The 57,671-nt window shown below is 32.3% G+C and carries 48 protein-coding genes; 26 read left to right on the top strand and 22 right to left on the bottom strand.

Translation table 11 applies throughout. The features are described 5' to 3' along the window. Nucleotides 1–355: 355 nt before the first annotated feature. Nucleotides 356–1,060 carry a DUF4294 domain-containing protein gene (locus Q0921_RS24010; protein ID WP_299261572.1) on the bottom strand — a complete coding sequence of 235 codons (705 nt, stop codon included), beginning with the start codon at nucleotides 1,058–1,060 and terminating at the stop codon, nucleotides 356–358. A gap of 107 nt (nucleotides 1,061–1,167) precedes the next feature. Here Q0921_RS24010 and Q0921_RS24015 point away from each other — a divergent pair, with 107 nt between their 5' ends. After that, on the top strand, nucleotides 1,168–2,298 hold the full coding sequence (locus tag Q0921_RS24015; protein ID WP_299261574.1) for a M42 family metallopeptidase: 1,131 nt from the start codon (nucleotides 1,168–1,170) through the stop codon (nucleotides 2,296–2,298). Nucleotides 2,299–2,655: 357 nt separating this feature from the next. Here the strand turns inward: Q0921_RS24015 and acs are convergent, their stop codons facing one another. The 7 genes from acs to Q0921_RS24050 all read right to left on the bottom strand — a co-directional run bounded on the left by acs (nucleotide 2,656) and on the right by Q0921_RS24050 (nucleotide 12,061). Continuing rightward, the gene (gene acs, locus Q0921_RS24020; protein ID WP_299261575.1) at nucleotides 2,656–4,563 is read right to left on the bottom strand and encodes an acetate--CoA ligase; all 1,908 of its coding nucleotides are present in this window, start codon (nucleotides 4,561–4,563) and stop codon (nucleotides 2,656–2,658) included. A gap of 141 nt (nucleotides 4,564–4,704) precedes the next feature. Beyond that, on the bottom strand, nucleotides 4,705–5,070 hold the full coding sequence (locus tag Q0921_RS24025; protein ID WP_299261577.1) for a response regulator: 366 nt from the start codon (nucleotides 5,068–5,070) through the stop codon (nucleotides 4,705–4,707). 66 nt (nucleotides 5,071–5,136) lie between these two features. Further along, the gene (locus Q0921_RS24030; RefSeq protein ID WP_299261580.1) at nucleotides 5,137–7,842 is read right to left on the bottom strand and encodes an ATP-binding protein; all 2,706 of its coding nucleotides are present in this window, start codon (nucleotides 7,840–7,842) and stop codon (nucleotides 5,137–5,139) included. A gap of 248 nt (nucleotides 7,843–8,090) precedes the next feature. Next, entirely contained in the window at nucleotides 8,091–9,881 is a 1,791-nt protein-coding gene (locus Q0921_RS24035) for a sodium:solute symporter family protein (protein WP_299261581.1), read from the bottom strand. Between the two features lie 142 nt (nucleotides 9,882–10,023). Beyond that, nucleotides 10,024–10,287, bottom strand: a complete 264-nt coding sequence (locus tag Q0921_RS24040) for a DUF4212 domain-containing protein (RefSeq protein ID WP_299261583.1) — start codon at nucleotides 10,285–10,287, stop codon at nucleotides 10,024–10,026. A gap of 11 nt (nucleotides 10,288–10,298) precedes the next feature. Beyond that, entirely contained in the window at nucleotides 10,299–11,531 is a 1,233-nt protein-coding gene (locus Q0921_RS24045) for a hypothetical protein (RefSeq protein ID WP_299261585.1), read from the bottom strand. Nucleotides 11,532–11,641: 110 nt separating this feature from the next. Continuing rightward, the gene (locus tag Q0921_RS24050) at nucleotides 11,642–12,061 is read right to left on the bottom strand and encodes a helix-turn-helix domain-containing protein (protein ID WP_299261587.1); all 420 of its coding nucleotides are present in this window, start codon (nucleotides 12,059–12,061) and stop codon (nucleotides 11,642–11,644) included. A gap of 162 nt (nucleotides 12,062–12,223) precedes the next feature. Here Q0921_RS24050 and Q0921_RS24055 point away from each other — a divergent pair, with 162 nt between their 5' ends. The 3 genes from Q0921_RS24055 to Q0921_RS24065 all read left to right on the top strand — a co-directional run bounded on the left by Q0921_RS24055 (nucleotide 12,224) and on the right by Q0921_RS24065 (nucleotide 14,190). Next, nucleotides 12,224–12,778, top strand: coding sequence for an NUDIX domain-containing protein (locus Q0921_RS24055; protein ID WP_299261589.1), 555 nt, complete (start codon nucleotides 12,224–12,226; stop codon nucleotides 12,776–12,778). Between the two features lie 93 nt (nucleotides 12,779–12,871). Then, nucleotides 12,872–13,324, top strand: a complete 453-nt coding sequence (locus tag Q0921_RS24060; RefSeq protein WP_299261591.1) for a DNA starvation/stationary phase protection protein — start codon at nucleotides 12,872–12,874, stop codon at nucleotides 13,322–13,324. Nucleotides 13,325–13,329: 5 nt separating this feature from the next. Beyond that, nucleotides 13,330–14,190 carry an SdiA-regulated domain-containing protein gene (locus Q0921_RS24065; RefSeq protein ID WP_299261593.1) on the top strand — a complete coding sequence of 287 codons (861 nt, stop codon included), beginning with the start codon at nucleotides 13,330–13,332 and terminating at the stop codon, nucleotides 14,188–14,190. Nucleotide 14,191: 1 nt separating this feature from the next. Here the strand turns inward: Q0921_RS24065 and Q0921_RS24070 are convergent, their stop codons facing one another. After that, nucleotides 14,192–14,737, bottom strand: coding sequence for a GNAT family N-acetyltransferase (locus tag Q0921_RS24070; protein WP_299261595.1), 546 nt, complete (start codon nucleotides 14,735–14,737; stop codon nucleotides 14,192–14,194). A 322-nt stretch (nucleotides 14,738–15,059) separates the two neighbouring features. Here Q0921_RS24070 and Q0921_RS24075 point away from each other — a divergent pair, with 322 nt between their 5' ends. Continuing rightward, nucleotides 15,060–15,347 (top strand): hypothetical protein, encoded by a 288-nt coding sequence (locus tag Q0921_RS24075; RefSeq protein ID WP_299261597.1) that lies wholly within the window; start codon nucleotides 15,060–15,062, stop codon nucleotides 15,345–15,347. 89 nt (nucleotides 15,348–15,436) lie between these two features. On the opposite strand, the gene Q0921_RS24080 is transcribed toward Q0921_RS24075, so the two are convergent. Continuing rightward, nucleotides 15,437–19,141: a metallophosphoesterase gene (locus Q0921_RS24080; protein ID WP_299261599.1), complete on the bottom strand. Its 3,705-nt coding sequence runs from the start codon at nucleotides 19,139–19,141 to the stop codon at nucleotides 15,437–15,439. Nucleotides 19,142–19,194: 53 nt separating this feature from the next. Between Q0921_RS24080 and Q0921_RS24085 the strand changes: the two genes are divergently transcribed. Further along, nucleotides 19,195–20,370 (top strand): Pycsar system effector family protein, encoded by a 1,176-nt coding sequence (locus Q0921_RS24085; protein ID WP_299261601.1) that lies wholly within the window; start codon nucleotides 19,195–19,197, stop codon nucleotides 20,368–20,370. Nucleotides 20,371–20,376: 6 nt separating this feature from the next. On the opposite strand, the gene Q0921_RS24090 is transcribed toward Q0921_RS24085, so the two are convergent. Next, nucleotides 20,377–22,743, bottom strand: a complete 2,367-nt coding sequence (locus tag Q0921_RS24090; RefSeq protein WP_299261603.1) for a GAF domain-containing protein — start codon at nucleotides 22,741–22,743, stop codon at nucleotides 20,377–20,379. 378 nt (nucleotides 22,744–23,121) lie between these two features. Between Q0921_RS24090 and Q0921_RS24095 the strand changes: the two genes are divergently transcribed. Beyond that, a complete protein-coding gene (locus Q0921_RS24095; protein WP_299261605.1) occupies nucleotides 23,122–24,243 on the top strand; it encodes a TlpA disulfide reductase family protein in 1,122 nt (373 codons plus the stop codon). A gap of 56 nt (nucleotides 24,244–24,299) precedes the next feature. On the opposite strand, the gene Q0921_RS24100 is transcribed toward Q0921_RS24095, so the two are convergent. Further along, complete coding sequence (locus Q0921_RS24100; protein ID WP_299261607.1) at nucleotides 24,300–24,950, bottom strand: rhomboid family intramembrane serine protease; 651 nt, start codon at nucleotides 24,948–24,950, stop codon at nucleotides 24,300–24,302. 135 nt (nucleotides 24,951–25,085) lie between these two features. On the opposite strand from Q0921_RS24100, the gene Q0921_RS24105 reads away from it, so the two are divergent. Both Q0921_RS24105 and Q0921_RS24110 read left to right on the top strand, forming a co-directional pair. Beyond that, on the top strand, nucleotides 25,086–25,991 hold the full coding sequence (locus tag Q0921_RS24105; protein WP_299261609.1) for a lysophospholipid acyltransferase family protein: 906 nt from the start codon (nucleotides 25,086–25,088) through the stop codon (nucleotides 25,989–25,991). Between the two features lie 77 nt (nucleotides 25,992–26,068). Continuing rightward, nucleotides 26,069–26,968, top strand: a complete 900-nt coding sequence (locus tag Q0921_RS24110; RefSeq protein ID WP_299261611.1) for a lysophospholipid acyltransferase family protein — start codon at nucleotides 26,069–26,071, stop codon at nucleotides 26,966–26,968. 45 nt (nucleotides 26,969–27,013) lie between these two features. On the opposite strand, the gene glmM is transcribed toward Q0921_RS24110, so the two are convergent. After that, complete coding sequence (glmM, locus tag Q0921_RS24115) at nucleotides 27,014–28,402, bottom strand: phosphoglucosamine mutase (protein WP_299261613.1); 1,389 nt, start codon at nucleotides 28,400–28,402, stop codon at nucleotides 27,014–27,016. A 121-nt stretch (nucleotides 28,403–28,523) separates the two neighbouring features. Between glmM and Q0921_RS24120 the strand changes: the two genes are divergently transcribed. From Q0921_RS24120 to ggt, 3 genes are read left to right on the top strand one after another with little or no spacing between them, the layout of a single operon-like run. Beyond that, nucleotides 28,524–29,108, top strand: coding sequence for an acyl carrier protein phosphodiesterase (locus Q0921_RS24120; RefSeq protein ID WP_299261615.1), 585 nt, complete (start codon nucleotides 28,524–28,526; stop codon nucleotides 29,106–29,108). After that, the gene (locus Q0921_RS24125) at nucleotides 29,105–29,497 is read left to right on the top strand and encodes a hypothetical protein (protein WP_299261617.1); all 393 of its coding nucleotides are present in this window, start codon (nucleotides 29,105–29,107) and stop codon (nucleotides 29,495–29,497) included. The genes Q0921_RS24120 and Q0921_RS24125 overlap by 4 nt, the downstream gene beginning before the upstream one ends. A gap of 17 nt (nucleotides 29,498–29,514) precedes the next feature. Beyond that, entirely contained in the window at nucleotides 29,515–31,218 is a 1,704-nt protein-coding gene (gene ggt, locus Q0921_RS24130) for a gamma-glutamyltransferase (RefSeq protein WP_299261619.1), read from the top strand. Nucleotides 31,219–31,252: 34 nt separating this feature from the next. Here ggt and Q0921_RS24135 read toward each other — a convergent pair whose 3' ends face one another. Continuing rightward, on the bottom strand, nucleotides 31,253–31,852 hold the full coding sequence (locus Q0921_RS24135; RefSeq protein WP_299261621.1) for a hypothetical protein: 600 nt from the start codon (nucleotides 31,850–31,852) through the stop codon (nucleotides 31,253–31,255). A gap of 630 nt (nucleotides 31,853–32,482) precedes the next feature. Between Q0921_RS24135 and Q0921_RS24140 the strand changes: the two genes are divergently transcribed. Next, complete coding sequence (locus Q0921_RS24140; protein WP_299261623.1) at nucleotides 32,483–33,541, top strand: T9SS type A sorting domain-containing protein; 1,059 nt, start codon at nucleotides 32,483–32,485, stop codon at nucleotides 33,539–33,541. A gap of 155 nt (nucleotides 33,542–33,696) precedes the next feature. Here Q0921_RS24140 and Q0921_RS24145 read toward each other — a convergent pair whose 3' ends face one another. Further along, nucleotides 33,697–34,965 carry a CoF synthetase gene (locus Q0921_RS24145; protein WP_299261625.1) on the bottom strand — a complete coding sequence of 423 codons (1,269 nt, stop codon included), beginning with the start codon at nucleotides 34,963–34,965 and terminating at the stop codon, nucleotides 33,697–33,699. Nucleotides 34,966–35,206: 241 nt separating this feature from the next. Then, complete coding sequence (gene dnaK / locus Q0921_RS24150; RefSeq protein WP_299261627.1) at nucleotides 35,207–37,114, bottom strand: molecular chaperone DnaK; 1,908 nt, start codon at nucleotides 37,112–37,114, stop codon at nucleotides 35,207–35,209. A gap of 236 nt (nucleotides 37,115–37,350) precedes the next feature. Here dnaK and Q0921_RS24155 point away from each other — a divergent pair, with 236 nt between their 5' ends. After that, nucleotides 37,351–38,775: an L-serine ammonia-lyase gene (locus Q0921_RS24155; protein WP_299261629.1), complete on the top strand. Its 1,425-nt coding sequence runs from the start codon at nucleotides 37,351–37,353 to the stop codon at nucleotides 38,773–38,775. A 129-nt stretch (nucleotides 38,776–38,904) separates the two neighbouring features. After that, the gene (locus Q0921_RS24160) at nucleotides 38,905–39,459 is read left to right on the top strand and encodes a CPBP family glutamic-type intramembrane protease (RefSeq protein WP_299261631.1); all 555 of its coding nucleotides are present in this window, start codon (nucleotides 38,905–38,907) and stop codon (nucleotides 39,457–39,459) included. A 1-nt stretch (nucleotide 39,460) separates the two neighbouring features. Here the strand turns inward: Q0921_RS24160 and Q0921_RS24165 are convergent, their stop codons facing one another. After that, a complete protein-coding gene (locus Q0921_RS24165) occupies nucleotides 39,461–39,928 on the bottom strand; it encodes a nuclear transport factor 2 family protein (protein ID WP_299261633.1) in 468 nt (155 codons plus the stop codon). 156 nt (nucleotides 39,929–40,084) lie between these two features. Here Q0921_RS24165 and panB point away from each other — a divergent pair, with 156 nt between their 5' ends. The 3 genes from panB to Q0921_RS24180 all read left to right on the top strand — a co-directional run bounded on the left by panB (nucleotide 40,085) and on the right by Q0921_RS24180 (nucleotide 42,667). After that, the gene (panB, locus tag Q0921_RS24170; protein ID WP_299261635.1) at nucleotides 40,085–40,903 is read left to right on the top strand and encodes a 3-methyl-2-oxobutanoate hydroxymethyltransferase; all 819 of its coding nucleotides are present in this window, start codon (nucleotides 40,085–40,087) and stop codon (nucleotides 40,901–40,903) included. 63 nt (nucleotides 40,904–40,966) lie between these two features. Further along, a complete protein-coding gene (locus Q0921_RS24175) occupies nucleotides 40,967–41,665 on the top strand; it encodes an RluA family pseudouridine synthase (protein ID WP_299261637.1) in 699 nt (232 codons plus the stop codon). A gap of 138 nt (nucleotides 41,666–41,803) precedes the next feature. Continuing rightward, nucleotides 41,804–42,667: a hypothetical protein gene (locus tag Q0921_RS24180; protein WP_299261639.1), complete on the top strand. Its 864-nt coding sequence runs from the start codon at nucleotides 41,804–41,806 to the stop codon at nucleotides 42,665–42,667. 62 nt (nucleotides 42,668–42,729) lie between these two features. On the opposite strand, the gene Q0921_RS24185 is transcribed toward Q0921_RS24180, so the two are convergent. Both Q0921_RS24185 and Q0921_RS24190 read right to left on the bottom strand, forming a co-directional pair. Further along, entirely contained in the window at nucleotides 42,730–43,590 is an 861-nt protein-coding gene (locus tag Q0921_RS24185; RefSeq protein ID WP_299261641.1) for an EamA family transporter, read from the bottom strand. A gap of 12 nt (nucleotides 43,591–43,602) precedes the next feature. Then, on the bottom strand, nucleotides 43,603–45,147 hold the full coding sequence (locus Q0921_RS24190; RefSeq protein ID WP_299261643.1) for a hypothetical protein: 1,545 nt from the start codon (nucleotides 45,145–45,147) through the stop codon (nucleotides 43,603–43,605). Between the two features lie 208 nt (nucleotides 45,148–45,355). Here Q0921_RS24190 and Q0921_RS24195 point away from each other — a divergent pair, with 208 nt between their 5' ends. The 4 genes from Q0921_RS24195 to leuB all read left to right on the top strand — a co-directional run bounded on the left by Q0921_RS24195 (nucleotide 45,356) and on the right by leuB (nucleotide 49,746). Beyond that, complete coding sequence (locus Q0921_RS24195) at nucleotides 45,356–46,528, top strand: 2-isopropylmalate synthase (protein ID WP_299261645.1); 1,173 nt, start codon at nucleotides 45,356–45,358, stop codon at nucleotides 46,526–46,528. A 55-nt stretch (nucleotides 46,529–46,583) separates the two neighbouring features. After that, a complete protein-coding gene (gene leuC, locus Q0921_RS24200; protein WP_299261647.1) occupies nucleotides 46,584–47,966 on the top strand; it encodes a 3-isopropylmalate dehydratase large subunit in 1,383 nt (460 codons plus the stop codon). A 6-nt stretch (nucleotides 47,967–47,972) separates the two neighbouring features. Beyond that, the gene (gene leuD, locus Q0921_RS24205) at nucleotides 47,973–48,560 is read left to right on the top strand and encodes a 3-isopropylmalate dehydratase small subunit (protein ID WP_299261649.1); all 588 of its coding nucleotides are present in this window, start codon (nucleotides 47,973–47,975) and stop codon (nucleotides 48,558–48,560) included. 70 nt (nucleotides 48,561–48,630) lie between these two features. Further along, entirely contained in the window at nucleotides 48,631–49,746 is a 1,116-nt protein-coding gene (gene leuB / locus Q0921_RS24210; RefSeq protein WP_299261651.1) for a 3-isopropylmalate dehydrogenase, read from the top strand. A gap of 168 nt (nucleotides 49,747–49,914) precedes the next feature. Here the strand turns inward: leuB and Q0921_RS24215 are convergent, their stop codons facing one another. Further along, nucleotides 49,915–50,775: a class I SAM-dependent methyltransferase gene (locus Q0921_RS24215; RefSeq protein ID WP_299261653.1), complete on the bottom strand. Its 861-nt coding sequence runs from the start codon at nucleotides 50,773–50,775 to the stop codon at nucleotides 49,915–49,917. 194 nt (nucleotides 50,776–50,969) lie between these two features. Here Q0921_RS24215 and Q0921_RS24220 point away from each other — a divergent pair, with 194 nt between their 5' ends. Beyond that, on the top strand, nucleotides 50,970–51,389 hold the full coding sequence (locus Q0921_RS24220; RefSeq protein WP_299261655.1) for a DUF4174 domain-containing protein: 420 nt from the start codon (nucleotides 50,970–50,972) through the stop codon (nucleotides 51,387–51,389). Nucleotides 51,390–51,481: 92 nt separating this feature from the next. On the opposite strand, the gene Q0921_RS24225 is transcribed toward Q0921_RS24220, so the two are convergent. Beyond that, the gene (locus tag Q0921_RS24225; RefSeq protein ID WP_299261657.1) at nucleotides 51,482–52,432 is read right to left on the bottom strand and encodes a phosphoribosylaminoimidazolesuccinocarboxamide synthase; all 951 of its coding nucleotides are present in this window, start codon (nucleotides 52,430–52,432) and stop codon (nucleotides 51,482–51,484) included. Between the two features lie 90 nt (nucleotides 52,433–52,522). After that, entirely contained in the window at nucleotides 52,523–53,479 is a 957-nt protein-coding gene (locus Q0921_RS24230; protein ID WP_299261658.1) for a PhoH family protein, read from the bottom strand. A 282-nt stretch (nucleotides 53,480–53,761) separates the two neighbouring features. Between Q0921_RS24230 and Q0921_RS24235 the strand changes: the two genes are divergently transcribed. From Q0921_RS24235 to gldG, 3 genes are all read left to right on the top strand, one after another. Further along, nucleotides 53,762–54,592, top strand: a complete 831-nt coding sequence (locus Q0921_RS24235; protein ID WP_299261659.1) for an SAM-dependent chlorinase/fluorinase — start codon at nucleotides 53,762–53,764, stop codon at nucleotides 54,590–54,592. A gap of 258 nt (nucleotides 54,593–54,850) precedes the next feature. Further along, nucleotides 54,851–55,147 (top strand): putative quinol monooxygenase, encoded by a 297-nt coding sequence (locus Q0921_RS24240; protein ID WP_299261660.1) that lies wholly within the window; start codon nucleotides 54,851–54,853, stop codon nucleotides 55,145–55,147. Between the two features lie 59 nt (nucleotides 55,148–55,206). Continuing rightward, nucleotides 55,207–57,606: a gliding motility-associated ABC transporter substrate-binding protein GldG gene (gene gldG / locus Q0921_RS24245; protein ID WP_299261662.1), complete on the top strand. Its 2,400-nt coding sequence runs from the start codon at nucleotides 55,207–55,209 to the stop codon at nucleotides 57,604–57,606. The last annotated feature ends 65 nt before the right edge of the window (nucleotides 57,607–57,671 follow it).

Genomic DNA, 57,671 nt, shown 5'->3' on the forward strand with positions numbered 1-57,671 from the left:
CAAAACAATACCCCGTTTTGCGGGTGCAAACATACAAACCTTTATCATTACAACAACAAAAAATGTTAAGTATTTTTAACGAAAATTGTAAACCTGCTGGTTTTTAAAAAGTTGGATAGCGAATATAATAAAATTAATCAAAATAAACGGTGAAATTCTTCAAGAAAACACTCCAAAAACGTATAAATGAATTCAATTGATATTTTTAAATTGGCTTTTGCACTAAGGATAACAACCTATCGACAGGCTTAGAACAAGCCTCATACTTTCATCTCTTTTAAAAACATGAACATGGCGAAAAACATAATAGACAACAAAATCCTTGATTCACAAAGGCTAACATCAATATCTTATCTTAATTTTCTGTGGTTATAGGTCTAATAGTATCTGTCCACTTGTTTCTCAAACTATAAAAACTAAAATCAAGCGCAGTTTTTTGTTCTTCCAAAATATTTGACTGAAAACTTCTTTGTAATATATCTTCTATCCAATAATCCTCTTCTATATTAATGGGATCATATTGTTCTTTCAAAGAAATACTAAAAAGCTTAGCAGTACTATTATACCAAAATGCTTTCCATCCACTCCTATACTCCTTTACCAAATCAAACATCGTTTGACCTGTTTGCCTGTGTATCAACTTTACTAAAATCTGTCCTTCAGTACGGGTCATCTTTTTTAATTCGGCTGTAAACTCCTCTTCCATATATTTTTGAAGAATTTTAACGTACTTCTTACGAGCTTTCTTGGACTTTATGTTTTTTAATCTTTCGTTTAATTCTGTCAATCTATCAGATGCAAGTTTTGCATAAGGATACACTTTTCTTGTTTTGCGTCTTAGTATAAGATACTTTCTTCTCGCTAACCTATTCTTGAACTTAAGCTTACCTAATATTACAACTTCATCAAGATCTATAGCTTCATGTGGAATAGTATCACCTTCTATAATATAGTACTGCACGTACCCTGATGTATCAATTTTTGTCGAGTCAACTTCTTTCTGACAAATTCCAATACAAGGAAACAATAATACTAATATGTATATCAAATATTTCTGCATAGTAGGTAATGATCTTCTAAAATCGTTCCAAAATTAGTAATAAACACTTTGTAAACTGTAAAATCTTTGTGAATATTATTAACTTCGTACAAAACAAAAATATATAAATGGCTAAAAAAAGTATATTAAACAAAAAGTCTTTGACTTTTCTAGAGAAATATTTGAATAATGCAGCACCTACAGGTTACGAATGGGAAGGGCAAAAAATATGGATGGATTACCTAAAGCCATATGTAGATGAATTTATTACTGACACATATGGAACTGCTGTTGGCGTGATTAATCCTAAGGCTACATATAAGGTTGTTATAGAGGGACATGCTGATGAAATTTCATGGTACGTAAACTATATTACAGATAATGGTCTTATATATGTAATTAGAAATGGAGGTAGTGATCATCAAATAGCGACTTCTAAACGTGTAAACATCCATACTAAAAAAGGAATTGTACAAGGCGTATTTGGCTGGCCTGCAATACATACTCGCAAGGGATCTAAAGAACAAGCTCCTACATTAGAGAATATTTGTATTGATGTAGGATGTAATACAAAGGAGGAAGTATTAAAACTTGGAGTTCACGTGGGATGCGTTATCACATACCCTGACGAATTTTTTATTCTCAACAAAGACAAGTTTGTTTGTCGTGCTTTGGATAATAGAATGGGGGGGTTTATGATCGCAGAAGTTGCTCGTTTATTAAAGGAAAACAAAGATAAGTTAGACTTTGGACTATATATCACCAATTCTGTTCAGGAAGAAATAGGTCTTAGAGGTGCTGAAATGATTACACATACAATTAAACCAGATGTTGCTATTGTTACTGATGTTTGTCACGATACGACTACACCTATGATAGAGAAGAAAACACAAGGTGAAACAAAAATCGGTGACGGCCCTGTGATTTCCTATGCTCCTGCCGTTCAGAATAGATTAAGAGAATTACTTATTGACACTGCAGAAAAGAAAAAGATACCGTTCCAGCGTATGGCATCTAGTAGAATGACAGGAACAGATACTGATGCTTTTGCATACAGTAATGGCGGTGTAGCTTCTGCTCTAATCTCTTTACCACTTCGTTATATGCACACTACTGTAGAAATGGTGCATAGAGATGATGTAGAGAATGTTATTAATTTAATATATGAAAGCTTACTTACTATTAAATCCGGTGAAACTTTTAGTTATTTTGAAAAACCAAAACAAGCTACAAAGGCAAAAGGCAAATCTAAATCTTAATTAATTAAACAACTAAGAACTGAAAGTTTACAACTTCTTAGACCTGACTAAAGTCTGCGGTGTGTATATTTTAACTTTTAGAAGTTAAACGCTCATAAAAGCTACTAGTAAAAAATGAAACCGGAGGCTTCACAGGTAATCATACTTTAGAAGGAAACAAATTAACCATTAACACTTTTAAATACTATACGCATAATTATGAACCAAATACCAACTGGCCTAAAATGCTAGAATTTTTAGAAGCAGCATATCAGTTTTCTCAACAAAAAATATTGATTAAGAAGCAATAATTATTATTAGTGATTCATACAAAACAAAAAGCCTCGAAATTACGAGGCTTTTTGTTTTGTATGAATTTCATAAAACATTATCCATTATTTCCTGTACAACCTCAGGATTTAACAAAGTACTCGTGTCTCCAAGATTAGAAGTATCATTAGAAGCTATTTTTCTTAAAATACGTCTCATAATTTTACCACTTCTTGTTTTCGGTAATCCAGATACAAACTGAATTTTATCTAGTTTTGCAATCGGACCTATGCGTTCTGTTATCTGTTGATTCACTTCACTACTTAAATTATTACGATCTCTAGATTCGCCAACTTCTTTTAGAATAACGAACCCATATAAAGCATTTCCTTTTATATCATGAGGAAAACCAACAATTGCAGATTCTGCAACAGCAGGATGCTCATTAATCGCATCTTCGATCGGAGCGGTTCCCAAATTATGCCCCGAAACAATAATTACATCATCTACTCTACCCGTTATTCTGTAGTATCCAACTTCATCTCTTAATGCTCCATCACCTGTAAAGTATGCATTCTTAAAAGCGGAAAAATATGTATCTCTATATCTTTGATGATTCCCCCAAATAGTTCGAGCCATAGAAGGCCACGGGAATTTAACACACAATCGTCCTTCTACTTGATTTCCTTCAATTTCATTACCATTTTCGTCCATTAAAGCTGGCTGTACTCCTGGCATTGGCAAAGTAGCATACGTTGGTTTAGTCGGTGTAGCAAAAGGAATGGGCGAAATCAAAATTCCTCCAGTTTCTGTTTGCCACCAGGTGTCTACAATAGGGCACTTCTTTTCTCCCACGTGGTCGTTATACCAATGCCAAGCTTCTTCATTAATTGGTTCCCCTACAGTTCCTAATACTTTAAGGCTTGATAAGTCATATTTTGTAACATAATCAAGATTTTCTTTTGCCAATGCTCTAATTGCAGTTGGCGCTGTATAGAATTGTGTGATTTTATGTTTTTGTACTATATCCCAAAAACGTCCAAAATCTGGATATGATGGTACTCCTTCAAACATTACTGTAGTTGCTCCATTTGCTAAAGGACCATAAACGATATAAGAATGTCCAGTTATCCAACCGATATCTGCAGTACACCAATAAATATCATCCTCTTTATATTGGAATACATTTTTAAAACTGTACGCAGTATACACCATATATCCTGCAGTAGTATGCATCATTCCTTTTGGTTTTCCCGTAGAACCAGAGGTATACAGAATGAATAATGGGTCTTCTGCATTCATTATTTCTGGAATACATTCTTTATCTGCACTATCTAATAAAGGCTGTAACCATTCATCTCGTTCGGCCTTCATCTGTATGTCAGAATCAATTCGTTTTGCTACTAACACAGATTCAATACCTGGGCATTGCTCTAGAGCATCATCCACAATACCTTTTAGATCTATCGTTTTGGATCCTCGATACGATCCATCAGAAGTAATCACCATTTTAGCTTCACAATCATTAATTCTTGTCGCTAATGCAGTGGCAGAAAATCCTGCAAAAATCACTGAATGTATTGCACCAATTCTAGCACAAGCTAATACCGAAATTGCTAGTTCTGGAATCATAGGAAGATAAATACATACTCGATCTCCTTTCTTTATTCCTTTACTCTTAAGAACATTTGCAAATTTACACACTCTTTCGTGCAATTGATTATAAGTAATATGTTCTGCAGGTTCTTCTGGATCGTTAGGCTCAAACAAAATTGCGGTTTTATCTCCTCGAACATATAAATGTCTATCAATACAATTTTCTGTAATATTCAATTTTGCCCCTTCAAACCATTTTACCTCTGGTTTCGCGAAATCCCAATCCAGAACTTTATCCCACTTCTTTCTCCATAAAAAATGTTCTTCCGCTATTTCGCTCCAAAAAAGCTCTGGATTACGAACAGATTTTCTGTAAACCTGAAAATACTCTTCAAGATGTTTTATGTGATAATTACTCATTTTTTATTGATTTTATATTTTTTACTAAATCTTAAATTTTTTAAAAACTATTTTACCTTTCAAAATTATTTAGGCGAACAACACCATATTGTGGATCAAAAGCTATTAATTTTATATTTCAAAATTAAACATCATCACATTTTATTCAATTAAAGTTCTTATCTCCGCTATAATTTTTTTAATTGAAAACGGTTTTGTAAGATATTTATCCACCCCCATTTCTAACCCTTTTTCTATATCTGATGATTTATTTTTAGCAGTTAAAAAAACCACTTTAATATCTTTAGTTTTTGGGTTTGCTCTTATATGCTTCAAAGTTTTATATCCATCTACATTAGGCATCATAATATCCAACAGAATAACATTTGGTATATGTGTTTCTAGTATATGGATTGCTTCACTTCCATCTCTTGCTATATATACTTCAAAATCTTGTTTTTTAAATGAATATTCTAACGACATTACTATGTTTGGTTCATCATCAACTATTAGAATTTTTTTCTGCATCTCTTATATTTTTTTATCTTTTGTAAGATAAAAACTTCTTTTATTTTTCACCCTAAAACTCATTAACTACTCTACTGTTTCTAAACTATTTGGTAAATCAATAATAAATCTTGCTCCTTTATCGTAAGAATCATCAATTCGTATAATTCCGTTATGACCTTCTATAATCTTTTTACAAATTGCTAGACCTAACCCACTTCCTATAGGTTTTTTGATATTTTGGTTATGAGATTGATAGAATTTCTCAAAAATATGTTTCTTATCATTTTCGGGAATACCTTTACCATTATCCTGCACAGAGATTCTTATAAAATCCTTCTCATTAGAAACGGCTACTTCAATTATCCCTTTATTCTTTTCTACAAACTTAATTCCATTAGACAATAGATTAGTTAACACCTGTAATATTCTATCCTCATCGTATAAAGCGACTATTCGGTCGGAAGGTTTAGTGGATAAAATCGAAATACATTTTTGTTGTGCTATAGTATAAATTCCAGAAATTGACTTTTCTACGGTCTCAATTACATTATTATTTTTTTTATCAAAAACCTCTCTTCCTGATCCCAATTTTTCCAAATCCAGTATATTATGTATCAAGGTAGAAAGTCTTTCTGAATCCTTAAGTATAGTGTCTAAAAATTGAATTCTCAATTCATTAGATATGTCGTGATCATTATCTAATAACACCTCTGAAGCAGCCCTTATTGAAGTAATCGGTGTTTTTAATTCATGCGCTACCGTATCTAAAAACTCATCTTTTACTTTATCCTGTTGTTTCAATTCTTCGTTTGCCTTTTTTAAATCATCCGTAAGTTTAACAAGTTCTTCGGATCTTTGTCTTAAAAACTTGTTAGTAGAAATTGTTTTTTTACTTTCTTCCAGAATTTTCAAAACTTCTATCAATGTTACTGGTTGTTCTTTTACTACGCTAGCGATTAGAATTCGGGAGGAAGCTCCTCCAATACTTCCAGTAAGTAGTTTTTCAGAAAAATTGATTAATCTTGAATCTGCTTTTTTAGTATTCATCGGTAGATCATGCTTTGTGTAAAAAAGGTTTAATGCTCGTTCTGTTCTTTGAATACCTAAAAACTTGATTAATAAATTTTTTATATCAGAAACATAAGCTTCTCCCTTCCATACGTATGCACTCTCCTGTAAAGAATCATAACTATTATTTACAAACATTTCGGCATAATTACGCTCTCTATAGTTGCCTTTACTAGAAACGGACATAAACAAATAAATGATTGTATTAAAAAACATACTCCAAAAAAATGCGTGTGTTACAGGTGTCATGAAGTCAATGCCAAACAACTGATAAGGCCTTAACAATTCTATCCCGAAAGCTCCATTTGTTATGAAATCTGTATTTCCTAAAATAATATCTAAAACAAAAGGGAGAATTAGGGTGTACATTGTTATTAATGTACCTGTGATAATTCCTGATTTAGCAGCAATAGCAGAACCTCTATTCCAAAATAAACCAATAAAAAATGCTGGTGCCAATTGTGCAATGATCACAAAAGATATTTGACCAATCGAAAACAAAGACAACTGAACATTAAAGTTAATATAAAACAAATAGGCTCCTACAATCAATGAAAAAATTGCAATTCTTCTAATATTTTTTATATAGTTTGCATTTCTCTCTGGATGACTTCTACTAAACTTATCCAAAAAACCATATGGAATAATTAAATTATTGCTAAGCATGACTGATAGCGCTAATGTGGAAACAACAACCATAGAAATTACAGCAGAAAACCCTCCTAAAAAAACCAAGGTCGCTAGAAATATATTATCGTGATGCAGTGGTAATAATAATGTATAATAATCTGGGTTTAAACTTTTATGGAGACTTAATCTTCCTCCCCATGCTACAAATATTACGAATACATTAAATAATAAAAGATACAAAGGAAAAAGCCAAATAGCTTTTTTTAAATGCTTTTCTGATGTATTTTCTATAACTGCTACTTGAAACTGTCTTGGTAACAAAAAAATAGCAAAAAACGATAATGCAATCATAAAATACCAATTAATGCCTGCTTCTAAACCATCAAGTGTAGTAAGTGATTCTAAGTTTTCTAAAGATGAAATTTTATCGTAAATATCCGTCGTGCCATCAAACAAATAATAGGTTACATAAACACCAATTATCAAAAAGAAAACTAGCTTCAGTATCGATTCTACAGCAACAGAAAAAACAATTCCCCTCCGCCTTCTAGTAGCATCTGTCGCTCTAGTTCCAAAAAAAGCCGCAAAGATAGCTAGTAAAAGAGCTACGTAAAATAAAGTATCCTGAAAAATAGACGTCGAAGAAGGAATAGTATCCTTAGAAATAATCGAAAATGTTTCAGAAATAGCTTTTAACTGTAATGAAATATATGGTACAATAGCTAAAACACAAATTATAGTTACTAATGCTCCTAAAAATCTATTGTTCCCATAACGTAAAGATATAAAATCTGCTATGCTGGATACTTTCTGTTGTTTAGAGATACGTATTATTTTTTTTAAAACTACTATCCACAACGGAAACGCTATTACAGGTCCTAAATAAGTTGTTAAAAAACTAATTCCAGAAGTCGCAGCAATTCCTACACTGCCGTAATAAGTCCAGGCTGAACAATAGACAGCAAGGGACAATGTATAAACATATGCATTGTTTACCCAAGCACTCTTTGCCTTTTTTTCTGCCCAAAAAGCTACTCCAAATAAAAATGCTAAATACACAACGATTATGAATATTAAAATGTAATTACTCATAATACTTCTTTAGAATAATACTAGAAATAAAGATAGCAATTGCCCAAATCAAAAAAATAAAAAAATACATTATCGGGAACCCTGATATATGTCCAGAGTGATTAAATACTAAAATCAACGGAATATTAAACAACAACAGTAGTGTTAATGAAAGTATGATTAATTTTTGTTGATGACGTTTCTTCATATTTGCGATCTAATTGAAAACCTATGTAATCATAAAGCTCACATAGGTTTTTGATTATTTTTTAATGACCAGTTACTTCACCTGCATTACTAGGTATCCTAATATTTTCTACAATTTCCTGAACATCTTCAGGTGGAGCAGCAGTAAATTTACATACTACCAAGGATACTATAAAATTAATAACCATGGCTACGGCTCCAAATCCTTCTGGTGAAATACCAAACCACCATTCACTTGAAGAGGGAAGCGTTTCATCAAACCAACCAAGTTTATATTTAATCATATATAACAACATACATAATATCCCCACAACCATTCCTGCAACTGCTCCTTCTTTATTCATTCTTTTATAAAAAATACCCAAAACAATTGCTGGAAAAAATGATGCAGCCGCTAAACCAAAAGCTAACGCTACAACGGCTGCTACAAATCCAGGTGGGTTAATCCCAAAATATCCTGCTACACACACTGCAGCTACAGCAGAAAGACGAGCAGCAATAAGTTCTCCTTTTTCAGAAATATCTGGCTTAATCATTTTCTTAATTAAATCATGTGATACAGAAGAAGAGATTACCAATAACAAACCAGCTGCAGTAGACAAAGCTGCTGCCAATCCTCCTGCAGCAACTAATGCTATAACCCAATTAGGAAGATTTGCAATTTCTGGATTTGCCAATACCATAATATCTCTATCTACAAATAATTCATTTTTTGTAGTTGCATTAACGTTTGTGATCAATCTTTCACCATTTTCTCCACGATTTTCACCATCAAAAATTGGTTTATTTTTATTTCCTTCTACAGAATGACCACTTAAATATTGAACCTGACCGTCTCCATTTTTATCTGTCCAGCCAAGTAATCCAGTATCTTCCCAGTTTTTGAACCAAGCTGGAAGCTCTTCATACTTCTTATTTTGAACAGATTCTATTAAATTAGTTTTTGCAAAAACCGCAACTGCAGGAGCGGTAGTGTATAAAATTGCGATCAATAGCAGTGCATATCCAGCAGATTTACGAGCATCTTTTACTCTTTTTACCGTAAAGAACCGAACAATCACGTGCGGTAAACCTGCAGTTCCAACCATTAATGCCAATGTGATCGCAAAAACATCTAATGTTGATTTTGATCCATCAGTATATGCTGCAAAACCAAGTTCTGTACTAAGTCCGTCTAACTTATCCAATAAATAAACTCCTGATCCATCTGTAACTGTTCCTCCAAATCCTAACTGAGGAATCGGGTTGCCCGTCATTTGTATAGAAATGAAAATAGCCGGTACCATAAAAGCAAATATCAAAACACAATATTGTGCAACTTGCGTATAGGTTATTCCTTTCATGCCTCCTAATACAGCATAAAAAAGGACAATAATCATCCCTATAATTACCCCTGTATTGATATCTACTTCTAAAAACCGTGAAAATACAATTCCTACACCTCGCATTTGTCCAGCTACATATGTAAAAGAAACTAACAATGCGCAGAATACAGCTACTGATCTAGCCGTTTTGGAATAGTATCGATCTCCTATAAAATCTGGTACTGTAAATTTACCGAATTTCCGAAGGTACGGAGCCAATAACAATGCCAATAACACGTAACCTCCTGTCCACCCCATCAAATAAACAGCTCCATCATATCCTGCAAAAGCTATTATTCCTGCCATTGATATGAAAGAGGCAGCACTCATCCAATCCGCAGCTGTCGCCATACCATTAGCCAAAGGAGAAACTCCTCCTCCAGCTACGTAAAATTCTTTTGTCGAACTGGCTCTGGACCAGATAGCGATACCTATATATAAAGCAAACGTTACTCCCACTAGAATATACGTCCATAATTGAACACTCATAATTTTATTTCTTAAATTGTTATACTAATTTTTTCTAACATTGGAAGATTCAAATTCTCCAAGAGGTTTCTTTCGAAAAGAATAAGGTTTTATCCCCCCTATTCTGCAGATTTGTTAATAGTGAAAATATGGTTACTTATACTCAATCTTTATCATACCCATACTTTTTATCAAGCTTATTCATCAAACGCACATATACAAAAATTAAAATCACAAATACATATATAGAACCTTGTTGAGCAAACCAGAACCCCAGTCGGAAACCTCCAAGTCGAATATTATTTAAAGAATCCTTTAATAAAATGCCCGCACCATAGGATACGATGAACCAAATAGTAAGAAGAATAAAAAGATATCTTACATTCTCTTTCCAATAGGCTTTCGCCTTTTTCTGTTTTTCTGTCATATTTTTAAATTTTATAAATATATCATGGCTTGTAATGTTACGACACCTTGAGCGCCATTATCGCCGTATTTTGTATTCTGATATTCTAATGTTAATTTAGAATTATGACCACTTATATATGCATTGGCTCCTAATCCAAAACTAGTAGCATTGTCATCTATAGCATCAATTGACCTTGTTTTAAATAATGCATATGGTTGAAACTTGATTTTTTTATCTGTATTAGGGATTACATAACCTACGTGACTATAAATCATTGATCCTGTTTCATAGGTTTGTCCTAAGGTGAAGTTTTCACCGTAATCATTATTCTGATAAGTGGCATATGCAGTAATTACGGAACCATTAGTTCCTAATGGAGCGTCATAAAAAGCATCAACAGCAAATATTGCCACATCCTGCCCCTCTAAAGTTCCATCTGCATTGGCAAGTACACTTCCTTCGGGATGATAAAAGAATCCTGCTCCAACATTAAACATTTTTTTACCCCCAAGATATGTTCCCACTTTGTAAGGTAAAAAATTTGATTCTTTGTCCATAAAATTATATTCAAAATATCCAGCAAAATTTTTACCAGCATCTCTGGACCCCAACAATCTACGCCCTGCATATACTGCTGGACCACTTGCAACTGGGTCAGCTGCAGCCTGAAGATTATTAGTTATAGATTCATTAACAGATATTTGATATAAAAAATTTCCGAAAGATCCTTTAGCATAAATACCAATATGACGAGCAAATTGATCAGATAAACCTATAGTAGCCCAGGACTGCCTATTGTTATCCAACGTCATCATGTTTAATGTACTTTGATTATTCAATCTAGAAATACCGTTCCAGTAATGCAAGCCTGCTCCAATTGCATGATTTGATCCAAGGCTATACTGCGCCCATACTCCATGAAAAAACAATTGCGAACTATCACCTAACCCTGTAGGGCTTTGATTATTGGCATTCAAGCTATTCAGCCCGAAATGTGTAAGAATAAGAAAATCTTTGTTTATCTGAGCATACATTAGGATACGCGCCCTTCTGATACTAAAATTAGTTTTACTTGCATCATCTGGAACATCATCGTTATACTGTGCCCAAAACTGAGCCCAAGAAATTACTCTGAAATATTTTGATCCATCTTCATTGAGTTTCACTTTTAATCCTCCTGTATAATCAGGAGAACCTTGTGAATACGAATACTGAATAGTACAAAGAGTCATACCTATCAGTAATATAAAATTTTTAATCATTGAGTTCTAAAGATTAGATTAGTAATAAAATGATAATGTGCACACCACTAATCTCTTAAAAAGTAAGAGTTAATAAAAACATACTATACTTTTTTGGTAATTTGATATATTTAATTTCTAAACCGTTCCCATTTAATAAGCATAAACTTATCTCCCAACTCAGTAATAACAAACCCTGCCCCTGATAAATTATTTATATTCTGAAAATACATAGATAGTTCTGAAGCATTCAGAATTTTATAGGTAGGATGATAATCATAATTGTAAGGCCTTTTTATATTATACTTCTTAACCCAATTCATTATACTCACATGAGACACCCCTAAAACTCGTTCAATCTCTCGATATGTCAATCCTTCTAAATACAACTGAAGTGCCTTATTTACATAATAGTCATCAATTTTCTTTCCTATCTTATTAACAGAAAAAAAATAATTACAAGACTTACACCTATATCGTTGTCTGTTATTAACGATACCACTTTTTACATATCTATCAGATCCACAACTAGGACAAAGTTGAATTTTCATATATATCTAATTTGCATAAATATATTAATTTAGCAATAAAAATTTAATAAACGATTATGATATTCTTTAAACATATTTAACAATAACATTAATTTATATGATGATTCCATTAAATTTATAGACTAATATAATTAATTAAATAATTTTATTTTTTCAAGAAATATGGCAGATGAACTTATAGACATATTAAACAGAGACGGAAAACCAACCGGTGAAGTTCGATTAAAATCAGAAGCACATCGATTAGGGCTATACCATGCTAGTGTTCATATTTGGTTTTATACTTTAAATGGAAACATACTTTTACAGAAACGAGCTACTGATAAAGACACGTTTCCAAATCTGTGGGATATTTCGGTTGCAGGTCATATTGGAGCAGGAGAAACTGTCGAAAACTCAGTTTTACGTGAAATTGAAGAAGAAATCGGGGTATCTACGAGTAAAAAAAATCTAAATTTTATTGGAATGTATTTATCAGAAAAACAACCAACCCCAGAGATATTTGACAATGAATTTCATTACATTTTCCTTTCAGAACTGAAAGTATCAACAGAAGAACTAATACTTCAAAAAGAAGAAGTGTCAGAAATTAAACTTATGTCTATAAAACTTTTAACAGATCACCTTCATAATATAGATACTAAGAAAAACTATGTTCCTCACGATACTCAATATTATGATTTTGTTCTTAAAGAAATCACAAATAGATTGACATAATACTCAGATCACTACTAACTATTGTAACTTTAATTTAATAAGTATAATTATAGTAATTTTGTATTGAAAAATACAAATCAATAAGTAAAAACTATGATGGATTCAAATAAAAAAACCGTACAAGAACTAAATATATTATTATCAGATTACCATATGTACTATCAAAAGCTTAGAAATTTTCACTGGAACATTACCGGTCGAAACTTCTTTGAATTGCATTTAAAATTTGAAGAGTTGTATGAAGATGCTAAGCTAAAAATCGATGAAATTGCAGAAAGGATATTGACACTAAGAGCTAAACCAATTAGTAATTATAGTTCGTATCTTACGACTTCTTCTATAAAAGAGGCAGATACTAAATTGGTAGATCATGAAATGATTTCTGCTATTCTTGAAGATCACGATGCTATTTTGAAACAACTAAAATTTGTAACGAAAGAGGCAGAAGAAGCAGGTGATGATGGAACATTAGATATCACTGGCACATATATTGGTGAATTAGAAAAAACAAGCTGGATGTTAAATGCTTGGAATCAAAAAAACTAAAAAATTTGAAATTAAAAATTTCCTTTCTATTATTAAGTATATCCCTAACAGTTTGTTGTCAGAAAAAAAATGACACTGATCTTGTTATTTTAAGTAATCTGTCTAATTCATTAAAAGAAATATCGGGCATTACTAAATTTCCAAATGATGCTAGTATTTATGCTATTAATGATTCTGGTAACAGTAATACGCTATTTGAGTTAGATCAAAAAGGTAAGATCATTAACTCATTCACAATTGCAAATAGTAAAAATAAAGACTGGGAAGACATGACTTATGATGATGAAGGTAATATCTATATTGGCGACTTTGGCAATAATTATAATGACCGAAAAAAACTTACAATATATAAGGTTTCGGATATTCATTCTGTTAATCCTGAAACAACAAAAATAGAATTCAGTTTAGAAGATCAAAAGAAATTTCCTCCAAAAAAGAAAAACAGAAATTTTGACATAGAAGCTTTCGTTTATAAAAACGGAAGCTTCTATTTATTTACAAAAAACAGAAGTTCTAAGTTTAATGGAGTGACAAAACTCTATAAAGTTTCTAATAAGCCAGGAAAACTAACTGCTAAACTAATTGGAAGTTATAAGACTTGTGATGATCATAATGACTGTTTCATAAGTGGTGCAGCGATTAATTCTAAAGGAGATAAAATTGCTCTTCTAACCTATAATAAAATATTCATCATAACAGATTTTATTGGTGATGATCTATTTAATGGTACGATTGAAAAGATAAAACTTAATCATTTTTCTCAAAAAGAAGGTATTTGTTTTAAAAATGACTCCACTCTTTTGATTGTAGATGAAAAAAGGAAGAATACTAAAGGTAAACTTTATGAATTTAGTTTGCCTAAATAAACTATCCATTCTGCCAATCCTCTTCTAGCATTGCAAATTCATAATTGTCAGACCATCCAGCCTTAAGAGGTAATACTTTACGCTTATGACCTTCTCTAATCATTCCAACTTTTTCTAACACTCTAATGGAACCTATATTATCTATTGCACATCCTGCTTCAATTCTATGCAAACCAACTTCCTTAAAACCAAATTGCAAAATCACTTTTGTCGATTCTGTAGCATATCCTTTACCCCAAAAATCAGGATGTAACTTATACCAGATAGAGGCAATACTATATTTTGGGTTCCCTATTTTTAGTGAAACTAGACCAATAAAACTATCATCAACTATCGAGTTTAAAGAGAATACAAATTCTTTTCTCATTTCATAACTATCAATCCACTCATCAAGATATACAGCTGTAACTTCTTTATTAGTAGGAATTCCCAATGCATTATATTGATCCACTTCTGGCATCGAAAGTAGTTCATGAATTTTAGACAAATCAGATAACGTTACAATTCTAAGTTGTAATCGTTTTGTAAATAGTATAGAAGTTTTCAATATGATTTTTATTAATAATTGATTTTACTAGAGGCCTTTATTATTCATTGCTTATCTCTAAAATTATTTTAAAAAGATATCAACATTTAAGCACTTAAACCAAAGGTTTAACCTTTTATCGACAAAAACAATGACATCAATTCATTCCGAACACAAAAAAGTAGGCTTAAACTTACTTTTTAACAATTAGCAGTGAACACAATCCCTTTTTTGATTGATTAATAGCAATTTACAGTTAAATTTATTCTTAATTTAGACTTGAAATTTGTAGGAAAATAAATACATTTTTCTTTTTACTAACACCAAAATACATAATTTATATATGAGAGCCGCCCCAGCTTGTCTAATTTTGATTACTTTTTTCTCCTGTAATTTACTTTTTTGCCAAGAAAATGTTTCGAACAATACAACAAGAATTAACAAAAAGATTATACAGGAATCTATAACTAGTAGTTCTAAGATTCCAAAAAAAAATAAAATTGATTATTTTAATACATTAAAACCACAAACTAACAAATCTAAAACAGCCGAAAGTAAATCAAAAGTAACATTGGAAATTGCTGAAACAGTAATTACTTCTGTACCAAGAACTACTTTAGACTTTTTTTAAATAATATTTTGTTTTGCGAACAAATTGATTGTTCCTTAACCGAGAAGCTCCTTATATTTTTCGCATCTTATATTGGGAGCTTCTTTTTTCTAAAAACTTAATCCCAGTCCAAAGGTAAAACGCAGACCATCATCGCTGCTAAACAAATTGAATTGACCTGCTATCGCATCTAGAGCATTGATCCAAAACCCTCCTCCTATAGAATCGTGCCATATGTTAGCATCTTCTCCATCAAACCAAACTCTACCAACATCATATCCTCCATAAATCCCTAACTGTAACGGTAACAAACCTGTTTTAAATTTATTAAAACTATACCTAAGATCTCCACTAAAAGCTAGTGCTTTATCCCCAGTAAAACGTTCTTCTCTAAAACCTCTTAGACTATTAATTCCTCCTAATGTAGCTGCTTGATAAAACTCAAAACCATCACCAATTATAAACGCTCCCTGCACATCTGTTTTCAAAACCAATTTTCGGTCTTTTGTAATTGCATTATAGAATCCAAGTTTTGGATTTATATAACCAAAAGTTCTGTCCGTATCATCCAAATTCATTTTAGAACCACCCTGTAATTTAAACAACATACCTCTAGTAGGATTAGCACTGACATCAAAGCTCCTATATTCGTAGTTCAAGTCTATCCCCGCAAAGAATTTTCTTTCAAAAAACTCAGAATCAGAAGTAACCAAACCAAGCCCTGAGGTAATAAATCTTCCTTGTGAGTCCTGAACCTCTACCCCTTCATAAGATCCGGAAATAGAGAAACTATTTCCATATCTACCATTCTTAACAACACCAAGATTTAATGACCATATTCCAGTTTTCACCCTATTGAAGTCTAAACCAAGAGCATCATCGAGATTCACTGTATTATTTCCAAAACCAAAAAAGTTTTGAGCAAAATTCTCACTTGTATATTTACCTCCTATCAACAAGTTCCAATTACCTACTGCATTTGCAAATTCCCCTTTATAAGACACATCATAACCTTCTGTAGCAAAATAATATGCTGCCTTCATGGTATGTTTACTCTGAAATGGCTTATTGTTAAAACCTCTTACTGTATATACATCGGTAATATTAATGTTAACACCATCATCTGGATTAAACCCTACCAACGGTGTTAATGTGTTTGTTTTATCTATATACTTATTATAATCATAAGCATTGTGATCATAATTATCACTAAAAACGAATCTAGCTCCACTCTTTTTCTTAACAGTATTTGGTTTTGATTTATGATCATAAACCCTAATCTGCTTCCCGTTTTCAATAGTATACATATCATTATTCTGTCCACCTACAATTCTAGTACAGATTGGATTTTTTCCTTTTCCCGTAACTATAAATTGATCATCATCATCTAATCCATAAATCCATATTTCTTTAGTTTCTTTAGAAAAAATTGTTCTCTTATAAAATGGTTTTTGAGGAGTATCATCTTTTATTCTAGAAACTTTCACCGTTGTTTGGTTATCGTTTCTTATGATTTCGAAAAGGTCATCTTTATCTGTTCCTCTAATAATTACTTGTTTAGAAAGGTATTTATAATATCTTTCAGCTATATCCTCTACATCGTCCCTTCTTTTTTTAAGATATTTCTTAATTCTTTCTACAGTCTCATCCTGTAATTCTGAAGGCAAATTACCGAATGCTTTATCTATAGATTCATCACTAAGGTTTTCTTTTATATACTTAGCCTGGGCTACCCATACTTCTCTATCAGAACTTTGTACAAATGTTCTATCTAACCGTATTCCTGCTTCATTGATCCATCTAATGCTCTTTAATTCTTCATCATATACCTGAAATTTTCTTGTAATAGGAACTATAAATTTTATCACATCAATAAGTCCGCCATCATAATTAGAAAACACTTGATCACGATCCTTAGGTATCGGTCTATACATTTTACCTTGATCTGTATCAAAACGAGACCATCTCCACTGATCAGAATGCCTATCCCAATCACCTAAAATCATATCAAATAATCTAGTTCGAATATAATGTGCTTCGTCCATTTGATACTTTTCATCTTTTCTTAGATTTTTAAGCATATCATCTGTTCCCTCGATATCGTCTGGTTTTCCAAAAGAAGCAACATTTTTATGTTCTTTTCCAGGACGTTCTTCAAGAAAGTACATTTCATCTCCGAAGTCTTTATTGTATTTTCCTAGGGCAGGATGCTTAGGTATGTAGTAAACTTTTGAATTAGCATGATATACATCGATTGCATCTGCTAATCCGCCTACAACCAAAAACGCATACGGATAACTAGATGTATAAAAGTCCGAAAGCAATTCTTCGGTAAATGTATCATCGAAACCATTTTCTAAATAAGTGTCCTTAAACGCCCCTTTTTGCAAAAACTGTGTAACACTTTTTCTCATTGCTCGCAAACTATATCGCTTTCCATCTTTATCTACAAGACGTAAAGATCTGGTTACCTGACCTCCTCCTCTTCTATCAATAGTGAATCCTCCCATCAAGGTGTCTAATGTGGCTACAGGAATTTTAATATCCGTACTATATATTTTTCTATAATGGTCTCCCCATAAAGACTCATAAAAATTAGTTTTTGTGGTTTCTTCTTTATTGTAAATAGATGCAGAGATCTGATTGTCAAACGAATTATCCAAATTATTAATAGCATAAGCTTCAGATTGTTTATGAACCTCACTTTGAAACACCAACTTAGCTTGTCCATCTTCATTACCATAAAAACGTACATTAGAGGATCCATCTTTATATACATCCAATATTGCAAAACCTTGCTTAGGATATGAAAACAGGCCATCTTTACCTAAAGACGCGGCAGAAACTTTAGAGCCAGATCCGGATACTATTTGTTTTAAACCATTACTATTTATGTATTGTAATGAGTGTTCATGTCCTGAAGCAAAAATTACTTTTTCACTATCTCTGGCGATAGTTGACAGTCTTCTCATCAGTTTATTATAGCTCTCATTATATCTATCCTGAGGAGATACACCACCTTGCGATCGAATTTGTGTAACCAAAGACCCTAGAATAGGTAGCGGTATATTTTTTCTTGTAGGAAATATATGTTTTTTAAAATTATATTTCCCACCATGAGGACCATTAGTAAACATGGGATGATGCATTGCTACAATGACTGTTTTACCATTATGCTTTTTTAGTTCCCCTTCTACTTCACTTAAGAACTTATCTCTGGTTTTAATTTCGCAATTATCATTAATTGTTGGATTTTTATTCCAATCTGCCAGATACCATTGTGTATCTATAATAATTAATTGAATCTGATCACTTATTTCTATACTCTCTATCGGACATCCTTTAGATGGTAAAAATGATTTTTTACTATCTAACTTTTTCTTTACATATTTTTCTTGTCGATTTAGACCTTTTATTCCATCATTATACCAATCATGATTTCCAGGAATAAAAATCACTTCACCTTCAAAAGAATTTGAGGCATTAATCTGAGCATCCATTCTATGTTCTGATAAAGCTCTTTCTGGAGATTCTTTATCAGGCATTCCTTTTTGATAAATATTATCTCCTAAATAAATTAAGTAATCTTCCTTTGTATCTTCTTTATCAATAATTTGTTTTAAAGCTTCAAGCCCAATTGTACTCTTATTTATATTAGCGTTGCCTGCATCACCTATTAGGTAAAAACTTTTCTCTATCTCCTTGTCTGGTAATGTTTGTGAAAAACTTTCGTCTAAATATCGAGGTGTGTATGTTGCGCAAGAATTTAATAATAAAATGAAGATTATTAAGAAGGTCTGTATATTTCTATTCATAAAAGGGTGCATTCACTTTTTTTTAATTATTTTGGTTACTGAAAAATTATAATATGGAAACCCTAGTTGAAAAAACTGATAATTTCGTTTCTAATCTTTTTACAAAAAAGCTTCCTGAAACCTGTATATATCATAATTATACTCACACCAAAAGAGTATTTAAAAGTACAAAAGAAATTATTGACAACACTAATATTTCTGAAGAAGATACACAAGCATTGTTGTTAACAGCTTTACTTCACGATACGGGTTACTCAGAGAGTCTTGATAATCATGAGGAACATAGCGTTCATATTTCTAAAGCTTTTTTAAAAGAACAACATGTTTCTGAAGAGATTATTAGTAAAATTTCTTCGTTGATAATGGCTACCAAAATGGAACATCAGCCAACTAATTTATTAGAAGAAGTTATTAGAGATGCTGATGCCTCACATTTAGCAAAGGAATATTTCAAAGAAACCAGTGAATTCTTAAGGCAGGAATTTGAACTAAATTGCAAAGAAAGCTATAGTAATAGTGATTGGTTAAAAATTAACATTGATTTTCTAAAGAATAAGCATAAATTCTATACCGAATATGCTATTGCAAACTGGCAACCCAAAAAAGAAGAGCATCTTTTGAATATTTTAAATGAAAAAGCAGCTCTAAAGAAAAAAAAGAAAAAAGAAAAACTTAAAAAATTAGTAAAAGAGGAAAGCCCAGAAAAAGGGATCCAGACTTTATTCAGAGTTACTTTACGAAATCATTTAAAATTAAGTGACATTGCTGATACAAAAGCCAATATCCTTTTATCAGTAAATGCTATTATAATATCACTGGCTTTATCTAATTTAATTCCTAAACTTGATAACCCTTCTAACCAATATCTTATTTATCCAACCTTGATATTTATTGTTTTTAGCATTATTTCTATGCTATTATCAGTATTAGCGACAAGACCAAATGTAACAGGTGGCGAATTTACTCGTAAAGAAATCGAAGAGAAAAAAGTTAATTTACTATTCTTTGGCAACTTTCACAAGATGCCTCTAGATGAGTATAAATGGGCTATGCACGAGCTTATGGATGATAAAGAGTATATTTATGATACGATGATAAAAGATCTCTATTTTCTAGGTAAAGTTCTTCATAGAAAATATAAAATACTTCGTATTACTTATACAGTTTTTATGATTGGTTTTATTACCTCTTCTATTTCTTTTGTAATAGCATTTAACACCTTACAATAGATAAAATTATTGATTTATCTCTTTCATCAGGTCATCATAGGTATAATATTCTTTATCTTCTTTATTTTTATTATAGAGAATTTTAACTCTTAAAGCCTTAAGACCTGTTACCCCTTGAAGGTCATCTAACTCCACTACCTCAATTTCATCTTCAAGATAATTTTTAGACTGTAAAAAGTTAATATACTTTATATATTCCATTTCATCAGAACGCTGAGAATATACAATTACTAACTTACCTTTCTCAGTAATTCGTTGATCAGTTCCTTTGATTTTTGCTTTATCTACTCTTTTCTTTACTACCTCATATCGTGCATTATAAGTGCCATCTACATCAAATCGTTTTTCATCCATCCTGAATCTAACTGATAAAGAAGCATTAAAGACTAAAACCATTGAGGCTACATCAAGCGCTACAGGAAGGTCTTTTTTAAGTTGATAATACTCATTCTCCATTTCGCACATTACTTGCAATTGCCACAATCTTAGATTATACAAGTATATTTTATGGAAACTATTCTGCTTCGTAATGGATTCTCCTATATACAGATTATGTTCTACACCATCGGTCTTGAACCTTTCGAAATAGTGAGGATACATTTTCTGAGCTTCTTCTTGTTTCTTATCTAACAAAGCTGCCATCTTCTTATTAATCAACATCACAGATTCATCATAAGCCTTACGATGTTTATACAATGTTTTACTACTTTTATCTAGTGAATTATTATATTGATTAATTAAACCTTCTAATTCGACATTATTACCTCTAAGATGCTTAAACAGTGGCTTGATTTCGTTCTTAATAAAATCTAAAATTCTTTGTTCACTATCTACCTGAAGGTTCTCGGTCACTAAACTGATATAATTATTAATTCTAAATCTAATTTCTTCATAGATCGGTAAAGAATCTAATTCAATAACTTTATTAATGACTTTAGAAATTGCTTTAAGTTGTAGTACCAAATCTTTTTGTACAGAACTGTTTCGCGCATCAGAAGAGCCTTTAATATCTATTTGTCCGAATAATGGGTATACATCTTCAAATACTACTTCTCTAAAGGAAACTGGATTTTCTTCAACTTTAGCACGTATAAAACGTTTCGCCTCTTGCCTAAATTTCCAATAGACGCTAGGATGTATGGACGTACATTCTTGTTGAATCACTAATTCTAATTCATCTTCAGCTTTCGCTTTAGATCGTAAAACAGAATCCACCAGATATGGCATGATATCCTGAAGTTTATTAGCGTTAATACTATTTAACTCCTGAATATTCGGCGAAACAATTTCTAAAACTCCTAACAACTTCCCATCATTCTCTATGGGAGCAATAATCGCACTCTTTATATTTTGCTTGACCAAATTAGTATACATAAGCTCTTCGGGATAGACTTTATGCATTTTATCAACGTTTGAAACTGCAAAAGGTTCAGATTTATCGAACATCGAGTGATAAGTTCCTTTACACAAAGCTGTCTCACAGCAATCTGAATATTCCTTATATAAAATGTAACTATCTATACTCTTAAACGGAACTCTTTCTAAAACACGTTCTTCTTCATTATAATTAGAAAAGCCAACTTTGATTTCTGGAAGATTAAATACACCTCTAAAGATATTCTGAAAACTACCTATAAAATCTCCTTGTTTTTTATCGTACTTTAATAAACTTGTTTTAAACTCGGACAAAGCAAAATCTGTCGTAACATCAAAAAGATTTGCAATAACAATCCCTTTAAAAATCCAACTATTAGGCGGAAATTTTTCTTTCCAGATTTCTACATTATCAAAATTATCAATCAATACTGCAACATCTTCTTCTGTAATATCTCTAGCCTTATCAGTTTTGATAACTTCAATAAAATCACCATTGTATAAAATTCTATAATGTCTTATAATACCAGCTACATCAGGAATGTCATAAAAAAATGGTCTTCTAAAATCAATTTTATACCCATAATATTGATTCAAGATAATACTGCATCCCATAATAAAGTAATGATCTTCATCTAGATTTTTAATCTGAGGTTCAAAATCATAACCAGCTGCTTTTATAATATTTTTATATCGTTGAGTAGATTTTACAACCGTATTGTTAAAAGGTATTGTCGCTATTTTTATTTCATTCTTCTGCAATATCTGAGCAAAAGAATCTTCTAAAACTAATTCTATTTGAGGTAATAATTCCTGGACTCTTTCTTCTGTAGTAATTCCTTCTTCTAGCTCAGGATACTCTGCCGCTATCTTTAAAATACTTTCGGCACGATCACGTAGCAATTTATTATCGCTATCTAAAAACTCTCTATATTGATCAAAAAATAAAGAGAAGCTTATCCTTATATCCAACGGAAAATCATGCTCCAATACCTTCATAACGGTTTATTTATGGTAGTTAAACAAAAATAATACAAAACTTTGACACCTAATTATAGTATTAACAATTAATTAATCTATTACGTTATAGTACTATTCTTTAAGTCACTTGTTATTAAGTCGAATATTTCAAAGGAATTAGGACCGAAAAACAAAAAATAGTGTTTCTCTCACTATAAATTCAGATAAATCCCCATTCGGTATTCATAACACTACTAGTTAGACTCAGAAAGTATTAATTTTGTTACACTATAGACAAGATTTAATTCATTGTATTTTCTACAGATAGTAAAAATTAACATTTACTTATATTTAAAAGTTAATTTTTAGTGTTTAAGCTTCTTATTATATATTTTTACGAATCAAAAAAAAATAAGAATGAAAAAAATAGTACTGCTCGCGCTTATATTGTTATCAGCAGCATGTGAAAAAGAAGAGAAAGGATATTCAATTTCTGCAGAAACAGAAGGATTTGAAGATGGAGTTACAGTATATGTCAATGCTATAAATCAGTCTAATCGACCTACTATTATTGATTCTACTACTATAAAAAATGGCTCATTTAAACTATCACTCCCTTCAGTAGAAAGTAATGACTTTAATTACCTTACCTTCAATGGGGTTCCTCAAAACGTTTTGTTTTTAGCCGAAAACAATCCTATACAAATGACTATTTATAAGGATAGTCTGAGATCTTCTATTATTAAAGGTGGTTCTGAAAACGAATTATTCTTTACCTATTTAAGAAAAATGAATGCATTCGGAAAAGATAGACAAGAACTTAGTAATCAATTTCAAATAGCATCTAAATTAAAAGAAACGGATAAAGCGACAAGACTATCTGCTCAATTACAGGAGTTACGTACAAACGAAAATGATTTCAGAAAAGAGATTGCCGAAAATAATCCTAATTCCTTGGTGGCTGTTATGGCACTTACCGATCTTTTAAACCTTAAAGCAACTCCTGCCAAACAAATAAAAAAGATATATGTAACTGTAGAGGACACTCTTAAAACATCTCGTTTAGGAAAAAATCTGGATAGACTGCTCGCCGCATCGATTGGTAAAATAGACATCGGTAGTGAAGCTGAAGATTTTTCTGCACCTAATCCAGAAGGAAAGGTAGTTTCACTAAAAGAATCAATGGGCAAAATTACAATTATTGATTTTTGGGCATCCTGGTGCAAACCCTGTAGAGCAGAAAATCCAAATGTCGTAAGAGTATATAATAAATACCATGATAAAGGTTTAAATATTATAGGAGTTTCCTTAGATAGGAACATGGATCATTGGACAAAAGCAATTACTCAAGATAATTTAGAATGGAATCATGTATCGCACTTAAAATTCTGGCAAGATCCAATTGCAAAAGCATATGGTGTACGATCAATTCCAGCAACTTTTATATTGGATGAAAAAGGAAATGTGATTGCAAAAAACTTGAGAGGGCCAGCCTTAGAAACTAAAATCTCAGAACTATTAGGAGAGAAATCTTTATAAGTTTTATCTACAAAAAAATTAAAAACGACCTGATTATCGGGTCGTTTTTTTTATACCTAAAGTTTCCCTAATTGTTTCATTACAAATAAAACAATGATAGGAATTGCAAGTAAACCTATCATTAGTAAATTTTCTTTAAACAAAAAAGGTGCAAGAATTAGTGTCACAATGTACCCTCCAGCTGCTCCTCCAAAATGGGCATCGTGACCAATATTACCTGTTCTGCTTTTCATACCATAAATGGAATACAATAAATAACCAATACCAAAAATATAAGCAGGAATCGGAATTGGAATAAACATAAGGTACAGTTTCATATTAGGTTGGAATAATATCGCTGAAAAGATAATGCCCGACACCGCTCCACTAGCACCTACAGCACTGTAGTGATATTCATCTTTATGAAAAAATAATGAAAATAGGTTCCCAACAAATAGACTACCAAAATATACTACCAAAAACTTTACATTACCTAAATAATTAAGTACTACTGGAGCAAAGAAATATAGTGTAAACATATTGAAAAACAAATGCATCATATCTACGTGCAAAAAACCGGAAGCAAGCATGCGCAACTGTTCTCCCCTTCGGATTCCTCCAATATTAAACTTATAACGTTCAAAAAAAGAAAAATCATTTAATCCCTTTAATGAAACTATAACATTAGCCAATATGATAACAATAACAACAATATCCAGGTTGAGCATATACAATTTTTTGTCGTCCAAATATAATACATATTCAACCTAAAGAATAAGGTTTTTTATTTGAAACAAGATCCATTTAGATTTTAATAGTGATATGTTAAAATATATTACCTTTAGCGGCTTAAATAAAATTCAATGCAATTAGTAATTTATAGCCTTGTATATCCATTTCTTTGGATAATATCAAAACTACCCTGGCGATTATTTTATATGTTCTCAACCTGTATCTATATATTGGTATATTATTTTATTAGATACAGAAGAAAAACAGTAACGGAGAATTTAAACTTAGCTTTTCCTGATAAAGATGTAAAAGAAATAAATCGTATCCGAAAAGCCTCCTACAAGCATATGTGCGATATGTTTCTGGAAATGATAAGGTCTTTGTCTATTAGCGAAAAAGATATAATCGAGCGTTTTCATGTAACCAATCTAGATGCTTTGGTAACATTAGAAAATAAAAACAAAAGCTTCATTACCATGATGGGGCATTATAATAGTTACGAATGGACTAACTCTATAGATTTAATTAGTAAGTTTAGATGTGTAGGCATTTATAAGCCTATCAAGAATAAATATTTTGACAAATTGGTACATCGCATTAGAGGTAGGTTTAATTCTAGATTGATACCCAGTGCTAAAGTTTTTAGAGAAATGACTATGGACCAAAGAAAAGAAAATCCAGAATTAAGTTTATATGGTTTAATCTCGGATCAATCTCCTAAACTTAACAACGCTACATTCTGGACTGATTTTATGGGAATAAAAGTACCAGCTTTTGTAGGAGGAGAAGTACTTTCTAGAAGGTTAGATCTTAGTATATTTTATCTTCATGTAGAGAAGATAAAAAGAGGTTATTATCAGGCTACTTTAGTTCCAATTTCTGAAGATCCGAAAAATGAAGAACAATATGCTATTACAAAAAAGTTTACACAATTATTAGAAGTGCAAATAAAGCAAAAACCTGAAAACTATTTATGGACACATAAACGGTGGAAACACCGTAATGCGCAACCTCCAAAAGATGCCGTTATCTCCTAATTTTATTACTTTTTTAAGACTACACTAAGATTTTAGGCCATTAAATAATTTTATATTTGTAGGCTTAAATTAATACAATGCAATTATTGATATATCGCTTGGTATATCCAATTTTGTGGATTATATCAAAATTACCCTGGCGTTTATTCTATATGCTTTCTACCTGTGTGTATTTTTTTGTATACCATGTAGTTAGGTATCGAAGAAAATCAGTAACGGAAAACCTAGTTCTTGTTTTTCCAGAAAAGTCACGACAAGAAATTAATAGAATCCGGAAAGCTTTTTATAAACATATGTGTGATATGTTTTTAGAAATGATAAAATCTATTTCTATAAGTGATAAAGACCTTTTAGATCGTTTTAAAATTACTGATATTGAAACACTTAAACAACTAGAGGCGAAAAATAAGAGTATCGTAGTTTTGATGACTCATTATGCTAGTTATGAATGGTCTACTGTAACACAATTATTAATTGATTTTCCTACTGTTGGTGTTTATAAACAAATCAAGAACAAATATTTTGATGAACTTGTTCATCGAATTAGACAACGATATAACGCACGACTTATTCCAAGCTACAAAGCCATGAAAGAGATCACCAGAGATAAAATTAATGGCAAGCTATGCTCATATGCTTTTTTATCCGATCAATCCCCAAGTTTAGCTAAAGCTACATACTGGACAGATTTTATGGGTATAAAAGTTCCAACACATGTTGGAGGCGAGGTGTTGGCAAAAAGACTAGACATGTCTGTTGCTTATTTACACGTAGAAAAAGTAAAAAGAGGCTATTATCAAGCAAAGTTCATTCCCATTACAGAAAACGCAAAAAACTGCGAAGATTTCTATATTGTAAAAACCTATTTAAGAATGGTTGAAGAACAAATTAGTAAAGCACCAGAATATTACCTATGGACACATAAACGTTGGAAACATCACAATGCAGAAATTCCTAAAGATGCTACTGTTGATTAACAAAATCCTCCTGTCAATTCTTATGACAGGAGGATTTTTGTTTTATTAGATTCCTGCTATTTTCTTTAAGGTTGTAATTGTATCATTCGCTAATTGATCTGCTTTCTCCTGACTCAAGGCTTCTGTATAAATACGAATAATTGGTTCTGTATTACTTTTTCTAAGATGAACCCAGCTATCACTAAAATCAACTTTAACGCCATCTACAGTACTGACTTCTTCTGATGCGTGTTTGTTATGAAAACCTTCTAAAATTGCATCCACGTTTAATTCAGGTGTTAGCTGAATTTTATTCTTACTCATAAAATAAGATGGATAACTATTCCGCAGTTCGCTAACACTACATTTTTTTTCCGCTAAATGAGTTAAGAACAATGCTACGCCAACCAGAGAGTCTCTTCCGTAATGTAATTCAGGATATATAATCCCTCCATTTCCTTCTCCTCCAATCACTGCTTTATTGGCTTTCATTAAAGAGACTACATTCACTTCTCCTACCGCACTGGCTTCATACATACCATTGTGTTTTTCTGTAACATCTCTTAATGCTCTACTAGATGATAAATTAGAAACAGTATTACCAGGTGTTTTACCTAAAACATAATCTGCACAAGCAACCAATGTATATTCTTCCCCGAACATTTCTCCATCCTCGCTCATAAAAGCAAGACGATCCACATCAGGATCAACTGTTAGTCCAAAATCAGCTTTTTCTTTTACCACCAGTTCAGATAGATCCGTTAAATGTTCCTTTAATGGTTCTGGATTATGAGGAAAATGTCCCGTTGGTTCGCAGTACAATTCTACAACCTCTACTCCCATTTTCTTTAGTAATCTAGGAATTGCTATTCCTCCAGTAGAATTAACAGCATCTACAACAACTTTGAAACCGGCTTCCTTAACAATTTCAGAATGCACTAATGCTAGATCCAGTACTTCTTCGATATGCTTGTCTATATATGTGTCATTTGCTGTAATAGAACCTAAATCATCAACTTCGGCAAAATTATAATCGTCATTTTCTGCGATATCCAAAATCTTCTTACCATTTTCGGCATTCAGAAATTCTCCTTTACCATCTAATAATTTTAATGCATTCCATTGTTTTGGATTATGACTAGCTGTTAAGATAATTCCTCCATCAGCTTTTTCCATTGGGACTGCTACTTCTACAGTAGGTGTAGTTGACAATCCTAAATCCACAACATGTATTCCTAATCCTACTAACCCATTCATCACTAACTGCTGAATCATAGCTCCAGAAATACGTGCATCTCTTCCCACCACTACTGTTGGGGCATTTTTACCGGTTTCTGATTTTAACCAGCTTCCATAAGCAGATGCAAATTTTACTGCATCAATAGGAGTAAGATTATCCCCTACTTTACCTCCGATGGTTCCTCGAATACCTGAAATTGATTTGATTAGTGTCATATAATGATTAATTGTTTTTTTATTTTGACAAATGTACATGCTACAGGTGATTACCGCAACTATGTAATTAAAGTTTATATAAAGACAATAACTACTTTCTAAAAAATTGTAAATTCACCTAATGAATTTTTTAGCCCATATTTACCTTTCTGGAGATGACCAAGAACTTAAAATAGGTAACTTCATTGCCGACTCAGTCAAAGGAAAAAAATTTAATCAATTTCCAGAACGAGTACAACGAGGCATCACTTTACATAGAAAAATTGATTCATATACTGATAGTCATCCTACGGTTAGACAGAGCGTTTTAAGGTTGTTTCCTAAATATGGACACTATAGTACGGTAATTGTGGATATATTATATGACCATTATCTTGCTGCTTACTGGAATGAATACTCCAAAACCCCTTTAGATATTTATGTTTCCGATTTTTATGATTTACTACAGGAGTATTATGAAGTATTACCAAAGCGTGTTCAGGATTTTTTACCTTATATGGTACGAGATAATTGGTTGTTAAGCTATGCTACGATACCTGGTATTGGTAGAATACTTTACCAAATGAATCATAGGACGAAAAACAGATCGAAAATGAATTTTGCCGTCGTCGAACTAGAACAGTATTACAATGATTTCGAAAGAGAGTTTCGTTCTTTCTTTGAGGAACTAGAATTATTTACAAAAAACGAAATGCGAAAACTATGAGAGTTTTATGTCTTTTTTTTCTTTTGTATTTTGCTTTTTCCTGTAAGAAAACAGAGAACGACTATACCATAAAGAATATTTGTAAGGAACAAATTTTAACATCATCAAAAAATGGGTTTACAAAAAACTACTATTCTAATTCTATAAATTTAGAAAGCATCGGTCATTATGAGAAGGGAATCTTACAAGGTTTCTGGAAACACTACTATAGAAATGGTAACATAAAAGCCGAAGGGCATTATGAAAAAGGGCAAAAGCAAGGTTTCTGGAAAGAATATTATAAAAACGGCACTGTAAAATCCGAAGGACATATTGATAATTGTAAACCTTTAGGTTATTGGAAGTTTTACGATAAAAAAAACAATCTTATTAAAGAAATTAATTACTAATAAAACATACAACACCTATGCGATCGCTTTATCTTTTACTTTTTATCTTAGTTATCTCATGTAAGACCAATCCAGAACCAGAAATTATTTCTGAATCAAAACCTGTTTTAGGGGTAATTGAAAAAAATGCGATGGTAGTATCTGCAAGAGAAGAAGCTTCTAAAATTGGTAAAAATATTCTTCAGAAGGGAGGTAATGTCTTCGATGCTATGGTAGCCACAGAAATGGCGTTGGCAGTTTCATATCCTTATGCTGGTAATCTTGGTGGTGGTGGCTTTATGGTATATAGAAAAGCAAATGGAGAAACTGGTGCGATTGATTACCGTGAAAAGGCTCCTCTCGCTGCCTTTAAAGACATGTATCTTGATGAGAATGGAGATCCAATTCCAGAAAAAAGTCAACTAGGTTCTTTAGCCGTTGGAGTTCCGGGAACCGTAGCAGGAATATTCGAAGTGCATAAAAAATTTGGTACACTCTCTATAAAAGAATTATTAACCCCAGTTGTTGAACTCGCAAAAAAAGGATACGTTATTACAGAAAACCAAGGGAAACGACTTAATCATTTTAGAGAATTATTCATAGAAACAAACAAAGACACTATCCTATACGCTAAAGAGATCAAAGCTAATGATACGGTCAAAAATCCTATGCTTGCCGAAACCCTAGAGCGGATTATCGAAAATGGGAGAGACGAATTTTATCAAGGAGAAACTGCTAAGAAAATGGTGAACTACATCCAATCTCAAGGAGGTATCATAACGATGGAAGACCTTAGTAAATATGAAGCTAAATGGCGTGAACCAGTTAAATTTACCTACAAAAATCTTAATGTAATATCTATGTCCCCGCCTTCTAGTGGTGGAGTATGCTTGGCACAAATCATGAAAATGATAGAACCCTATGAACTCGGTATTTATGGACATAATTCATTAAAATCAATTCAGATAATAACTGAAGCTGAACGAAGAGCATACGCTGACAGGAGTTTTTATCTAGGAGATCCTGATTTTGTTAAAATTCCAGTAGACACCTTAATAAGTGAATCTTACCTATCCGGAAGAATGAAAGATTTTGATCTAGAAAAAGCTACCTTATCTTCGGATTTAAGCTATGGAAGTATCCCTGGATATGAAAGTAGTGAAACTACCCACTACTCTATCATAGATCAATTCGGAAACGCAATTTCTGTAACAACCACTTTAAATGGTGCCTATGGTTCTAAACTATATGTTCCTGAGTTAGGATTCTTTTTAAATAATGAAATGGATGATTTTAGTGCAAAACCTGGTACGCCAAACATGTTTGGATTACTCGGTGCTGAAGCTAATTCGATTTCTCCAGAAAAAAGAATGCTTAGTTCTATGACCCCAACTCTTGTAGAAAAAGATGGCAAACTATGGATGTCCGTAGGAACACCAGGTGGATCTACAATTATCACCTCTGTATTGCAAACTATTTTGAATGTAAAAGAATATGGAATGACAATGCAAGACGCGGTAAACGCTCCACGTTTTCATCATCAATGGTTACCGGATGTCGTTGTTTTCGAACCAAATTCTTTTAATAAAAACATACTCGATAGTTTAAAATCCAAAGGATATAAAATTAATGAAGAAGCATCTCGAATCATTGGTAAAGTAGATGGCATTCTTGTGTTACCGGATGGCAGTTTAGAAGGAGGCGCTGATAAACGGGGAGATGATATGGCAGTTGGGTTTTAAAAACCAAATCAAATATAATAAATAGTATAAGGGTCTACTCATAGTCAAACTCTAATTCGTAATCTATTCCTTCAATTGTATCATAAATTGTAGCGTGATTATCATCATGCCAAAGAAAGCTTATAATTGAATAATCTTTTTGCAGATCTAATCTTTTAAAAGACTCGCTATCAATCAACTCTAATACCGCTACTTCAACTAATGCATGAAATATTGTATGAAAAAGCTCTAATTCCCCATCAATTAAACTACCCCAGTCTTCTATATCACTAAATATAATATTGACAACATCAATTTCTACGTGATATTCTGGCCATTCCCACGGTTCAATACAATCTTCTAAACCTGGTATTACTTCTTTCTCTTCTTCTACTCCTTCTCCTTTAATATGTATAAAAATATTGCTGGCGTTCTGGTCGTCCCAAAGAAATGAAATCATATCAATTGCTTTTTCTTTGATTTCACCATATGTTGTCTGTAATCGCTCTTTGATTTCTGAAAGATCTTCTTCCCATTTCCAATTTTTTAATCTTTCTAGGATTGCAGGATGTTCCTTTACCCAGCCATTTTCTATTCCAGATAGGTAATTTATAGATTTTTCTAAATAATTAATAAACTCATTTTTAGCTTTCATTTTCTTTCTGTTCGTTTATATTAATTCATCCGATATAATATTTTTATAATCTTCCATATTTTTAATTCACTTAAATAACTCTAAAGCGCTTTGTACTTACAATTCTTTGGTTGAAAACAAATCTGAACACTAAATTAACGATCTCTTTACTCCAAATCTCCCCTGTTTTCCGTGAAATTATATCAATCTGGGTTTCGATAAATCCCAAGCTCGTCTGTTTGAGTGAAATTTTAATAAGAATTTGTATCAGATCTTCAATAAACTTATGGTAACAAACGTTTTGGGTTTAAAAACTTATTCCAGAGCTGTGCACCTACGCAGCTATGAAGTATATGCTTCTTCGCGTCAAAACACTCAAATCAATGGTTTTCAAAAGTTAAAGAATATAACTTTATTAATTTTTTAACTGATAGGTTGTTATTTTAACAACTATACATACATAAAACCGAATATTCTTCATTAAAATAACAGATAAAGCATCAGACATCTTATTGATGCAACAAAAATATCATTAATTGCAACAATTCTTTCATTATAGATTTATCCTTAAGAATACATTAGTAAAAACTAATTAACATTGTTAAAATGTAAATACATTTAAAAAAAAGCAATGTTTAAAATTATGTAATTATGATAAAAACATTATTTTCATTTCTGCTATGCTTATGCAGTATTTACAGCATAACTGCTCAATATTCCATAAGTTATGATTCTACTGATCCTGTTACCGTTGTTGCGGGTCAATCCATTACATTAAACTATACATATACTGCATCAATGCAAGTGGGTGCTCAGTTTCAGATTTTTGAAACAGATGATGCAGGTATTTTTGGTGGTACTACCGCTACAGGAACAGCAGCAGCAGAGTTCCCTACTCTAGATGCGGGAACTGATATAATGGGAACAATCACTCTTAATATACCTGCTAATTTTCCATTAAGTTCATCTCTTTCTGGAACCGAATATCGAATTTTTGGAAAACTAGGGTCTGCTGCAAACTCTGATGCAACTGAAGATGCAGATTGGCGTATTGGAGGAACAGAATATCCAATTATAATAGTAACCTCTCCGCCTTATTCTATAACTTATGACTCTGCAAATCCTGTTTCAGTCGAAGCGGGTGAATCTATAACTTTAAACTATACATATTCTGCGTCTATGGATGTTGCAACTCAATTTCAAATTTTTGAAGCTGATGTACCTGGGATTTTTGGAGGTACTACAGCAAACGGTACAGGGGTTCTTGTTACCCCAACGGTTACTGCTGGAACAGATGTAGCAACTACAGTAACACTTGATATACCTTCGGATTTTCCTGCAAGCTCCTCACTTTCTGGAACAAAATATTACATTTTTGGCAAACTATCTTCTGCCGAAAATTCAGATGCTAGTTCTGATGCAGATTGGAGTGTTGCCGGAGAATACCCTGAAATTACTGTTTCATCAACACTTAGCATCAACGATTTTACAGCTTTTGACAGAGATAAATTATACTTTAATAATACCTCGACATCTTTAGTAATTAATGACACTAACGAAATAAAATCTCTAAGCATTTATAATATAATTGGGAAAAAAGTTTTTGAACTTGAAGATGTTAAAAATACTACAAATGTGGACTTATCTTCACTACCAAAAGGATTATATATTGCCAGATCTGATTCCAAATTTTTAAAATTTATTAGATAATAATGTGATAGTAATATTATAGATTAGGTTTTATCTTAACTCTATCAGCTGATACTAAAATAAAAAGTCAATACTAATAGTATTGGCTTTTTGCTATATTGTTAATTCACGATTTTTTTTATATTAATCAATATTTTATGAAGAAAAAAAATAAATTACAATTGAGAATGATACGTATTAGTAACTTCCCTTCTTTTTCCTGAAGATAGTAAAGGGATTTCATCTACATATTGTATTTCTATATTAGCATCTTGTCCAAAATACTCTTTATACTCTTTCAATATTTTATTTTCATCCACCTTCTTATCAGTATTCAGTTTAATCAGATAATCTTTTTCACCATACTGGATTAATTGGAATTGTTTATAATCTCCATATTTACATAATTTATAGGAAACATGAGAAGGTATAATCTTTCCTTTCGTATTGTATATAAGATCTAACTTTCTTCCTTTTATGGATGATAGATAATGTACACCGTTTACATCTACTTCCATTATACCGATATCCCCTGTATCATATCGAATCATTGGTATAGCATAATTATGCAAATCGGTTACTATAATTCTTCCTGTTTTTCCGGGATGAACAGGAACATCTTTATGTATATCAAAAATCTCTATATAGTAACTCGCAGCATTAATAATAAATTTAGAAGATCCTCCTATATCTTCCTGCGCTATAATTCCATTCTCATTATTAGAATATCGTGAGACCGGAATGACACCAAAATACTTTTTCATAGTACTTCTTACATAATCATTAAGTCCTTCTGACATTGTGATTATAGAAGTTATATTACAATTAATTGATTCTGAATTACTTTTATCTAAGTACTTACAAATCTTTTCGAATGCTGATGTATATCCTAGAAAACTCTTCTTATTAGAATCTTTTTTTAGCCTTTTTATAAGATTATCAATATCATCATCATTCAGTTTGAAGACGCTGTGAGGAACTATATTCTGCCACCAAAACTTCGAAAGTATCGTATTTTTAAAGCTGTCAGGCCAAATTTTTATGTATATCAATTTTTGACCTATTTCATAACCGGATCTATTAGAGAAATATAAATTATCTCCCGTGTTCCTACATCGCTTACTCATGTTTTGCAAAACAGAAAAGGGTGCGCCAGTAGAACCACTGGTGGATACTAAAGTACATTTGTTTATTTCATATTTTGAAGACTTAAATTCTTCAAAATTATCTCGGATCGTATTTTTATTAATTACTGGAAAATCTAAAATAGAATTATAACTAATATATTTTTGATAAAACCAGGTAGTACTTACGGCATGTTGTAGGATCTGTTGAAGATAGTTATCCTTTCTATCCTTAGTAGACTGAGAACTTGGTGTTTCAATCAACTCTTTAATATCTTCATAGTGTTTCCTAATATCGTTTCCCTTTAAGATATCAAACAACCAAAAGACTTTTTTTCGAAAAACTTGTAACAAATTCATTAGTATATCCCATTACTTAGACCAAACGTATTTAGATCCGATAGTGGTTACCCATATTAAGAATAACGATGTGTGAAATAAGGCACAATAACTAGGGGTATTTTAAGCCAAGCTAAAAGTAAACTATTTTTATTTACGTTACATATAATAACAAAAAAAATGCACAGCTTTCACTGTGCATTTTTATATAAAACAACAATTCTTATTTCACTTCTTCAAAATCTACATCTTCTACATCACTAGCTTCAGAATCTCCTCCTTCAGGTTGCGCTCCAGCTTCTGGTCCAGCTGCACCACCTTGTGCTTCTGCCTGTGCCTTATACATTTCTTCACTAGCTGCTTTCCAAGCCTCATTGATTTTATCAAGTGCTGGCTGTATGATAGCAAGATCTTTAGTTTCATAAGCTTTCTTTAATTCTTCTAAAGCTTCTTCTACCGGTTTCTTATTATCATCAGAAATTTTATCTCCAAATTCTTTAAGTTGTTTTTCTGTTTGGAAAATCATTCCATCAGCTTCATTTAACTTATCTGCAGTTTCTTTTGCCGCTTTATCCGCTTCAGCATTTGCTTCAGCTTCTTGCTTCATTTTCGCGATTTCTTCTTCTGTTAATCCAGAAGATGCTTCGATACGAATATCCTGAGACTTATTAGTAGCTTTATCTGTAGCAGAAACTTTGATAATACCATTAGCATCTATATCAAAAGTTACTTCGATCTGTGGTGTTCCTCTTTGTGCTGGTGGAATTCCATCTAAGTGAAAACGACCAATAGTCTTATTACCAGCTGCCATAGGACGTTCTCCTTGTAGTACATGAATCTCTACAGAAGGTTGATTATCTGCTGCGGTAGAAAACACTTGTGATTTCTTAGTAGGAATCGTAGTATTTGCTTCAATCAGTTTAGTCATAACGTTACCCATTGTCTCAATACCTAGAGAAAGTGGTGTTACATCTAATAACAATACATCTTTTACATCTCCTGTAAGTACTCCTCCTTGGATTGCAGCTCCAACAGCTACTACCTCATCAGGGTTTACTCCTTTACTTGGTGCTTTACCAAAGAACTTCTCTACTGCTTCCTGAACTGCAGGAATACGAGTTGATCCTCCAACTAATATAATTTCATCGATGTCACTTGTAGATAATCCTGCTGCTTTAAGAGCAGTACGACAAGGTTCAACAGTACGTTTTACTAAATCATCAATTAATTGATCAAATTTAGCTTTCGTTAATGATCTTACTAAGTGTTTAGGACCACTTGCAGTAGCCGTTACATATGGTAAATTGATCTCAGTTTGAGAAGTAGAAGATAATTCTATCTTCGCTTTTTCTGCAGCTTCCTTAAGACGTTGTAAAGCCATTGGATCTTGACGCAGATCCATATTTTCTTCACTTTTAAACTCTTCTGCTAACCAATCAATAATTTTTTGATCTACATCATCTCCTCCTAAATGCGTGTCTCCATCAGTTGACAATACTTCGAATACACCGTCACCTAATTCAAGTATAGATACATCATGAGTACCTCCACCAAAATCAAATACTACAATCTTCTGATCCGTACCTTTTTTATCAAGACCATAAGCTAATGCTGCAGCTGTAGGCTCATTGATAATTCTTTCTACCTTTAAACCTGCAATTTCTCCTGCTTCCTTTGTAGCTTGACGTTGTGCATCATTAAAATATGCAGGTACCGTAATTACAGCTCTAGTTACATCTTGTCCAAGATAATCTTCTGCAGTTTTCTTCATTTTCTGAAGTGTCATTGCAGATAATTCTTGTGGTGTATATAAACGTCCATCGATATCAACTCGTGGCGTGTCATTGTCTCCTTTTACTACTTTGTAAGCAGCTCTTTGCGCTTCTTTTGCAGATTCTGAGAATTTATTCCCCATAAATCTTTTAATAGAAGAGATTGTTTTAGTTGGATTTGTAACCGCCTGACGTTTTGCAGGATCACCAACTTTAATCTCTCCTCCTTCTACAAATGCTATTACAGATGGAGTAGTTCTCTTCCCCTCTGCATTAGGTATAACAACGGGCTCATTACCTTCCATCACAGAAACACAAGAGTTTGTTGTCCCTAAATCTATTCCTATTATCTTACTCATATTATTGTATAAATGTTTTAGTGTTGTTCCTAATAATTTATTGCAGATAATTCAATGATTATGCCACGACAACTTGTCTGACAGGATGTCATTAACTCATGTTAATAAATAGAGTATTACTAAAACACGACATAAAAGAAAACATCACCCTGTCCTTAAGTATTTATTAAAAAAAAGTATTATTTTTTATCAATGCCCTATATTTACCCTTCCAATTTTACACTCAATTAAGAATTATGGAATGTATCAGTATTTTTGATATGTTAAAGATAGGCGTAGGCCCTTCTAGTTCACACACTTTCGGCCCTTGGAGAGCAGGAAGAAGATGGATTGCCGAGTTAAAAGAAAACAATCAATTTAATTCTGTTGAAACCATTACAGTAGATCTATTCGGATCCTTATCCTTAACTGGGAAAGGGCATGCTACTGACATAGCTTCTATATTAGGTTTATGTGGATATGATCCACAGACTATTGATGTTTCTTCTATTTCCAGTATTATCGAATATATTCAGTTTAGTGAAGTTTTATCCCTTAATGGTGAATTAGATATTAATTTTGATCCTAAAACACAGATCATATTTAACAAGGAGTTTAAAAAATTCCATCCAAATGCGATAACGTTTACTGCTATTTTGAAAGACAAACAAAAAACAGCATCAACATTCTATTCTATAGGAGGTGGTTTTGTTGTGCAAGAAGAGCGTAAGAGAAAAGAGAAAAAACTAGAGGAATTTCATATGTTCCCTATGCCTATTCAAAAAGCAACAGACCTTCTAACATACTGTAAAAAAAAGAATAAGAAAATATCAGAAATTGTTTTAGAAAATGAACGTTCTCTTCAAAGTGACAAAGAAATAAACACAAGAATAGAAGATATCTGGAGTACTATGTTAGAGTCCATGTATCTTGGCTGTCATACAGGAGGCACGCTTCCTGGAGGATTAAATGTACGACGACGCGCTTATGACACTCATAAAAAACTAATTGGAATTAAAGAATATTCTAATCCAACTCAGTGGATAGAATCCATAAGAAATACGGAGGTGAAATTTCGTCAGATACTAAAATGGGTATCTTGTTTTGCACTAGCTGTTAATGAGGTAAACGCTTCTCTAGGTAGAGTTGTTACGGCACCAACAAACGGAAGTGCCGGTGTCATACCAGCTGTAATGATGTATTATATGGTAATCGAAAATCACGATGCAAATTTTGATGACATAAAACAATTTATGCTAGTAGCTGGAGAAATTGGCAGTCTATTTAAAAAAGGTGCCACTATATCTGCTGCTATGGGCGGTTGTCAAGCAGAAATTGGAGTTTCTTCTGCAATGGCAGCTGGAGCATTAGCAGAATTAATGGGGGGTACACCTGAACAAGTAGTGATGGCTAGTGAAATTGCTATGGAACATCATTTAGGTTTAACTTGTGATCCTATTGGCGGTTTAGTACAGATTCCTTGCATAGAACGTAATGCTATGGGAGCCATAAAAGCTATTAATGCGTGCGAAATGGCTCTAGATTCTGATGCTGCTAATGCTAAAGTACCTTTAGATAAAGTAATCGAAACTATGTGGGAAACAGCAAAAGACATGAATACTAAATATAAAGAAACTAGTGAAGGTGGGTTAGCAGTTAAGGTTAGTTTAAGCGATTGTTAAAACACATTAATGTTTAGAGATATTTTATTAAATAAAATCAAAAATCTATTTGTTTTTTACTTTCGATTATTCGGATTATATATTCTCTTTTTTATATGTGTAGCATTATTGCAAAGCATATTTCCATATTTGGATTTACAAAAATATTCCCAGGATAGTCTTTTCGAGATTTTGAAAGATAACAAGCTTAAAGCTTTTATAGCTATGGTAGTATTTGCTCCTATCATAGAAGAACTCATGTTTAGAACCTTACTAAAACCAAAAATAAAAGAACTTTTATTTTTCTTAAGTTCTTGGACACTTTTTATCATTGGATTATTTATTACACTAGAATTAGAATGGTATGCTCGCTACTTGATATTTATAGTTTCTATTTTTGTCATATTCTTTATATATGAACAATTAATCTCTAAAAAACAACTTCAAAAGTTTAAGAATTTTCTAGAGAACCATCAATCAATAACACTTCAGGTTACCTCAATAACCTTCGGTTTTCTTCATATTTTTAATTATGTAGATTCTTTTAAGATAGATAGCGTTTTATTCCTTCTTATTGTTCCAAGAATCATTGCGGGGCATATGTTTGGAAAACTTAAAATAGAGAATGAGCATATAATATGGCCCATCCTGCTTCATGCTATTAACAATGGAGTCGTTTTTTTTATAATTAGTAACAAGCCTTAAATTACTTACAACCTTCTCTTTTTCTGGTATCCGCTATTGCAATAATTTTCCAAGTAGTTCCATTATTAAATAGTTGAAAAATATTAACCCCACAGTGACTAAATTGATCATTTACATAAAACTCATATGGAGTCCAAATCTGAGCAATATTTGCATCAGCATCGATCTTAAAACTCAATAACTTCTCAAACCATTTCTGATCTTTAGATCTATTATGTATTATTTCCAAAAATTTTCTAATATCAGTTTGTACAGTTTTGATTTTGCCGTCTTTTCCTTTAGAAATTGTTTGCATCGCCATATTAGGATCTATAGTACTTTTAATTTGAACAGTATCTCCTTTATGAAAACCTTCAAAGAAATCTAATATCGTTTGTTTGGCATTTTTTTGGTTCGCATCTATTTCTTTTTGAGAAAAAACGGTGTTGCAAGAAATAAATAAAAAGAATAGTATCAGGAATCTACGCATAACATTCGAACTTTAATTTACCTAAAATTAAGGTTTTAATTGTTTTATCAAAAATATAAGTATTACTTCTCTTAAATAAATTTAAATCAAAAATAATATCCTCTTGTTACGATCTTACTAATTGATTACTTTTACGGTACTAAATTAACACACAAAATGTCTACAGCAAAAAAAGATTACAAGCGCGTTACGGTAAAATCTCTGATAGAGATGAAAGCTAATAAAGAAAAAATATCCATGCTTACTGCCTATGATTATACGATGGCAAAAATTGTGGATGGCGCCGGAGTCGATGTTATTCTCGTTGGTGATTCTGCATCTAATGTTATGGCAGGTCATGAAACCACCTTACCTATCACCTTGGATCAAATGATATATCACGCATCCTCTGTAATTAGAGCTATTGAGAGAGCATTGATTGTTGTAGATTTACCTTTTGGTAGTTACCAAAGTGATCCTAAAGAAGCATTACGTTCTGCTATTAGAATTATGAAAGAATCAGGCGGACATGCTGTAAAGCTTGAAGGAGGAAAAGAGGTAAAAGAGTCTATCAAAAGAATTCTTAACGCAGGAATTCCTGTAATGGGTCATTTAGGATTAACACCACAATCCATCTATAAATTTGGAACCTATACCGTACGTGCTAAAGAGGAGGAAGAAGCTAAACAGCTAAAAGAAGATGCCCTGATGTTACAGAAAGTTGGATGTTTTGCAATCGTACTTGAAAAAGTTCCTGCCAAATTAGCTAAAGAAGTAGCAGAAAGTTTAACGATCCCTATTATTGGAATTGGAGCTGGAAACGGTGTTGATGGGCAGGTATTAGTAACACACGATATGCTTGGTATGACACACGAATTTAATCCTCGTTTTTTAAGACGTTACTTAGATTTATACACAGAAATGACCAATGCATTTCAGCAATATGTCTCTGATGTGAAGTCTGTAGACTTCCCTAATGATGATGAACAGTATTAATGTTAGTTGTTAGTTGTTAGTTGTTAGTTGTTAGTTGAAAATAGTTTTTATTACTTAAACACATTGTCGAAAAAAATAATTTCAAACAAATCAAATCTTCAAGTTCTTTATGAAGACAATCATCTGATTATTGTTAATAAAAGGGCTGGAGATATTGTGCAAGGTGATAAAACTGGAGACAAACCACTTAGTGAAATAGTTAAGGAATATATTGCAGAAAAATACAATAAACCAGGAGCTGTTTATTTAGGTGTTGTACATCGGTTAGATCGTCCTACAAGCGGAATTATTATTTTTGCTAGAACAAGCAAAGCTCTTCCTCGGCTTAATAAATTATTTGTAAATAAAGAGGCGAAAAAAACCTATTGGGCAGTTACAAAAAATACACCTCCAAAAGAAAGTGACACGCTTATTCATTGGCTAAAACGCAACCCGAAACAAAACAAATCTTACGCGCATAACAATGAGGTAACGGATAGCAAAAAAGCTATTTTAGATTATCAAATTATCAAAAAATTAAATAACTATTGCGTTTTAGAAATTGACCTCCACACGGGTAGACATCATCAAATAAGGTCTCAACTGTCAAGTATTGGATCTATAATTAAAGGAGATTTAAAGTATGGAGCCGACCGGAGCAATAAAGACGGTAGTATCCATTTGCACGCAAGAAAGCTTACCTTTATGCATCCTGTAAAAAAAGAATCCTTAACTATCATCGCTCCTCCTCCATCTGATCCAATCTGGGATGAATGTATTTAAATTTTACGGAAAACTTGTTTTTCTAATTTAATTACCACAAATTTCCAATTTCACTTTCTTAAGTAACATTTTACTCTATTATTATACTAATACAAAGGAGAACTTATTTTTTATTATTTCATTGTTAATTAAGGATAAATGGATTATATAACATATTCGTCAGAATTATTTAAAAATATTGATTGGAGTTTTATATGGAGTATCCTTAAAGATATCGTACTTCCTAACTCTGGTACGCTTATTATTAATATAGTCATATTTCTATTTTTAGGTTTTATCATAGCTGTTATATATTGCATTTTACTCTGGCGTAAGGGTATTTTTAAAAGGGTGCCTAAATATTATAATTGGGTAGTAAAATTATACATCCCTATACTGCTTGTTGGAATTCTTTATATTTTTGGCCAATGGGGTTTTATAAGAGGTATCTATAAAATACTAGACAATGAAAAGACAATGATTGTTCAAGGAGTGTATAATGGCTCAGTTCAGCAAATTTTTGAATCTGAAGATGCCAAAAACAAATTTGTTATATCAGCTCAAATGTTAGCAATACAAGCTAAATCAGATTCTCAAGATTATGCTCTCTTTTTCGAAAAAAACTTTAAAAATTATGATACAGGCAGTTCTTTCCTAAATAAAACCAAAAATAAACTAGCAAAATTTATTATTAACAACTATAGTGATGATCTTTACAAATTAACGATGTACGCACTTTTAACCTCTGCAGGTAAAGGACATGTCGATTTTTCTGAAGTACTCCCTTATGAAGAGTTTGATGCGGCTATGAATCTATTATTAGAAGTAGGATATCAGGATATAGAAAAAGTAGTTTTAGACAAATTAAGTCAATGGTTTTCTATAGGCCTTACCTCTCAATATAACGGAATAGTAAAATCACTATTAATCCTATTAATCCTCATTCTTATTGTTCCCTTATTAGAATATTTTATATACAAAAAATGGATTGCTCCAAAACACATTTCTAAAACAACGTCGTAGTACAAAATATTAAAAAATCAGAGTATTTATGAGCACTTGCTAAGTCTGCACGAATTACCTAATTATCTGTAAGATCTTACACTTTCTATTACTACAGAAGTTAAGATTAATGTTCCACCGATAATCGTAGTCAAAACTGGTATTTCCTTAAGAAAGATAATTCCGATAATAATTCCATAAACCGGTTGTATACTGCTTATAATACTTGCTGTAGTTGCAGAAAATCGTTTCAAACTAAATAAAAACATTGTATGACCAATAGCTGTGGTTAAAATAGCCAATACTAAGGTCCAAGGCCATTGAGTTACAATTCCTGAACTATCCATTAAAAAAAGTGTCGGTAAAAGCATCAAGCTAATGATAACAAGTTGATACCACATTAACATAGAGCCGTGATAATTACTTACTTTAGTCTTCATAATCAAATTCCGAAGTGCATAGCATAATGCAGATATTACACCTAAACCAACTGCTTTAGCATAAGAGTTTTCTAGACTAAAATCAGGTACCAAAAAATAAATTCCTAATAAAACTAAAGCTCCTAAAACCAAATGCATTTTCTGAAATTTTGTTTTCAGAAGTATGGGCTCTAAAAAAGAAGTAATTACAGGATAAGTAAACAAAGATAACATCCCTACAGCGACACTAGACATCTTTAATGCATAGAAATAGGTAATCCAGTGTAACCCCATAAGAATACCACCAAGAATTATAGTAAACCGATCTTTGGACGCGATGCCAAAAGAGATTTTTTTCCATTTACAAAACAAGAACAATATGATTCCTGCCAAAATAGCTCTAAAAGCAATAGTTACAGGAACAGGCATATCAATATATCTGCCTAGTGCTCCAGAAGTACTAATGAAAAGCATGGCCAGATTTAGTTCCAGAATATTACGCAGATGTTGGGTGTTTTGGGGCATATAACAGAATAATTATCGAATTAGTTTTTTTGATTTTTCTTTAATAATATCTGCCACTGGTCTACCTTCTATATTACTTTCTAACCAAGATAGAATATCTAAATATAAAAAAGCTCTCTTTTCATATGGATGATCCTCATACTGTTTCAAAGTTTTATGAAGCTTCCTAAATTCATCCTTAATCTGATGAGGAAAAATATCTCCTAAGCTTTTAAGAAACTTAATCATTTCTTTCTGGACCTCGTGTAAGTCATCCATCTTTATCAAAAATCTATATGTCTCCTTTAACTGAGTTTCTAAATGATAATCCATTCCAGCTTCATAATGTGCAACCAAACTTAGGACTCTAGCAAAACACATCAAATCTTCTCGCATTTTTAGCGATTTATTATTAATGATTTTCTTTAGATATTCTATACATTTTCGATGATTAGCCATACCAAAATACAAACAACCAATCTTATAATACAACACCATGATGTGATGATCATCCAAACGATTCTTATACTCGGTAATTCCCTTTAAAATTTCAGTTACTAAATATTCTCCTTCATCAAAGGTTCCTTCTAAAAAATGAACATTTAATCTATTATTATAGATAAACTGAAACGAAAGAACCTCTATATTATCATCAATAGGAAAGTTATCAGATGTAATTGTCTTTTCGAACTTACTCAGTGTTAATTTCAACTGAGTTTTACCCTGAATCAAATACAAAGACTCTAGTAAATAATGATTTCCTCTTAGAAAGAATACTGGATTAAGAATGATCATTTTAGGGGTTGAATAAAACAGATCCACCCACTTTTTAGAATATTTATAGCAGGATAAAAAATCTTGTACCATAAAACTATACCATAAGTGCGCTTTGTATAACCATAATTTTTCTCTAAAGCCAAGGATGTTCCAATCATACTTTGGTAATTTACTTTCGAAATAATTGGTAATTATTTTATGTTCTTTGTCATTCCGTACATACCCACTTTTGATCATCAATCCATATAACTGAAGAGAGAGATTAGACAACCGGCTTGTTAACACATTTTTCATGCTTAACATTTTAGCTTCAATAGTCAATTCATCTGCTCGACTGTTAATACTCCGCGTTATATATTGAGTTTCGATTACTTTTTCTAATTCTACAATTTCATAAGCGATATTATTCTCTTCATTCTCTTTAGCGACGGTTTTCGCTTTATCCAAGATTTTCAAGCTCTGCTTATACAACCCTTTATGATATAAAATAGTAGCGAAATCTAGTTGCTCTCTTATCTGTGATCTTACGTTTTGGTGTAATGGGCTTAATCTAAGACTAATCAATATTTGTTTGTATAAATGTGCTTTAAGATTAGAAAGTTGTTGTTTTTTGACAATTCCTTTAGATACAATAAGCTCTTCATCTAGAGATTCACTTTTATCCAAATGGTTAAAAAGTGCTAAGAATTTGGAATCAGTATTTACACCTAATCTCCCAACGTACACCTTGAATTGTCGCTTTTCAGACTTAGAAAGTGATTTCACTAAGACAAACAAAGGATCTTTTTGATCATTAGTCATTGTAAGAAAATATATTGTAATTAATTGATTAAAAGAAAGTTAAACTACAATCAAAACATTTCAACATTGTAAAACACGTAGCCAAATCCCTTCTTTTTGAATAACCAAAATATAAATTCGTAAGAGAATACTAAAACATCTTAGAATAATATTTTAAAAAGATATCATTTAAAGAGATTATCAAAAATTAATAATTCACATAATTCCTATGAGCGATAATAAAGTCCAAATTTTTGACACCACCTTAAGAGATGGAGAACAGGTCCCTGGTTGTAAATTAAATACAAAACAAAAATTAGTGATTGCTGAGCGACTAGACCTTCTAGGAGTTGATGTAATAGAAGCGGGATTTCCGGTATCTAGTCCAGGAGATTTTACTTCAGTTAATGAAATTGCAAAAATCGTAAAAAATGCAACAGTTTGTGGATTAACCAGAGCTGTTGAAAATGATATTAAAGTTGCTGCAGAAGCACTTAAATATGCAAGAAAACCAAGAATCCATACAGGAATAGGAACATCAGAATCTCATATAAAATATAAATTTAATTCCACTCAAGATAAAGTAATCGAACGTGGAATTGCTGCTGTAAAATATGCGAAATCTTTTGTGGAAGATGTAGAGTTTTATGCTGAAGATGCTGGACGCACAGATAATGAGTTCTTAGCGCGAGTCTGCGAAGCTATGATCAAAGCGGGAGCAACTGTTCTAAATATACCTGACACTACTGGTTACTGTTTACCAGAAGAATATGGTGATAAGATCAAATACCTAAAGGAAAACGTAAAAGGTATTGATAATGTTATTATCTCCTGTCATTGTCATAATGATTTAGGATTAGCAACTGCTAATTCTATTGTTGGAGCCATAAACGGAGCCAGACAAATAGAATGTACCATTAATGGAATAGGAGAACGTGCCGGAAATACTGCTCTAGAAGAGGTGGTTATGATTATGAAACAACATCCGTATTTGAAACTAAATACAGATATCAATTCTAAGCTCTTGTATGATACAAGTTTAATGGTTTCCGAAAGTATGGGTATGATGGTACAACCTAACAAAGCCATTGTAGGGGCCAATGCTTTTGCACATAGCTCGGGAATACACCAAGATGGAGTTATCAAAAATAGAGAAACATACGAAATCATAGATCCAGCTGAAGTTGGAGTAACTGAATCCGCCATTGTACTAACAGCAAGAAGTGGTAGAGCCGCTCTCGCTTATAGATCCAAAAAAATTGGTTATGAATTAACCAAACTTCAGCTAGATGAAGTATATAAAGAATTCCTAAACTACGCTGACAGAAAGAAAGAAGTAGTTAATGAAGATATTCACCAGATTATGAAAACTGTAGAGGTCCAAATGGCAGTAGTTGCTTAAACTGCTTACCATATTATCTCTTTTGTTATAGAATAAGTAGGAATTTAGAAAACATATGAAGAAGACATTATTTGATAAAGTTTGGGACGCACATGTCGTCAAAGAGGTACAAAATGGTCCTCAGGTACTTTATATAGATCAACATTTAATCCACGAAGTAACAAGTCCACAAGCATTTAATGAACTTGAACAACGTGGAATTCCTGTTTTTAGACCTAACCAAATAGTAGCGACAGCCGATCATAACACACCAACTATTGATCAGCATCTACCCGTAAAAGATCTTTTGTCCAGAAATCAATTAGCTCAACTAACAGAGAATTGTAGTAAAAATGACATCACTTTATATGGATTAGGTCACAAATACAATGGTATCGTACACGTAATGGCTCCTGAATTAGGTATTACACAACCAGGAATGACTATGGTTTGTGGTGATAGCCATACCTCTACTCATGGTGCATTTGGTTCTATTGCTTTTGGTATTGGAACAAGTCAAGTTGCACAAGTCTTTGCAAGTCAATGTTTATTACTTCAAAAACCCAAAAGTTTACGTGTAAACGTAAATGGTAAATTAAAACCAGGTGTTTTACCCAAAGATGTTATTCTGTATGTCATTGCTAAACTTGGGACTAATGCAGGTACAGGCTATTTTTGTGAATATGCAGGTAATGTATTCGAAGAAATGTCTATGGAAGGTCGGATGACAGTCTGTAATATGAGTATCGAAATGGGAGCTCGTGGAGGTATGATCGCTCCTGATGAAACTACTTTTGAATACGTAAAAGAACGAGAGTTTGCTCCAAAAGGAGAAGCATATGCTAAAAAAGTAGCCTATTGGAAAACCTTACCTACAGATGAAGATGCTATTTTTGATAAAGAATATCATTTTGATGCAACAGATATAGCTCCTATGATTACCTATGGAACCAATCCAGGAATGGGAATTAAAATCACAGAAAACATACCAACAGAAAATAATGCTTCTTTTGAAAAATCATTAGCATACATGAATTTCGAAAAAGGACAATCCTTAATCGATCAAAAGATCAATTATGTCTTTATCGGAAGTTGTACAAACAGTAGAATTGAAGATTTTAGAGTTGCGGCTAATTATATCAAAGGAAAAAGAAAAGCAGACAGGGTTACAGCTTGGTTAGTACCTGGTTCGCAACAAGTAGCCTCGCAAATAATTGATGAAGGGCTAAATAAAATTTTTGAAAAAGCAGGGTTTAAACTGAGACAACCGGGATGCTCTGCTTGTCTAGCCATGAATGATGATAAAATTCCAGAAGGAGAATATTGCGTTTCTACTTCCAACAGAAATTTTGAAGGTAGACAAGGACAAGGCTCTAGAACTATTCTTGCCAGTCCACTTGTAGCTGCAGCTACTGCGATTGAAGGAAAAATTGTAGACATCACTAAAAACTTGAATTAAAAAATTATGGATAAGTTTATCAAACTCTCTTCTGCTGCCATACCCTTACCTATCGAAAATGTAGATACAGATCAGATTATTCCAGCTCGTTTTCTAAAAGCTACAGACCGTGAAGGTTTTGGAGAAAATTTATTTAGAGATTGGCGTTTCAATAAAGAAGGAAACGTAAATGAAGATTTCTCTTTAAACAATCCTAATTATTCTGGTAGAATTTTAGTAGCTGGAGATAATTTTGGCTGTGGTTCGAGTAGAGAACATGCAGCATGGGCGATTCACGATTATGGATTCAAAGTAGTGGTTTCTAGTTTTTTTGCAGATATATTTAAAGGAAACTCATTAAATAATGGATTACTACCTGTGCAAGTATCGCCAGAATATCTTCAGGAATTATTTACAGAAATCAAAAAAGATTCAACCACGCAAATAGAAGTAGATCTAGAAGCGCAAAAAATCACAATTAAATCAACAGGATCTGAAACTAATTTTGAAATAAATAATTACAAAAAGATGTGTATGATAAATGGATATGATGATATTGATTTTCTTCTAAGTAGTAAAAAAGAAATTGAAGCATTTGAAAGTGCAAGAGTATAAAAATAAGAAAAACAAAATACAGAGCTAAGAAAACACTTAGACAAGCTCAGTGTGATATAATAAACTATTTATGAAACTAGAAATCGCTGTATTATCAGGAGACGGAATAGGACCAGAAGTAACTACTCAAGCCATAAAAGCATTAGATGCGATTGCTCACGCATTTGATCATACTTTTATTTTCAAAGAAGCATTAGTAGGTGCTATAGCTATTGATAAGACGGGTAATCCATTACCAGATGACACTCTACAGCTTTGTGCAAATACCGATGCTGTTCTTTTTGGCGCTATCGGTGATCCCAAATATGATAATGATCCTAGTGCAAAAGTACGTCCAGAACAAGGATTACTTCGTTTGCGTAAAGAGTTAGGGTTATATGCCAATATCAGACCTGTAAAAGCTTATGAAACTTTACTGGATAAATCCCCTCTAAAAAGAGAGATCATTACAGGAACGGATATCTCAATATATCGAGAACTTACTGGCGGTATCTATTTTGGGAGAAAACATCTAAACGAAGAAGGAACTGTAGCCTCAGATTTATGCGAATACTCTAAAGAAGAAATTGAACGCATATCACATCTTGCTTTTAAAGCGGCGCAAAACCGCAGAAAAAAGCTAACATTAGTGGATAAAGCGAACGTTTTAGAATCTTCACGTTTATGGAGGAAAGTAGTTACTGAAATTGCTACAGCGTATGAAGATGTAACTCTAGATTTCTTATTTGTTGATAATGCCGCAATGCAAATGATTCTTAATCCGAGTCAATTTGATGTAATCCTTACAGAAAATATGTTTGGAGATATTATTTCTGATGAAGCCAGTGTCATTGGCGGATCGATAGGTTTATTAGCTTCTGCTTCTGTTGGTAACACCTGCTGTATGTTCGAACCTATTCATGGGTCTTATCCACAAGCAACAGGGAAGGGAATTGCTAATCCGATTGCTGCTATTCTATCTGCTGCAATGTTGTTGGAACATTTCAATCTTATTGATGAAGCTAATTCGATCAAAAATGCTGTGGAAAAAGCATTAGAATTAAATCTTACTACTCCAGATCTTAATAACATCAATCCCCTAACTACAGAAAAAGTAGGCGATTTTATTTATGATTATATCCTTAATCCAGAAGATTCCAACATGAATTTCGAAAATATACACGTGGGACAATCTACGATCATATAGTATTCGTTATATCTTTTAAAATTTAGAATTAAAAATATTTCAATATCACATTGAGTTTGTCAAAGTGCAAATAAAAACGAAAATTTTTCTAGCCTTTGACTAACTCAGACTGACAATATAAAAAGCTATATCTAACACGCTTTATGTTAATATTTTTAGATATCTTTTTTATTTTCTTAGTATATAAATATCCTGATATTCATTATCGTCAGTACTTATGGTTTTCCAAAAACCATCTATTACATTTTCTACTTTCAGGTTACTTTCATCAATCATTCTTAATAAAAACTCATTTTTAAAAGCAACATTGGCTGATATTACATTTTTACTCATTAGTCTATAATTTCCCATTTCGAAGGGAAAGTTTAGATCTAATTCATTATTCAATATTTTTTGTTCGGTCTGATCGTCATATGTAAAAAAGGTTGCTAGACAACGTCCGCCTATTACTAATGTTCTTTCAATTTCTTTTAGATAATTAAACACTTCATCAGGTTGCATATGGGTAAACACTGAAAAAAGAAAACTTACATCAAATCGATTGGATGTATATGGGAACTTATAATTAGCTGCAGTATTCATTGAGTTATTATACAAGTCATTACCTAAATTCACATAAGTAAAACTAAAATTAGGAAAATCTCTGTGTATTTTATTATTGCACCATTCTATTCCCTCTTTAGTAACATCAAAGCCTTCATACGCTGCTTCTTTGTCTAAAAATTCTGTTAAAGGAAGAGCTGTTCTACCAATTCCAGATCCTATATCTAAAACATTATGATTTGGTTTTAAACCAGTTAGAAGAATTAATTTACTGAGATGACCTTTCCCTAATTTAATAAAATCCCCAGAACCAATAAATATTTTCCCTTTCCGTGGTTGATATTTATGCCTCCTTCCTAAAACTCCGTCAATAAGATCTATCGGGAAATAATATATTCTTCTAGCTAAAAACCTAAATCTTGTTGGAAGTAAATAAAAAACCTTTCTTATAACGGTTACTAATCCTTTTGGTAGGGTATGAATCATAATATCGAAGTTGTTCAATAACAACTGACAATATAATTAATAAAAGTTAATCTAGAAGCGCAAACAAAACTAAACACGTATTATAGAATTAAAAAAAATACAGCTTACAACTAATACTTAAAACGAATGCTATACTACCATCAAAAAGCATTCAAATGTTTTTAAGCTGGTTGCTTTTTTTGTACCTTTTTATTATGAAAAGTTTACTGTTTATTATTTTACTATTACCAATGACATCTTTCTCTCAAGATCTTGATAAACATCTATGGAAAGATCGTTTGTTATTAGTTATCGGAGATTCATATCAAAACCCTAACCTTATCAATCAACTTCAGGAATTAAACAACAACAAGCAGGATTTAAAAGAAAGAAAACTTATCATATATCAAATAATACGTACTTCCTTTCAACAAGGAATTCAAAAAAACACATCTACAAAAAAAAGTGCAGTTTATAAGAGGTATAATCCATTCAATGAAGACTTTAAAATCATCCTCATAGGATTAGATGGTAATATTAAACTAAAGTCAAATAAGGTTCTATCACCTTCTCAAATTTTTGACAAAATTGATAAAATGCCAATGCGCAAACTAGAATTGAGGACTAAGAATTAAACCTTAGTATACTATTTATATTGGATTCCAGATCAAGTGCGGAATGACATATGCTCCCGCTCTGCGATAGTTTTTGACTTCGCTATATAAAGTTAAACAGTCTTCAGATACGCTAACACATTCTCTTCTATTCTATTATCAATATCAGAAACATCAGCTTTCTCAAAAGAAGTACCAGTAATATTTTCGAATAATTCGATATACCGATCGGATACAGAATTGATATATTCATCAGTCATATCTGGAATTTGTTGCCCTTCTTTTCCCTGGAAACCATTACTTATCAACCATTGTCTTACAAATTCTTTAGACAGTTGTTTTTGAGCTTCGCCTTTTTGTTGCCTATCTTTATATCCTTCTGCATAAAAATAACGAGAAGAATCTGGCGTATGAATCTCATCAATTAAGACAATTTTTCCATCTTTAGTTTTTCCGAATTCGTATTTGGTATCCACCAAAATCAATCCTTGTTCCGCGGCAATCTCTGTTCCTCTCTGGAACAACTTTCTCGTATAATCTTCTAATACCAAATAATCTTTTTCAGAAACAATCCCTTTAGCCAAAATTTCTTCTCTAGAGATGTCCTCATCATGTTCTCCATTATCAGCCTTTGTAGAAGGAGTGATAATAGGCTGAGGGAATTTATCGTTCTCCTTCATTCCTGCTGGCATTGGCACACCACACAACATTCTTTTACCTGCTTTATATTCTCTTGCCGCGTGTCCAGATTGATATCCTCGAATTACCATCTCCACCTTAAAAGGATCACAAAGATGACCAACCGCTACATTAGCATCTGGAGTAGCGATCAACCAATTAGGAACCAAATCTTCGGTCGCTTTCATCATCTGAGTAGCAATCTGATTTAGTATTTGCCCTTTAAAAGGAATTCCTTTTGGCATTACCACATCAAACGCAGACAGGCGGTCTGTAGCGATCATGACTAGTAATTCGTCATTAATATTATATACTTCTCTTACTTTCCCTTTATAGACTGATTTCTGATCTGGAAAATTATAATTCGTGTCAACTATAGTACTCATTTTCTTTTAAGTTGCAAAGTATCTAAAAATCTAAGTAGCAAAGATGAAATTGTATCAAACTTGAACTTAAATCTATTTTCTTAATTAAAACTAATCGTTTCTATTTTCTATTTCTTTATAAGCAGCAATCACTTTTTTCACTAATTTATGACGGATCACATCCTTATCATCTAAGTGCACTACTCCGATTCCTGAAACTCCCTTTAATACTAACAAAGCTTCTTTTAAACCAGAAGTTACTCTACGCGGCAGATCAATCTGTCCCGGATCACCGGTAATCATAAATTTGGCATTCTTACCCATACGTGTCAGAAACATCTTCATTTGTGCATGGGTTGTGTTTTGAGCCTCGTCAAGAATAACAAAAGCATTGTCCAAAGTACGACCTCTCATAAATGCCATTGGAGCTATCTGTATAACTCCTTTTTCTATAAAACTCTCTAGTTTCTCTGGAGAAATCATATCACGTAATGCATCATATAATGGCTGCATATACGGATCCAATTTTTCTTGTAAATCCCCTGGAAGAAATCCAAGATTCTCTCCCGCTTCTACAGCTGGACGCGTAAGTATGATTCTTTTTACTTGTTTTTCTTTCAGCGCCTTTACAGCTAAAGCAACACCTGTATATGTTTTACCAGTTCCTGCAGGTCCAATAGCAAAAACCATATCGTTCTTATAAGTTAATTCTACTAACTTACGTTGATTAGCAGTCTGCGCTTTTATTAACTTGCCTCCTACTCCATGAACCAAGGTTTCTCCGCTAACTGCAGAAGTTTCATAATCAGCCTTGCTATCACTAGTAAGTATTCTTTCGATTACATTTTCATCCAGTTTATTATATTTTCCGAAATGTTCCAGAAGCATGTTAAGACGTGTATCAAATTCTTCCAGCATATCTTCATCGCCGTACACTTTCATTTTGCTACCTCTGGCTACAATTTTTAACTTCGGAAAGTATTTTTTTAATAATTGAATATTACTATTCTGAAGTCCGAAAAACTCCCGTGGATTGATTTCTGTCAGTTCAATAATAAGTTCGTTCAAAAGCTATAGAAATTTTAGTATGAATTGTTTTTTGGATTGACTAAGTTTGTTCTCCCAATAGCTATCGGGATTGTTTGAAGTTTTTGCCGGGGAATCAAAAATGAAAAACGTACTATAAAGTGTAACTTTTTTAAGATCATAAAAGATATTAAGTGGTCAAAAATGATAAACTCGTATGTTTTTATTACTAATTCCTTGATTCAAAAAAACTTTGAATAACTTCATAGCAAATTTACATATTTTTAAGCGCTTATAATTAAAAGATATTAACAATTCTTATAGATGCCAATAATAACTTTAACTACTGATTTCGGAATCAAAGATCACTTTGTGTCTGCGGTTAAAGGTGCTATCTATACGGAACTGCCGGAGGCTACTATTGTAGATATTTCTCACGAAATTTCGCCATTCCACATTATAGAAGCGGCTTATATTATTCAGAATGCCTATAAGAGCTTTCCAAAAGGAAGCATACATATTATAGGGATTGACAGTGAACTTAATCCTGAAAACAAACATATAGCCGTAAAGCTAGATGATCACTATTTTATCTGTGCTAATAATGGATTGATTTCTTTAATTGCTTCAGAGTTCAGACCAGAAAAAATTGTAGAAATCAATATACATGATGCTATTGGCACAAATTTTCCTGTATTAGATGTTTTTGTAACGGTAGCTTGCCACATTGCTCGTGGCGGAACACTAGAAGTTATTGGAAAGTCAATTACGGATATCAAATTAATAAAAGGAATTACTCCAATTGTCAATGTTGGAGACAAACAAATTGTAGGAAGTATTATCTATATTGATAACTACGGAAACCTTATTACGAATATTACCCGTAAACTTTTTGAAGATGTAGGAAAAGGACGAGAATTTAAAATTACCGCCAGGAGCGCTGTCTTCAGTACTATTTATGAACGATATAGTGATGCTATAAATTTTGATATTGAAAAAAGTAAGCGTGAAGAAGATGGAAAGAAACTAGCAGTCTTCAATTCGTCTGGATATTTAGAACTAGCCATTTATAAAAGTAATCCAAAAACTGTTGGTGGTGCTTCTAGTCTATTTGGATTACATTATCGTGATACTGTAAGTATTACTTTTGAGTAAATTAGTATTTGAGTATGTGAGTTCTTATGTGTTTTACCTGTTATCAATAGAACAATTAGGGCGTTTCCGCCTCTTTACAATAGGCGGTCGGGCTATTCGTTGTATCTTTTTTACTTGTTCGCGATACACCACATCAAAATGTGGTACTCGAACTGACGTAAAAAAGGATGTCACTGCTATCCCTAACGCAAAAAACTTTGTAGCTTTGAAACTTCAAAACTTTACAGCTTTAAGACTTTGAAAATTTAAAAAACTAAAATGATCATACGGATTGTAAAATTGGGGTTCATTCCAGAGCAAATAGATGCTTTTTTAGAGAATTTCCATCAGAATAAAGATAAAATTCGAAATTTCGAAGGTTGTTCACACTTAAAGTTGATACGAGATATCCATCACACAAACCAATTTTTCACCTACAGCCATTGGGAATCTGAAGAGCATCTCAATAACTACAGAAACTCTTCGTTATTTAAAGGTGTTTGGAGAAACACCAAAAAGAAATTTAACCAAAAACCTGAAGCTTGGAGTGTAGAACAAGTTTGGGGTTCGGAATAAATAGTTATTCATTTTATTTTTCTAAACCCCACAACCCATAACTCATAATTTTGTAAAGAATGCTAGCGATAATAAGAAAAGAAATAAATACATTTTTTGCCTCTTCTGTAGGATATTTAGTGATAGGACTATTCTTAGTACTTAACGGGCTCTTTTTATGGGTATTCAAAGGAGAGTTTAACATTCTAGACAGCGGTTTTGCTGATCTTTCTCCATTCTTTTTAATTGCACCATGGATCTTATTATTTTTAATTCCAGCAATAACCATGCGTAGCATTGCCGAGGAAAAAAAACAAGGTACTTTAGAACTTCTATTAACTCAGCCAATAAGGCATTGGCAATTAGTTTTAGGAAAATATATAGGAAGCCTTTTTCTTATAGTGATTGCTTTAATTCCTAGTTTATTGTACATAATTACTATTCATCAATTAGGGAATCCAGTAGGAAATCTCGATGTAGGTAGTACGATTGGATCTTACATTGCTCTTTTACTTCTTACTGCTTCCTATACAGCGATTGGTACTTTTTCATCATCAATAACAAATAATCAAATCGTAGCTTTTCTAATTAGTGTATTTCTTTGTTTTTTATTCTATTTTGGGTTTAGTGGATTAGCCAATTATCAATTATTGGGAGCTACGGATTATACTATAGAACAAATAGGAATTCAGTTGCATTATGAACGTATCAGCCAAGGGATATTGGATACTAGAGATATCATTTATTTCACAAGCATTATTGCACTTTTTATATTTTTAACTACTATTGTTTTAAAGAAAATTTCTAGAAAAAGCATTATAAAATTTGCTTCTTTCGCTGCTATTGCTGTTGTACTGGTCAATCTTGGCGGTAGCAGTTTTTATAGTCGTTTTGACCTAACTGCCGATCATCGTTTCACCCTTTCTGAAGCTACCGAAAACTTATTAGCCGAGGCAGAGGTTCCTATTTCAATTGATGTTTTATTAGAAGGTGATTTTCCATCTGAGTTTAGAAGATTACAAGGAGAGACAAAACAGATATTAGAAGAATTCAATGCGATTAATCCAAAAATACAGTATGTTTTCACCAATCCAATTGAAGAAGAGGAATTCAGAAAAGAGACCTTAGAAGAACTACAAAGACTAGGGCTTACTCCTATGGAAGTTAGTGTTCAGGAAAGCGGAAAAACAGCTATAGAAACTGTTGTTCCCTGGGCTATTATGAATTATCAGAACCGAAGTGTAAAAGTAGCCTTAGTAAAAAATACAATTGGAGCGACTACAGAAGAAAGGGTTAATAATTCTATCCAACAATTAGAATATGTTTTTGCCGATGCCTTAAAAAAATTGATTCATCCCAAAAAACACAAAATAGCCGTCATTAAAGGAAATGGACAATTACCTGATGTCAAAATAGCGGATTTCATTAAAACATTGCAAGAATATTACTTTGTTGGAGCTTTCACTTTGGATTCTGTGGCTTCAAACTCAGAAAAAACACTACAAGACTTACAAAAATTTGATCTTGTAATTAATGCTAAACCCACACAACCTTTTTCTGAAAACGAAAAATATGTATTAGATCAATTTATTATGGAGGGTGGTAAATCGCTGTGGTTAGTAGAGTCTGTCGCTATGGAAATTGATAGTTTATTCAATCCACAATCACAAGGAACAGCAGTAGCTTTTATGCAAGACCTTAGCTTAGGAGATATATTATTCTCTTATGGAGTACGAATCAATCCTGTTTTGGTAAATGACCTCTACTCTGCTCCACTAATGCTTGCTTCCGGTCAAGGAAATGACACTCAATTCACACCACACCCTTGGTTTTATTCTTCATTAACCAAAAGTACTAGTAATCACCCTATTGTCAAAAATATAGAATCTGTAAAATTCGAATTTTCAAACCAAATAGATACTTTAAAAAATGAGCTGACTAAAACCATATTATTAACCAGTTCTGAACGATCAAAATTAGAAGGGATTCCAATAGAAATAAGGTTAGATAATATTATTGGTCAGAAACCTGATATTGCAAGTTATATAGACGGTAATCATAACCTCGCAGTTTTATTAGAAGGTAACTTTAAATCTGCATACAAAGATCGTGTAAAACCTTTTAAGCTTGATAATGCTAAGAACGTAAGTTCAGCAACTAAAATGGTAGTAATTGCAGATGGAGATGTTATGAAAAATGGAATTAGAAAAGGTAGACCAATTACATTAGGATATGATCCTTACCTAAATCTACAATACGGAAACAAGGAATTTTTATTAAATACAGTAAACTATCTACTAGATGACTCTGGATTAACAGAAGTAAGAGGAAAAGAAATAAACATTGCTTTTCTTAATATCGAAAAAGTATTAAAAAAACGCACTTTCTGGCAAGTTATCAATATTATTATACCATTATTGATTCTTGGCTTGTTTGGGGTTGCATTCGCTTTTATTAGAAAGAGAAAATATCAAAAATAACTTTAATTTTTTTTAAGATATTTTAATCGATAAGAAAACCCAAAAAAGAGTTTTCTTATCGCAGG

The sequence above is a fragment of the uncultured Aquimarina sp. genome (assembly GCF_947496855.1).
In the GTDB taxonomy this organism is placed as follows: Bacteria; Bacteroidota; Bacteroidia; order Flavobacteriales; family Flavobacteriaceae; genus Aquimarina.

Bases quoted from the DNA above. Each gene is read 5' to 3' on its own strand.
- Q0921_RS24025 (WP_299261577.1), bottom strand. From the start codon at position 5,070: ATGCAGAAAAAAATTCTAATAGTTGATGATGAACCAAACATAGTAATG.
- Q0921_RS24155 (WP_299261629.1), top strand. From the start codon at position 37,351: ATGGAATGTATCAGTATTTTTGATATGTTAAAGATAGGCGTAGGCCCT.
- leuD (WP_299261649.1), top strand. From the start codon at position 47,973: ATGGATAAGTTTATCAAACTCTCTTCTGCTGCCATACCCTTACCTATC.
- panB (WP_299261635.1), top strand. From the start codon at position 40,085: ATGTCTACAGCAAAAAAAGATTACAAGCGCGTTACGGTAAAATCTCTG.
- Q0921_RS24110 (WP_299261611.1), top strand. From the start codon at position 26,069: ATGCAATTATTGATATATCGCTTGGTATATCCAATTTTGTGGATTATA.
- dnaK (WP_299261627.1), bottom strand. From the start codon at position 37,114: ATGAGTAAGATAATAGGAATAGATTTAGGGACAACAAACTCTTGTGTT.
- Q0921_RS24090 (WP_299261603.1), bottom strand. From the start codon at position 22,743: ATGAAGGTATTGGAGCATGATTTTCCGTTGGATATAAGGATAAGCTTC.
- Q0921_RS24030 (WP_299261580.1), bottom strand. From the start codon at position 7,842: ATGAGTAATTACATTTTAATATTCATAATCGTTGTGTATTTAGCATTT.
- acs (WP_299261575.1), bottom strand. From the start codon at position 4,563: ATGAGTAATTATCACATAAAACATCTTGAAGAGTATTTTCAGGTTTAC.
- Q0921_RS24075 (WP_299261597.1), top strand. From the start codon at position 15,060: ATGAGAGCCGCCCCAGCTTGTCTAATTTTGATTACTTTTTTCTCCTGT.
- Q0921_RS24080 (WP_299261599.1), bottom strand. From the start codon at position 19,141: ATGAATAGAAATATACAGACCTTCTTAATAATCTTCATTTTATTATTA.
- Q0921_RS24125 (WP_299261617.1), top strand. From the start codon at position 29,105: ATGAGAGTTTTATGTCTTTTTTTTCTTTTGTATTTTGCTTTTTCCTGT.
- Q0921_RS24040 (WP_299261583.1), bottom strand. From the start codon at position 10,287: ATGACAGAAAAACAGAAAAAGGCGAAAGCCTATTGGAAAGAGAATGTA.
- Q0921_RS24085 (WP_299261601.1), top strand. From the start codon at position 19,195: ATGGAAACCCTAGTTGAAAAAACTGATAATTTCGTTTCTAATCTTTTT.
- Q0921_RS24190 (WP_299261643.1), bottom strand. From the start codon at position 45,147: ATGACTAATGATCAAAAAGATCCTTTGTTTGTCTTAGTGAAATCACTT.
- Q0921_RS24165 (WP_299261633.1), bottom strand. From the start codon at position 39,928: ATGCGTAGATTCCTGATACTATTCTTTTTATTTATTTCTTGCAACACC.
- Q0921_RS24060 (WP_299261591.1), top strand. From the start codon at position 12,872: ATGATGGATTCAAATAAAAAAACCGTACAAGAACTAAATATATTATTA.
- Q0921_RS24225 (WP_299261657.1), bottom strand. From the start codon at position 52,432: ATGAGTACTATAGTTGACACGAATTATAATTTTCCAGATCAGAAATCA.
- Q0921_RS24235 (WP_299261659.1), top strand. From the start codon at position 53,762: ATGCCAATAATAACTTTAACTACTGATTTCGGAATCAAAGATCACTTT.
- Q0921_RS24050 (WP_299261587.1), bottom strand. From the start codon at position 12,061: ATGAAAATTCAACTTTGTCCTAGTTGTGGATCTGATAGATATGTAAAA.
- Q0921_RS24010 (WP_299261572.1), bottom strand. From the start codon at position 1,060: ATGCAGAAATATTTGATATACATATTAGTATTATTGTTTCCTTGTATT.
- Q0921_RS24105 (WP_299261609.1), top strand. From the start codon at position 25,086: ATGCAATTAGTAATTTATAGCCTTGTATATCCATTTCTTTGGATAATA.
- leuB (WP_299261651.1), top strand. From the start codon at position 48,631: ATGAAACTAGAAATCGCTGTATTATCAGGAGACGGAATAGGACCAGAA.
- Q0921_RS24180 (WP_299261639.1), top strand. From the start codon at position 41,804: ATGGATTATATAACATATTCGTCAGAATTATTTAAAAATATTGATTGG.
- ggt (WP_299261619.1), top strand. From the start codon at position 29,515: ATGCGATCGCTTTATCTTTTACTTTTTATCTTAGTTATCTCATGTAAG.
- Q0921_RS24220 (WP_299261655.1), top strand. From the start codon at position 50,970: ATGAAAAGTTTACTGTTTATTATTTTACTATTACCAATGACATCTTTC.
- Q0921_RS24035 (WP_299261581.1), bottom strand. From the start codon at position 9,881: ATGAGTGTTCAATTATGGACGTATATTCTAGTGGGAGTAACGTTTGCT.
- Q0921_RS24215 (WP_299261653.1), bottom strand. From the start codon at position 50,775: ATGATTCATACCCTACCAAAAGGATTAGTAACCGTTATAAGAAAGGTT.
- Q0921_RS24135 (WP_299261621.1), bottom strand. From the start codon at position 31,852: ATGAAAGCTAAAAATGAGTTTATTAATTATTTAGAAAAATCTATAAAT.
- Q0921_RS24185 (WP_299261641.1), bottom strand. From the start codon at position 43,590: ATGCCCCAAAACACCCAACATCTGCGTAATATTCTGGAACTAAATCTG.
- Q0921_RS24140 (WP_299261623.1), top strand. From the start codon at position 32,483: ATGATAAAAACATTATTTTCATTTCTGCTATGCTTATGCAGTATTTAC.
- Q0921_RS24195 (WP_299261645.1), top strand. From the start codon at position 45,356: ATGAGCGATAATAAAGTCCAAATTTTTGACACCACCTTAAGAGATGGA.
- Q0921_RS24045 (WP_299261585.1), bottom strand. From the start codon at position 11,531: ATGATTAAAAATTTTATATTACTGATAGGTATGACTCTTTGTACTATT.
- Q0921_RS24095 (WP_299261605.1), top strand. From the start codon at position 23,122: ATGAAAAAAATAGTACTGCTCGCGCTTATATTGTTATCAGCAGCATGT.
- leuC (WP_299261647.1), top strand. From the start codon at position 46,584: ATGAAGAAGACATTATTTGATAAAGTTTGGGACGCACATGTCGTCAAA.
- gldG (WP_299261662.1), top strand. From the start codon at position 55,207: ATGCTAGCGATAATAAGAAAAGAAATAAATACATTTTTTGCCTCTTCT.
- Q0921_RS24015 (WP_299261574.1), top strand. From the start codon at position 1,168: ATGGCTAAAAAAAGTATATTAAACAAAAAGTCTTTGACTTTTCTAGAG.
- Q0921_RS24120 (WP_299261615.1), top strand. From the start codon at position 28,524: ATGAATTTTTTAGCCCATATTTACCTTTCTGGAGATGACCAAGAACTT.
- Q0921_RS24240 (WP_299261660.1), top strand. From the start codon at position 54,851: ATGATCATACGGATTGTAAAATTGGGGTTCATTCCAGAGCAAATAGAT.
- glmM (WP_299261613.1), bottom strand. From the start codon at position 28,402: ATGACACTAATCAAATCAATTTCAGGTATTCGAGGAACCATCGGAGGT.
- Q0921_RS24100 (WP_299261607.1), bottom strand. From the start codon at position 24,950: ATGCTCAACCTGGATATTGTTGTTATTGTTATCATATTGGCTAATGTT.
- Q0921_RS24055 (WP_299261589.1), top strand. From the start codon at position 12,224: ATGGCAGATGAACTTATAGACATATTAAACAGAGACGGAAAACCAACC.